The organism is Legionella sp. PC997 (assembly GCF_014109825.1).
Classification (GTDB): domain Bacteria; phylum Pseudomonadota; class Gammaproteobacteria; order Legionellales; family Legionellaceae; genus Legionella.
Window position 1 is genome coordinate 3123187 of record NZ_CP059576.1, and the last position, 56888, is coordinate 3180074.

Below are 56888 nucleotides of genomic sequence, written 5' to 3' on the forward strand. Positions count from 1 at the left end.
GTTTCAACGAGTCCAGGATGCTTATTTGCGTTTTGCACACATCATTAAACAACAAATAAAAGCAAAGCCTGAATGCTATGAAAAAACTCTAGATTTAAGCTTATTAAATGATAACTTAAAAGCAGAATGCCAACAGTTATTTAAAGTATTTCAACCTTACTTAACTTCAATCATTCTGCCTGAATTTAATGACACAGAAAAAAAGAAAGTATTTCAACCTTATTTAAGTTCAATTATCACTTCTGAAGTTAAACGATCGGCAAAAAATCTTGACCGCTATTTAACGGCTTTATTTGCAAAACAGCCAGTCAAAGATATTCCATCTACGGAACTTTTTCTAGGACTCGATAAAAATATTCAAACCTTCTTCGATCATATTAATTTCGAATGGTTCAACAAAAATGAGTTTCAAAAAATCCTGACAGCATACTCTCGTTTTGCTCAGATAATAAAAAAACAGATCGAGGAAAAACCACAACTTTACGGTAATAACTTATTATTAACAAGCCTGGATGAGAGCGATAAAGAGCAGTGTCGGGAGTTATATGCAATCTTCCAACCGTTTTTCAAATTTGCCATTCCACCACATCTTCGAGAATCCGCTCAAAGTTTTGAGAATTTCTTAACTGCTTTACTAGCAAATAAACCCGTAGAAATTTTAGAAGCTCCCCCTCCGTCTTTATTTCTACAATTAGACAAGCACGTCCAAGATGTTTTTGCTAAATGGCAAGATAAAAATCAATTATATTATGATTTTGCAAAAGGAAGATTTCTTGAAGAAAAAGAATCAACCGCTCTGAGGAGCAAACGTGCTGAAGATGAAAAACTGCATTTTAAAACTGTTGATGGCGATAATTTACTGCAAAATCCTGAGCAACTCAGTGCGGACCAGGCGCTTGAAGTCTATCAATGGTATCGAAATAAGCACACCAAATTCCTGGTAGTTCAAAATGCTTATATTCAATTTATCACTCTGCTTAGAAAAGAAATCCGTACGAAGCCACAGATTAAAGGAAATATGTTACTCCTAAATCGTCTTGATCCCAAAGTAATCGATCAATGCCGTAATTTATATAACATTTTCCAACCCTTCTTTATTTGTGCCGCACCTCCTGAAATGAAAAAGGACGTTCTTAAGTTTGATAAGTATTTGATTGCAATCTTATCGAATAAAAAGGTCGCTATGAAGAAAGCACCATCTGTTAGAATGTTCTTGGATTTCGATATGCAATTTCAAGAATTCTTTGCAGGAATCACTAATAAATGGAACCAAAAAACCCAATGGTTTTATAATTTAGCACAGAAAAAATTTACTCTCGAAAACAATATAGCAGAACTTAAACCTGCCCCCAAAACAGGTAGAGAACACTACGTCATTCAGCATACTAACTACTCCAAGTGCATTCATGAATTTAGACTATCCCTGCTTGGGGTAACTCAAATATTTAATACAGCAATGCGAGATGCATTAACCCCTCATACTTCCGAAAAATCAAAACCGAAGGTCATGGATATTTCCCCCACCGGGATATTGAATCAAGCGATGGAAACTGTTTTTCCCCCTTCTTCATTGCCCTTTCCGGAGATGGAGGATAAAAACAAGAGATTAGCTCAAAGCCGACAAGTTTGTGCTTTAAAAGACATATTTAACAGTTTATTCCATTTAGAAGGAATTGTTCTTGAATTAGAAAAATTAAATAATCAAAGTGCTAAAAGCCGGTATGTTTATTATTTATTAAAAGCTTACCGCCATCTCAACGAAATCATTAAGTCATCCAAGCGATTAGCTGCTGATCCGCATTTAGGATTTATAGCTCGTGATTTACTTGCTAAAGCACAAGATCTTTATGCAACGTTCCAAGAGCACTCTGATGCCTACCAGGTTAATCCCGAGCAGGTACCCTATGGGTCAACAACTGTACAATACAATCCCCTCTGGTATGTTTTAAATGCCTTTTATATTAGCCCAAAGCATATTCGTGCTTTAAAAAATACCAATTTCTTAACCACCGAAGAACTTAATGAACTTCATCTACGAGCCAGAAAAGCAACTTCATTTATAGAAGGTCTCATCAATAATTCCAACTCATATTTTAAACTGTTCCTGCAAACTCCTCGTATGATTTACCTGTACCAGGAACTTACTACCAAACTCAATGAATTTACCAGTACTTCTCACGATGGAATTATGGATAATCTAGAGAAGATACAATCTACAGTAATTACCCCAATGCTTCTTGAAGCAGATCTTTGGGAAGACCAATTAGGACTCGCTCCAGGAACACTATCAGGTCCATTAAGACAAATTACTAATGAATTCTTTAAGGGCCTGTTACATCCAATGGATTTAAAATCCAAAACACGTATAGCTTTAGTGTGTGATGAAGAACCGCTGAACCAAAGGACTAACATAACAAGAAAAAAGATCACCAACGTAACAAAATTTCTTAAAAAAATAGATAAAGAATACCAAGATATAGAAAACCTATATCATTGGTACCGTGTAGTTACTGCCACATTCGAAGCCTTTGATCTGAATGCGCCATACATTTCTAAAGAAGATTTGGATAAAGCAAAAATTGAGTTGCATGCTGCTTATAAAAAAGCACTCCCAAAACTGACCAAACTAAAGTTGGATAAGAAGGTTGAAATTGAGCCAAGCCAATATCCAGAAGATCATAAAATTGATGAACTATGTAATTTCGGACTAAAAGCTTATGACCCTCATTTTACCGAAGTCGAGGCGTTAATTGTTGCAAGCCATCATTATTATCTAGGTCTAAAAGCAACACATCAAATGCGATTGGATACCTTAAATGAGAAATTAATTTATCTTCAGAGTTTAGTTCCAATCCAGAAAGATGAGAAACTGACTTTTATTGAACAATATACTACAGAAACGTTTAATAAAAACCTAGAAGCGATGTGCAACGATCAGATTGGCTTACAATATACTGATACGGAATACAGGGAAGAACTGAAAGCTTATTTACTTAAACTAAAAACCGAAATCATTACTCAGTCAAAAACTGCTGAAGATATTGAGCTAAGCATCAAAAAATTGTTGCGAACTGAAATCAATAAATTTGAGAAAAAGTACTGTGTGGACTATTATCAGCTTGATGAAGTACTCGTGGCTTTGGCTCAATTTAAAATTTATTTCAAAGAGTCCCGGATTGCGATTAAAAAGGGTAACTCTTTATTTGAAAGTAAAGAGACTTTAAATCAAAAATCAAAACGTATTAATGATTTAAATAAAATCGCTACGAATACCAACTTAGAAATTCCTGAGCGTTTACGACAAATAAGTTCTCAAGTAGTTAAAGATCCTAATTTTGAACGAGTTATCCTGTCCCATCAACATGCTAATACCTTTAGTTTTACCTACTTAAAAATGTGTCTGATCTCACTTTTGGAAGCATTACATTTATATACTCCAACCCGACAGAAACTTCTTAACCAGATCAATGATGCTGTAAAAAGGCCTCCTGAAATCGCAGAATTGACTAAGCGTTTTGGGTTATTTTCTTCATCACAAACCACTAAAGAAATTGAAGCAAAACGATATGAAGCACCCGCTATGCCAGTTAACCCTCCCTAATCTCACTTGCAAATTACTTTTTTACTGGAATCATCATCCTAAAGATTCTTCCTCATCTAAATGTTCAACTGAAACTTTTTTTGAATGATCCTCTGCCAACCAAAGATACATTGAAGGAACCACAAAAAGAGTAAACAAAGTACCAATGGATATACCCATTGCGATAACTAAACCAATGTTATATCGGCTTGCAGCACCAGCACCTGTAGCAAAAATTAAAGGAATGACTCCCAAAACCATGGCCGAGGTGGTCATTAGGATAGGACGCAAACGTATTGTCGCAGCCGCTTTAATCGCATCTAATTTTCTTTGTCCATTGGCTTGTAAATCATTGGCAAATTGTACAATTAAAATTCCATGCTTACTGATAAGGCCAATTAAGGTAACCAAACCCACTTCGCTATAAATATTAAGGCTCGCTTCCCCTATTCCTAAACTCACAAAAATCATCGCCCCACATATCGACATGGGCACACTAATCAAAACAATAAATGGATCACGGAAACTTTCAAATAAAGCGGCTAATGATAAAAAGATAATAATAAGCGCGAAGAAAAAAGTGATGATCAGATTAGATCCTTCTTGAATAAATTGTCGTGATTGAGATGCATAATCTATGTAATATCCCTGCGGTAAAACCTCTTTGGCAATATTTACAAAAGTTTCCAATGCCTTACCCATTGATACACCGGGAAAAGCCACGGCTGAAATTGTTGCTGAATTGAGTTGTTGGAAATGATTTAACGATTCAGGGACAATTTGACGTTGCAAACTGGCCACAGTAGAGAGCGGGATTGAGTCTCCTGAGGCAGTTTTAATATAATAATTTAATATTTGATCCGCATTTAAACGATTGTCCCTCATCACTTGTGGAATCACTTGATAGGAACGGCCTGTATAATTAAAATAGTTTATATATCCCTCACTGAGCGCCGCCCCGAACACATTCCCAATGTCTTGCATGGTTAAACCAAACTGGGAAATTTTATCGCGATCTAATTTAATCTTTGTTTGAAGTTGATCGATTTTAAGATCCGGATTAATGTAAGCAAAAATACCTGAAGCATAAGCTTTCTCCAAAATTTGTTGTAGAACCTCGTTTAACTTATCGAAGCTTTCAGTCGTATTTATAACAAATTGAATTGGAAGTCCGCTTCCTCCCCCTGGTAATGAAGGAAGTTGAAATGCAGCCACTTTAGCACCGGTAATTTTATCGAGCTCTTGTTGTACTAATGGCTGTATCTGATTTGATGTTCGTTGACGTTGTTCCCAAGGTTTCAAAACCATCCCAATAATGGAGGTATTTAGACCTTGAAATCCATCGACTTGAAAAACATGATCCGTTTCAGGATATTTTTTAAAAATTTCATTTACCGCATTGGCATAAAGCTGTGTTTGGGCTAACGATGAATTGGCCGAAGCCGTAACCTGAGCAATGATAATTCCCAAATCTTCTTGTGGCGCCAACTCAGAATCCGAAGTAATAAAAAGAAAATAATTACTGAAAAGAATGATCACTGCAAAGACAATAACTACTGGAAGATGATTTAATGTGGCTGATAAAAATCGCTCATAAGATTTCTCAAGTTTTCTGAAGAGATTATCAATGTAAGTCATCAAGCGCCCTTTAGTATTCCCGTCTCCTATTTTAAGAAATTTAGAACACATCATTGGAGATAAAGTTAATGCAATTACAGCAGAAATAGTAACTGCGCCTGCCAGTGAAAACGCAAACTCTGTGAATAAAGCGCCTGTCAACCCACCCATAAATCCTACCGGCAAATAAACTGCAATTAAAACTACTGTAATTGCAATAATTGGATTTGCTAATTCTCGTGCTCCCAATAAAGCCGCCTTATACCTTGTTTTTCCTTCCTCGATATGACGTTGCACGTTTTCTACCACAATAATCGCATCATCAACTACCAAGCCTATTGCAAGTACTAAAGCTAATAAAGTGAGCAGGTTAATTGAATACCCCAGAATGAGCATAATCCAAAAGGCACCAATTAGGGATAAGGGAATAGTAACCATTGGAATTACAACGGACCGAATCGAACCAAGAAAGATAAAAATAACCACAGTGACGATAAAAAATGCTTCTAATAAAGACAAGATGACTTCATGGATAGAGGAATTAACGAATAAACTTGCATCGTATACGATTTTTCCTTGTAATCCTTGTGGTAATTGCTCCTGAATTATCGGAAATACTTTTTTAATATCATCAATTACGGTTAAAAGGTTTGCTGAGGGTGCCACCACGATACCAATGTATACTGCTGTCCTCCCATCAAAGCTGACCGACGAATTATAATTTTGTGCCCCTAGGTCCACTTTGGCCACATCTTCCAAACGAATGATTGCTCCATTTTGAGCTTTAATCACCATCTTCTTGAATTGATTGACATCATTTAAATCAGTACTCGCAGTTAGGTTTTGAACGAACATTTGGCCATCAGTTCGACCTACTGCGGAAATAAAATCATTATTAGCAAGAGCCGTACCGACTTCAGCAGCAGAAATGCCATAGCCGGCCAACTTTACCGGATCCAGCCAGGCACGCAAAGCAAAAGTTTGATCCCCCAGAATTGCTGCATTTTGTACGCCATTAACTGCCTGGAGTTTAGGTTGCACCACACGAATTAAATAATCGGTAATTTTATTGATTGGTAATTCATCACTGTAAAACCCTATATACATAGAATCAATGGTTTGCCCCACCGACACAGTAATCACTGGTTGCTGTGAATTTTTAGGAAGCTGATTCAATACTGCATTCACTTTGGTAGTGATATCGGACAACGCTTTTAGAGGGTCATAATTCAATAAAAGATTTACTGTAATCGTGCTGGTGCTCGGAGAACTAACAGAGGTCATATAATCAATACCATTAGCTTGGGCAATAGAGTTCTCTAATGGAGTAGTGATAAAACCAGCAATCACATCAGGGTCAGCTCCAGTATAGGCTGTAGTTACCGTGACAATGGCATTTTGGGTAAATGGATACTGCATAATAGGCAATGAATTAATAGAGCGTAAGCCCATTGCTAAAAGCATCAAACTGATCACTGTAGCCAGTACAGGTCTTTTAATAAAAATATCCGTAAACCGCATTCTTACAATCCTTAGATTATTTTTCTTCTCTTAGTTCATCGTTCGTCTGGTTGAACGTAAGCTAGATAACTCATTATTTTTTATTCCCGTTATTTTTCACGCACCTTTGGGGATGCTTCATTACTTGGCTGTATTTTATTGTTTATGATGATTTGGCTGCCGTTCTTAAGCTTTAATTGGCCACTGGTCACAACAACATCTCCTGGATGTAACCCTTTTAAAATGGCAATCTGATCCCCTCGGGTGTCTCCCACAGTCACGAAAATTTGTTTTACAACAAGAATTGGTTGATTATTTTTGTCTTTTTTACCACTGTCTTTGACCAGAAACACAATATCCCCATAAGGATTAAAGGTAATCGCCGATTGCGGTAAGGTGAGATAGTTTTGTTTTTCACCGGTGAGAACCTCGACTCGAGTAAACATACCCGGTTTCAATTTCAAATCAGGATTAGGGAGTGTCGCCTCTACCCGAACATTCCGCGTAGCACTATCTACAATAGGCTCGATGGTAGTAATTTTTCCTTGGAAAATTTTATCCGGAAATGTATCAGTCACCACTTTGACTGTTTGTCCAACTTCTAATTTCCCTAAGACTTGTTGGGGTAAATAAAAATCCACATAAATTGGATCTAAGGACTGCAGTGTAGTTACTGCATCCCCTACATTAAGATATTGTCCTGGGTTTATGTTATTAATACCTAATTGACCAGAAAAAGGAGCACGTATTGTCTTTTTTTCCACTGTAGCGGTTTGTTGTGCAACTTGTGCCTGTAAATTCTTCAGATTCCACTCGTCAGCATCTACGGTTTGTTTACTTACTGCATGCACATTATATTGAGCCTTATCGCGTTTATAGGTAATTTTTGCCAATTCAACTTGTGCCTGTAATGAGTGCAATAATCCCAGTTCAGTACCCGCATTCAATTGTACCAAAACTGTGCCTTCTTTGACCGTTGACCCTGGAGTGAAATAAATCGTTTGTACCATACCTGCAAGTTCTGTAGTGACATTCACACCAAGACGAGCTCGTATACTTCCCACTGCCTTCAAGGCGGGCTGCCACAATGAGGGCTCAACTTTCATCGTAGACACTGTAACTGGAGGGGATTTCATTTGCAGAAAAAATTGATTTCTCATGTAATTACCAAACGCCTTCCAGCCAAAAATCAGCCCAAAAAGAACCCCCACGGAAATCAACATAATGATCATTTGTTTTTTCAAAAAAAATTCTTTCATCATAGACACTCTTTGACACACCAAGGTTTATGCCACCAGCCCCCACCTAAAGCCTGGAATAAGGCGGCTGTATCACTATAACGCACAGCCTGGGCTTGAATACGACTAATCCGCGTCTGTTGGTACTGCTGTTGTGCGTTTAATAGATTAATGTAACTAACGCCACCTAAACGATATTGTTTTAAAGTAAGATTTAAAGCGGCGCGCGCTGCATTTTCAGCCTTTATCTGTGCTTGTAAAGTACGCGCATCAGTTTCTATCCCTCTTAAAACATCCGCTACATTTTGAAAAGCTTGTAATATCGTTTGTTTGTACTGGGCTGCAGTTTGTTGATACGCAGCAATTGCGGAACGTCGTTGCGCCCATAAAGCGCCACCATGAAACAGGGGTTGCATTACCTGGCCCGTTAGAGCCCAGACCTCATTTTTTTTAGTAAAAAGACGTGAAAATGAGGTATTAAGCCATCCCTCATTAGCGCTAATGGTAAATTGCGGGAATAGATTGGCTGTTGCCACTCCAATTTGAGCACAAGCTTGATGGAGTAATGCTTCAGAGGCACGCACATCAGGACGCTGACGAACAAGATTTGAAGGCAAGCTTACAGGCAACTCTGTAGGTAATTTTAAACGGTCCAACCGAACCATGGGTAAAGTAACCTCTGGGAAAGTGCCTACGAGGGTAGATAAAGCATGTTTGGCCTGGGATAAGCTTTTTTGGAGTGGGGGCAAAGTTGCTTTTGTTTGTTCCAGTAATGTTTCTTGGGTCAATACATTTTCTCTGGAAACAGCACCTAAACGATACTGGTTATTTAAAACATTAAGAAGCCCCTGTTCTGCTTTGATCAAATCAACTGTTGCTTCAATTTGTGCTTGGTAGGATGCAACTGCTACTGCAGTGGTAACGATATTAGAAGTCAGGGTCAAATAAGTAGCAATTACTTGAAATTGCTGGTAATCAACCTGAGCTTTTAATGCTTCAATTTGACGACGGGCCCCCCCAAAAACATCTAGGGTGTAGGATAAATTAAATGAAGTATAAACCAGATTAAACGTAAGACTGTCACCTGGAATACCAATTTGCACCCCCGAATATCGCTGCCTTTGTACCATCTGAGATGCATCTATTGACGGCCACATTGAATTGCCAATTTGAACTTTAAGATTTTCCTGGGCTTCCCGCAAAGCTGCTGAAGCGGAAGCTAAATTGGGACTATTCGTTAGTCCCATATGAATTAAATGATTAATCTCAGGTGAATGATAAAGTTCCCACCATAGAATAGGAATATCTTTATTGGTAAGAAATGTTTGTGCTTGGCCCCCTGCACCAGAAGTACTTACAGTTTTTTTGGGTAAGGGCTTTTCGGTATATTTTTGGACCTTTGGTGGTTTTGGTGTATGAAAATTAGGACCAACCATACAAGAAGTTTGCAATACTGTACTTAATGAAATCAGTATAAAAACTTTTATATGTCGTCTCAAATCAAACACTAACCACAATCCTTTGCCAAGCATCCAATGAATATTTATTAATTTATCATGGATCCGTGTGGGTTGACAGTTTTAGTGAATAGAATTGCTAATTCATTTGAATAAAAAATAATCATAACGTATAATGTGAGTCACTTTATTGGTCTCTCTTCAAAATCCCATAAGTGGAGTAATGAAGGAATTAAAATATGCCTGCTGTAAAAATCACAGGGATGGGATGTTATTTACCCAGAAACAAAGTTCTTTCTACAGAATTAGATGTACAACTTAATTTACCCCCAGGTAGTGTACAAAAAAAATCGGGGCTAATTTCGCGGTACTTTGCTTCACCCGATGAGACAACTTCTTATATGGGAGCACAAGCAGCATTAATTGCCATCGAGCAAGCAAATATTCCATTAACCGATATTGATGCCATCATCAGTGCCTGCGGCGTAGGTGAACAAGCAATTCCTTGTACTGCAGCATTAATCCAAAAACAATTGGGATTAGAGCAATCTGGAACAGCCTGTTTTGATGTAAATAGTACGTGTTTAAGTTTTATTAGTGCTCTTGATATCGCATCGTATTTAATCGAGGGGGATCGATACAAACGTATTCTAATTATTTCTAGTGATATTGCTTCGGCAGGGTTGAATTGGCAAGATATGGAAACCTGTACCATTTTCGGCGATGGCGCCGCTGCCTGTGTTCTTGAAAAAAGCAATGGAACTAATCGAATCCTCTCATCACATCTTGAAACGCATAGTCTTGGTTCTACGTTTTGTCAATTAGAGGCCGGGGGAACGCGTTTACCTGCTAAAAATCCCCTCCAGCATATCGAACAAAGTCTATTTTATATGGAAGGTAAAAAAGTATTTAAATTAGCTTCCAAATTATTAGAAAATCTCATGGAAAATCTTTTTAAAAAAACCAATCTTAATATGAATGATATTGATTGGTTTGTCCCGCACCAGGCAAGTCTGCTCGCGATGCATCACGTGCAGAAAAGATTAAACATTCCCCCTGAAAAATTCGTTTCTATTTATCCCTATCATGGAAATCAAATTGCAGCATCCATACCAACTGCACTATATTCTTTAATACATAGCAAAAAATTACAGCGTGGGCAATTAGTGTTACTAATGGGGACTGGAGCAGGCCTAGCAGCTGGCGGGATCATCTTGGAGTACTAATATGGTTTGTGTTGTGACAGGAGCAACGGGCTGTCTCGGGTTGAATTTGACTCAACGATTGATTCAAGATGGGCATGAGGTAATTGCCTTAGGACGCAATGAGCGGCTTGGCAAAATCATTGCGCAATCTGGTGCCCAATTTATAACGGTCGATTTGCTTAATCGAGAAAAGTTAAAAAAAATAACCCAAAATGCTTGCACTATTTTTCATTGTGCGGCTCTTTCTAGTCCCTGGGGTCGTTACAAAGATTTTTATAATGCCAATGTGTTAGGCACGCAACATATAATTGAAGCAACGTCCCCAAATACGCGGTTAGTTCATGTTTCATCGCCCAGTATTTATTTTAATTTCACAGAACAACATAATATTAAAGAAGATGCACCCTTACCTACAAAACCAGCCAACTATTATATACAAACCAAATTACTGGCTGAAGCGCTCATAGATAAGGCCTTTCAAGAAAAAAGGCTTAATGTGATTACGATACGTCCACGTGCAATTTTTGGTCCTTATGATCGTTCCATTTTACCGCGTATCCTTCAAAACGAAAAAAAAGGGGTCCTGCCTATTATTGGAAAGGGAACCAATGTGATTGACATTACTTATGTTGAAAATGTGGTAGAAAGTTTGATTTTAGCTGCACAAGCAAAGCAGCAATTTTGCGGTAACAAATATAATATAACTAATGATGAACCGCGAACGTTAATAACCATTTTATCTGAACTCTTTAGAGCTTTACAAAAGCCATTCATACCCAAATTTATCCCTTACCCTATTGCAAAAATATATGCTACATGTATGGAACAACTCTATAGTTTACCCTTTATTCAAAATGAACCACGTTTAACTCGATACAGTGCAGCTGTTTTATGTATGGGACAAACATTAAATATTGAAGCCGCCCAAAAGGACTTAGGTTATCACGCCAAGATTACCATTAATCAAGGAATTGAGCATTTTACAGAGTGGTATCAAAGATTATGATAGAGTATCAATTATTTGAAGTTGGTTTTTGCAAACATTGTGCGCGAATGACCTTAAAGAATGCTCCTTGGAAACTAAAGGAATACCCTGCTTTATGTGCTCTAATCAAACATCCAACACAAGGGTATATTTTATTCGATACGGGGTACAGTGACCGATTTTACAAATTAACCCAAAAATTTCCTTTTTCCCTTTACAGACATTTAACGCCAGTACGATTAAAAAAATCACTGAAGGAACAATTAGCGGAAAATAATATCAATGCTTCAGAGATTAAAGGGATTGTGATCTCACATTTCCATGCAGACCATATTGGTGGGTTAATAGATTTTCCAAATGCACAATTTTTTTGTCATCCTGATGCAATAAACGATATCCATCATAAAAAAGGGATAAAAGCATTAATACAGGGATTCTTACCTGGATTACTACCTAAAGACTTTTATGAACGTCTGGTTTTATTAAAAGACGAGGTCGAGCTGCATCCTGGCTTATTACCCTTCACAACTGGATTTGATCTCTTTAATGATGAACAGCTCATTGCCATCCCCTTACCCGGACATGCTAAGGGACAAATAGGTTTATACCTTAAAGCAACGCAAGAAACTTTTTTTATTGCAGACAGTTGTTGGCATCAAGAAACCTTTAAAGAATTGATTTTTCCAAGTAATCTTACTTACTTAATCCACGATAATAAGGAAGCATACCAACAAACCATCCATAAATTACACCAACTTTTTAAAAATAATAATGGAATGGATATAATTCCTTCTCATTGTCCGCACCTACGCGAGCGCCTTGCAGGGAATCTAACATGATACTTAGGCTTTTATATTATTATTTTAAGACCCACTCTCTGCGAAAGCGATTTAAATTACGAGCCCAACTGTTGGCTTATCAGCAAAAGCAATTTAAAAAGCTCATTAAAACAACCTTATATAAATCTCCTTTTTATCAACCCTATTTGGATAAACCTTTTAATGAATGGCCCATCATTAATAAAAAAATAATGATGGAGCATTTTGATGAAATAAATACAAGGAATATAAAGAAAGACCAAGCATTGGCATTGGCTTTAAACGCAGAAACTACTCGGGATTTTTCTCTCTTAATCGATGGTGTTGCCGTTGGACTTTCTTCTGGGACTTCAGGAAATCGCGGTTTATTTCTTGTCGATAAAAAAGAGAGGGATGCCTGGGCGGGTATTCTATTGGCTAAGGCCTTGCCCCAAGGCTTAAAAAGAAAGGAGCGCATTGCTTTTTTTCTTAGGGCAAATAGTAAACTCTATACTACCCTCAGCAAGAGCAAAAAGATTCAATTTCATTTTTTTGATTTACTCGAAAATTTCGAAACTCATATCGATCGTCTAAATGAAATACAACCTACCATAGTATCAGCACCCAGCTCCGTATTACTGGCTTTAGTAAAGGAAAAACAACATTTATCCATTACCCCTGAAAAAATATTTGCTGTAGCTGAAGTTTTGGAACAACGTGATGAAGCACTTATCAGTAGTGCTTTTAATTGCCAGGTCTCGCAAGTCTATCAGTGCACCGAAGGATTATTGGCCATTAGTGACAAAAATAGTAATCATTTATTGATGAATGAAGAATATTTAATTATTGAAAAAGAATGGTTGGATGAAAAACGCTTTGTACCGGTAATTACGGATTTAATGCGAACCACTCAACCCATTATTCGCTATCGTTTAGATGACGTACTTATTGAAGAGCAATCAAATGGTGTATTTACCCGGTTAGCAAGTATTGAAGGCCGAGAAGGTGATATTTGTTATGCTACCCAGAAGGATAAAGTATTCCCCCTCTTTGCCGATATCATCCGCCAGAAAATGGCATCTTTTGCTTTTGATTTCGAAGATTACACCATCCAACAACAAGCTTTAGATCAATTTACAATTCAAATCACCCCTGATTTATCCGATAAGGAGGCATTAATCCGTCATCTAAATGAACTATTTCATTCGCAAAATTATGATATTCCTAAATGGCAATGGCAGCCGTTTATAAAAAAAGAGCTTGGTTCGAAAAACCGTAGAATCCAAGCACTACCTGAAATCCTATCCTTTCTATAACGCCTCATAGAAAAAGTTCTCCAAGGATTAAACTTCAGAATTGCTCCGTAAAATGATGCTTTTTAAAACAGGTAGAACTCCCCCGAGGGGGAGTCGAAAGAAATTATCGTGCTGCTCTTTGGATATCTTTACCCACATGGGATACGTCTTTGCCAAAACCATGAACAGTACCACAAGAACTTAATGCTCCAAGTGTTGCAAGACAAACGCCAATTATCATTATTTTTTTCAGAATGTTCATCTTTTTCCCCCTATTTTTATTTTTAATATGATTTCTTCTGTTTATTATTTTAGACCATATTTTTAGAACTTAGAAATTAATCAATGATTTTTAACTGATAATATACTTAATGTTTTTTTTAAAAATATTGATGCAGTATTTGATTCTTTGCCAGTGAAAAGATATAAATTGTGCTTTATTTTACCCCATTAATTGCGCTCATTTTGAATGATCTCACTCCAGATCGACTAGCGAGCGCATCGGGCCTTGTCAACTTTTGTCGAATTTTGGCAGTAGTTTCGGCACCTCCATCAGTGTCACTTTATGGAATCATAGAGAGGCATTGCATCAAAGCCATTTGGTAGAGCAGATTTGCATATAATCCTTTAGTAAACCAATCACTCGATCAGCTTCATTCATTGGGAATATCGGGACTCAAGGCATTCGGGGTTCTGTATGCTTCGATCATCAATCAAGCCTTTATGCTTGCATTTTCAGACTGGCAGCCTGGATTTTCATATTCCTGCTGGCCATGATTTGGTTTGCTCAGCCAACCTATTTACGCTCGCCAGCAAGAATTGCAGCAGAGTGATTGTTTTTGAGCCAATACTTCCCTATAATCGCCATCGGCTCTAAATAATAAATAATAAAAAAGGTGTTCTGAAATGAAAAAATGGATTCTACTGGCAACAACCAGCTTAATGATGATGAATGCTCATGCAGATAAATCTTGGTGTGGATATAAAGATTATTTCCGTTTAAGCGATACGTCCCATCCTGGTATCTATGTGGTTAGCGGGTTTAATGATGCTGATGTGATGCTTCATATAATTGGACCACGTAGTTTTGAGATTTTAGACAGCTTTGCCTGTCGTTCTGGTTATGCTCATGTTACTGTTGCTTATGACTCAGATAATTGGTGTGTTCTTGATATTAAAGACGGTCCATTAATGAATCATCCAGTTGTTAATGCTTCTTGTAATGGAATTCGCTATATTGATACTGTATACGATGGCATGGGCAGTTACTCATATACTATTAATCTTGATTAATTATTAATCTTGAAGAGGTAGGAAAGAGCCTAACGTTATATAAGTCTGTGGGCTCTTTTCCTTTATCCAAGTTTCAATATACCACTTGCTTCATACCGTTCTATCTTATTTTTTCTTGCCCATATCTATAGACCAACCCCCGCCTAAGGCTTTAATCAACTGAATACTTGCAATTTGACGGCGAGTGTGGATATTAACTAATGCAAGTTTTGATTGTAGTGCAGTATTTTCAGCCACCACAACTTGCAGGAACGTAACCAACCCTCCTTTGTATCGGTATACTTCTTGATCCCAAGCACGTTTTGCTGCACGGGATGCGACTTTTTGACTTCGATATTCCTGATCGAGCTGGTGAATCGCAATCAGATTATCTTCCACTTCTTGGAATGCAGTTAACACAGTTTGCCGATAAGTAGCAACTGTCTCAAAATACTGGGCTTTGGCTTGATTTAATAACCCCCGTAATCGACCCCCATCAAAAATAGTTACTTGTGCTACAGGCTGCGTTAAAGTCAATAAACTCAACGGCCCTAGGGACCAAAAAAGACTAGGTTTTGAAATAAGATTTGCAAGACTTTTGCTTTGGAAACCCATACTACCAGTTAGGTCAATCACTGGGAAAAAAGCAGCTCGGGCAACACCAATTTTTGCATTTGCCGCTTGGACTCGTGCTTCAGCAGCAACAATATCAGGTCTTCTCTCTAGAAGGGTTGAAGGGATATTAGGAGCAATTTCCAAAAAAATCTTAGGGGATGGAGCTGGTGGCAAAGAAAAATTACTCGGTATTTCCCCAATCAATACTGCGATGGCATGTTCAAGTTGAGCTCGCTGTAATCGCATGTCTGCTGCCATGGTTTTTGCATTTTCAAGTTGGGTTTCTGCTTCATCCACATCAGGTATGGGTGCAGCACCACCTCGATAACGGTTTTTCGTTAAATAAAGAGCTTTTTGATATGCAATAACGGTAGTATCCAAGATACGCTGTGCCTCATCACTCCCTCTTAACGCAAAATAGTTATTCGCAAGTTCTGCTTGTAAACTCAAACGAACAGAAGCGGCATCAGCCGCACTTGCCGTGGCATTACGTTCACTTGCAATGACCGAATTACGAACACTACCCCATGCGTCAAGCTCATAAGAAAGGAACCCCCCCACTAAAAATTGGTTAAATACAGGAGTAGATACTGGATTCGCTACCGTTCGTGAATTTTGCTGGCGATCCGCATTGAATAATCCCTGGAGAGTGGGGAAAAAATATGACCGCGCTACTTGGACCAATGAAATTGCTTCTTGAAAGTGAGCATAGGCCAATTTTAAATTCTGGTTGGCTACATTCAGTTGGCTTTCTAAATTATTTAAAACAGGATCATTAAAGGCTTGCCACCAAGCCTCGGGAGATACAATTTCAGGTGTCGATTTAATTTCAACCCATTTTCCTGGCTCCTTAAAATGTTCAGGCATAGGCATCATGGGGCGATGGTATGTTGGAGCGAAAGAACAACCCACTAATGCAAAAATAAGTGCACCAGCACCAAACAATTTTTTCATGAAACAACTCGCACAGATTCACCATTCCTAATGGCATCAGGAGGATTAAGCACAACTCGATCACCTGGCAATACTCCTGTAGCAATTTCAACTGTTGCGCCGAAATCTCGTCGAAGCGTAACTGATTTTAAGACAATTTTATTATCTTTATTCAAAGTCGCAACTTGTAATCCTTGAGCCTGAAACAGCAAAGTATTGACAGGAAGGATCACCGTTTTCGGAGGAATATCTAAAGTAAACCAAACTTCAGTATACCCACCTGGCAATAATTCCTTATTTTTATTGGGTGAAATAAATTGAGCAAGCAAAGTACGCGTATTAGGATCAATGGCTTGCGCTGTTTCAAACAATTTGGCGGAAAAGACTTGCTTCGGGTGCTCTGCAAAATGGAGATCTACCGTCATATTAGGTTTAATTCGTGAAGAGTAATACTGAGGAATTTTGACATAAATTCTCAATGGACTTGTTTGGGCAATACGAAATAGAGGTTTCGCTGTTGAACTGCTCCCAGCGTTTATTAAATCACCAATATCGGTAGCACGATCCGTGATAACCCCATCAAAAGGAGCGATTACACGTTCAAAACCGACTAATTCTTGTAATCGTTGCAAATTAGCTTTAGCAGCAAACATCGCAGCCTCTAAGGCCGCAGCTGTACTTACTTTTTCATCAGTCTCTTGTTGAGATACAGATTCTGTTTTTACTAAATGAAGCCAACGTTTTGCTGTAATCTGGGCCAATTGATTGTTTGCTATTGCAGTCTTCAAATCGGCCCTCGCTTGACGTTCCTGCGCATCAAGCTCTGGTGTTTCAATGACTGCAAGCAAATCACCTTTTTTAACGTGACTGCCAATATCTACATACCATTTTTTTATATAACCATTAGTTCGTGCATAAATAGGTGACTCGTGCCAAGCTTGAACATTACCGGGTAAAATAATTTTATCAACCCCCTTTTCTTGTTGGGCTGTCATCACTCGTACTACAGGAACCGCATCCGCAAGAGTCTCATTACGTAAATGAATTGCTGCATAAATACGTAAAACTATTATCACTGAAAGGATGAATAAAAAAACAGTTATTGCGATAATAAGCCGTCTATGTTTATGGTCCTGTACATATGATCGAATGGATTTAAGCATGATCCTTCCTTTGCTTTTTCTTCTTGCTTTCGTGAATCACATAAAAAACCGCGGGAACAAAAAAGAGAGTAGCCATCGTTGCAAAAGACAACCCCCCAATTACGGCCCGTCCTAGTGGAGCATTCTGCTCCCCTCCATCTCCCAAGCCCAAAGCCATGGGAAACATACCAATAATCATCGCCAATGCAGTCATCATTACAGGCCGTAAACGCGTCTGTCCTGCCTCAAGCGCTGCCTTCATGGGATCATTTTCTGTGGCAAGATGATCGCGGGCAAAACTAATAATAAGGATACTATTTGCTGTTGCCACCCCCATACACATAATGGCTCCTGTTAGTGCAGGCACACTCAAAGCGGTATGAGTGATGAATAACATCCAAGCAATTCCTGCAATCGCAGCAGGCAAGGCAGTAATAATAATAAAAGGATCAACCCATGATTGAAAGTTAATAACAATCAACAAATAAACCAACAAAATCGAAAAAGCTAAACCCCAATACAAACCATTAAATGCATGCTCCTTAGTATCAATCTGGCCACGAATCGCTACCGAAGATCCTCTCGGCAGTTCGTCTTGCGTATCATGAATAATTTTCTGAATGTCTTTAGTTATTGATCCTAAATCTCTATCTTGGATTGAAGCAAAAATATCAATCACTGGCTGAACATTATAATGCGACTCAACAACAGAGGTCCAAGTACGTTTCAATTTGGCAAAAGAACCTAAAATTTGCAGCTGACTGGGCAGAGTTAAACTGCCAATCGGGATATTAAGTAAATCATTTAATGAAGTCATGACATATTGGGGGGCTTGCGTAACAATCGGATAAGAAACTCCGTTTTTAGGATCCAACCAAAATGTGGGTGTCGTTTGAAAACTACCTGATAAGGTCACTAATAAATCGGAAGCGATATTGAGTTGAGTAAATCCAAGTTCACTGGCCAAACTCCGATCAACCTTCACAAAAAACTCAGGATAATTATTAGATTGTCTTATTCGCACATCAGTGAGACCGGGAACTCGCTTTAACTGATTCATCAAATTATTGGCATGCCGAGCATTGGCCTCTTTTTTTAAGCCAATGACCTGGATATTAATTGGTGATGGCAAACCAAAATTGATAATTTGGTTTACAATATCCGCCGGTAAAAATGCGAACGTCACTGCTGGAAAATGGTCTCTTAAAACCGATCTTAATTGATGAACGTACTCTGAACTAGGTCGATGTCCATCCTTCAGGGAGATTAAAATATCCGCATCTTCTGGGCCATTCGTTGCTGAATTACTGTACGATAAATTAATACCACTCACAGGTAAACCAATATTATCAACAATACTGCCAAGATCCTTGGGCGGTATTACCTTTCGAATTACGGTATCAATGTTATCGACAATTCGTGCTGTCTCCTCTACCCTAGTTCCCGTTGGAGCACTAATATGTAATTTAATTTGTCCCGCGTCGACATCAGGAAAGAAATTCGAACCCAACCATGGCCACAGCAATACAATTGAGATGACAACAAAACCTAAAAAATAAAAAATAAAAACTTTAGCATTGTTCAATACCCAAGATAATGATTTGAAATATTGGGCGCGCAATCGTGCAAATTGTTCTTCAAAAGATTGGTGTAAGCGCGCAAAACGTCCTTTATCTTGCTCTTCACCTATCAATTCGTGTTTATGCAACCAGTATTTTGCCAAAGTAGCAACCAGTGTACGGGATAAAATATAAGACATGAGCATGGCAAAAATTACTGCTTCAGCTAAAGGAACAAATAGATATTGGGCAACGCCTCCCAAATAAAACATAGGAACAAACACGATACAAATACATAAGGTTGATACCAACGCAGGTATCGCAATCTGTTTCGCGCCATCAAGAATTGCTTGTTCCACTTCTTTACCCTGCTCCAAATTCCAGTTAATGTTTTCAATAGCAACCGTAGCATCGTCAACTAAAATGCCCACCGCCAGTGCCAAACCACCTAAGGTCATAATATTGATTGTCTCTCCCAAAGCAGAAAGGATAGTAATCGATGCAATGATAGATAAAGGAATGGACAAAGTAATTATAAGCGTACTCCGTAAACTCCCAAGAAAAAGTAAAATCATAAGTCCAGTTAGAGCAGCTGCAATCACACCCTCCGTAATAACCCCACGAATCGCCGCGGTAACAAAGATTGATTGATCCGCAAATTTGGACAAGTTAAGCCCTTCCGGAAGCATGTTCTTAACTTTTGGTAATAAATCTTTAACCCGATTCACAATATCTAAAGTAGAAGCATTACCGGTTTTTTGGATTGACATCATAACCGCCCTTTTCCCATCCACTCGTACGATATTAGTTTGTGGGGCAAATCCATCACGCACATGAGCTACATCACGGATGTATAAAACTCGTCCAGGAGTGGATTTAACTGGCACATCATTTAATTCAACTGCTGAACGGGGGCTACCATTCAACTTAACAATATATTCATACTCTCCTATTTTTTGGGTACCTGCGGGGATAATGAGGTTTTGAGAAAGAATTGCATTATTAATTTCTTGTGCAGAAATACCATAGGTTTGCATTGCTTGCAGATCTAAATCGACCTGGATTTGACGTATTTTGCCTCCATAGGGATACGGCAGTGCAGCTCCTTGTACGGTTGCGAGTTGAGTACGAAGAAAGTTATTGGCCAAATCATTTAATTTTTGTTCTGGGATGGTTGCACTTGATAATACCAGTTGTAAAACAGGAACTGTTGAAGCTTTATAGCTTAATACTAATGGAGGTAAAGTTCCGGGTGGTAAACTTCGGAGCATCGTTTGTGCAATTGCTGTGACTTGGCTTAAAGCCAAGTCAACATTTACATTGGGTTGAAAGAATAATTTGATCACACTAACACCAATTAACGACGAAGATTCAATGTGTTCAATATCATTCACTGTGGTAGTAACTGCTCGCTCAAAGACACTCGCAATACGATTCCCCATTTCATCAGGAGGCAAGCCTGCGTAATTCCATACAACGCTCACAACGGGAATATTAATGTCAGGAAAAATATCTGTAGGCGTACGCATTATCGCTAGAGGCCCAATAATAAGAAGCATTAGAGCCATTACAATAAACGTGTAAGGTCGCGAAAGTGCAATCCATACAATCCACATAAACATCCATATTAACGATTCGAAGTAAACCATTATATCAATGAAATCCATTAAATTTTAAGAATAAACTCAAGTTTTATTCCGGGATTAGGTATCCGGTGATTTAATTCATATCATTGACAAATTAGATATCTAAAGTTTGGTTAGGGGATTGTTTAAATTGAACTTATTAAATGAGTTATTACTTGTTTAATTAAAATCAAATTCCTGACCACAACGGATAAACCCTAAAAAACCATGAGATTGGGCATCAGGTAGAGGGCCATCATTGTAATGATATAACCAACTTTTGGCTTTAATTTCAGGATCTAATGTAACAAGCTGCTTAAAATGAGCATGTACTCCGCTTGGGGTCTCCAAGGTTTCACAATCATGAAAAATTAGAGTTGCCTCACGATAATAGGGCTCGAAACGTTCTGGGGTAAACCGTGCATCTGTAGTAATAAAGTATTTTTTTTCTTTATAACTAATACTCAAACCATAACTTGGCATTAATTCTTTATTGGAATAAATATGAAGGGTTTGCACTGGGTTGAGTGCTAATCCTTCCCAATTAAAAGGGTGACCAGTACGAACCGCTTGGACTGAAAAATAATCGCTTAAAGTCGCTTCTTTATCATCAAGGGTTTTCAACCCACCACTTAGACTAGTATTCCATAATAGATCTACTAATTGTTCATGAATAATTAAATGAGGCATCCCCTTGGGTGAGGAAGCAAATTTTCGTTGAAAGGCGAACCATTCAATTCCACCTATGTGATCGGCATGTAAATGGCTTATATACAGTGCATCAATATCTTGAGATTGGTATCCTGCTTTAGTTAAAGAAAAACGAATATCTGTACCACAATCTATCAGGAGTTTTTTCCCACTATCTGTTAGAAGTAGCATATTTGATTGAAAATTTCCGAAATCCGTTCCTATACCGCTACCGGCTCCTAAAAATAACAATTTCATTAATAATCCTTGAACAATTTAAGGATCAAGTCTGACTCGTCCTAAGAATTCCCTAATAAAACAGACCTCTCTTCTATAAAGAATAGCATTTAAAATAAGTTATTAGAAATGCCTCCTTTATTATATAAATAAGCTATTCTTGAATGTAAGTGAATAGAAAAAAAGAGTTAAAGGTGCTCAGAAAGCTTCATCTTAAAAATACACGTCTTTTACACTATTTTTTCTTCTTCTTAGCGCTCACTTTAATGAGCCTTATCATGTGTTTATTTCTGTTAAAACACATTGCAGTTCAAGAGGTTATTGATGGCAATGAGCGTTATCAATTGTATGTATTAGCGAATAAGCTTCGACAAAGCTCTGATGATTTAACTGAGATGGCCCGCCTTTATGTAGTAACAGGCGAGAAGAAATATCGTAATTACTATAATGAAATTTTAGCGATACGTAATGGAACTTCCCCACTCCCTTTAAATTATGACGAATTGTATTGGGATTTAGTTATTAATAACAAACAGCCCCAATCGTATGGTCCAGCAAAATCGTTATCCTCAATGATGTTGGAGCATCATTTTACTCTCAAAGAATTTTCCTTATTGGCCAAAGCAGAAAACCAAAGTAATAAACTCTCCGAAACTGAAATCAAAGCTATGAATTTATTTGAGGGTAAATATCCTGATAAATCAGGAAATTACACCATTATTGGCAAACCAAATCCTCAATTAGCGCAGCAAATGGTTTTTGGGGACGATTATATGAGCGCCAAATTACAAGTGGTAAAACCCTTACAAGAATTTTTTAAACTCGTAGATACTCGCACATTTTTAACGAATGAAAAAATTGATCTCAAAATGTCTAAAATTATTGCCCTGGCTCTTGCGCTCTCTTTTTTGTCAACAATACTTATGCTCTTTTTTATTATTCATGCATTAAAGACTCTATCAAGAGTAAATGAGGAAAATGATTTATTACTCTTGAATATTTTGCCAGAAGCAATAGCTACACGCTTGAAAAAAGGAGAGGAAGATATTGCAGATGAATTTTCCCAAGCCAGCGTGATGTTTGCAGATATTATTAATTTCTCACAATTAACGGAGGAATTAGGAGCAAAACAAACGGTAAATATTCTTAATCGCTTGTTTGCAGAGCTTGATAAACTCACAGAGCAATATTATGTAGAAAAAGTTAAAACCATTGGTGATAATTATATGGCTGTATCAGGAGTCCCTGAACAAACCACTCGACATGCAATTAATATTGCAAATTATGCTTTGGCCATTCTGGAACGAATGATGAGGTTTAATCAAGAACACCACATGAAACTTCAATTTCGGATTGGAATGACCTATGGTACTGTAATTGCAGGAATCATCGGCCATAAAAAATTTGTTTATGATATATGGGGTAATGTAGTCAACTTAGCCAGTCGTCTAGAAGAAACATCCCTTCCTAATAAAATCCATATCTCAGAAAAAATGGCTTTTATGCTTCAAGATGAATTCCTTATTGAACCCCGAGGAACTCTGGAAATGAAAGGGATTGGCAAAATAAAGACTTATTTCCTTTTGGGAAAAAAAGAAAATTAAAGCTACCTATTGCGTTCCTTGATCTTTATGGCAACGGGGACATATTCCATAAATATTCAAAGCGTGATCGGTCATGTGAAAATTGGCGCGTTCGGCGATAGTTTTCTGTCTTTGTTCAATGACCTCGTCAACAAACTCCTCAACACAACCACATTTGATGCAAACCAGGTGATCATGATGCGCTCCCTGACTTAATTCAAATACAGAGTGCCCTCCCTCAAAATTATGCCGATTCACCAATCCTGCAGTCTCAAATTGCGTTAGTACTCGATAAACCGTAGCCAGCCCTACATCTTCGCCTGTCTCTAATAATGCTTTATAAACACCTTCCGCGCTTAAATGATGGTTAGGAGATTGTTCCAATATTTGTAATACTTTTAAACGAGGCAAAGTAATCTTCAATCCAGCATTTTTTAGCTGTTTACTCTCTTCCATCAATGCTCCTTTGCAGTAACGAACTTGTCTACTTATAACCTGAAAAAAATTCCGCAGATGGGTCCTTTTCGCTTCTACAGTAAGGGTTACAACTGCTTTTCTAGGTTAAAGGTGTCTTTCAGTAAATGACGTGCTATTATGGCGAAATTTTTCACGATAGGCAAAAAAAATGAGAATAATAATTTTTCTATTAGGAATTGTGTGTACCTTAACCCTTACTCAATGCTCATCATTTGATCTGTCCCGGCGAGTAGTACAACAAGGAAATTTATTACCCAAATCGAAAATCGACCGACTCAAAATGGGAATGAGTAAAAATGATGTTGCTATATTAATGGGAACCAGTTTGTTAAGTCCTACGTTTAATGAAAACCGATGGGATTATGCATACACTTGGCGTAGAGGCCGAGGATATACGACTATGTCCACAGTCAGCTTATACTTCCAAAATGGAGTTCTCGCACGTATCGAACGGGGTAAACTAAAACCGGGGGTAGCATCACTTAATCAACCGGACATTAATCAAGAATAAGCAAGATTTCTAATTTCTAATTTCTAATTTTGTAACCTGGGTGAAACGTAGTGAAACCCAGGATTCCTAGCAATAATTTCCAAAATAAGGCGGGCGCTAGACTACATAGGCTGAGGCTCTGAAGATTAGCGAGCACGGATGGCCTTTTGACGGCGTTTCTCTTTTGGATCGAGAACCAAAGGTCGGTATATCTCGATCCTATCTCCCTCTTGCAATACCTGTTCTAAAGAAACCTGTTTTGCATAAATTCCAACAGACATGCCTTGTGTCTCCGGATAGTCTTCATATATTCCTGACGCATTAAGCGCATCAAGAACAGTTGCTCCTTGTTTGAGCTCTAAAACCCGATGCTGTACGGTCTTGTCAAAAGCCACATAAACCAACTCAACTTTGACCATAAATTTCCTTGGCTCGCTCACAAAATGAATCGACCATCTTATCGGTGACTTGCTCAAATACCGGGCCAAGAAGCATCGAAAACATACGCCCTGCAAATTCAAATTCCAGGTCAAAAGAGATTTTGCATCCTTCTTCAACTTCATCAAAGCGCCAAAAACCCTCTAAATGACTGAATGGACCATCAACAAGACGAATTTCTATCATTTTGTTAACTTGTAGCATATTACGTGTGGTAAATGATTTACTCATACCAGCAGCACCAATCACTAAAGTAGCCTGCACTTCATCTTCATCGCGATGATGTACCAAGCTTTCTGCGCAGTAAGGTAAAAATTCCGCATATCGCTCTACTTCATTCACCAACGAAAACATTTGCTCACAGGTATAATTAACCGTACGTGACTTTTTCACTATGGGCATTATGCTTCTCCCCGAATTTTATTTCTAAACCAAAGACTTAAGTCTTTAATCTCCTCAAAACAAATTGAATGTTCCATAGGATATTTATAATAAGATAGGTGTTCATATCCTTTACCCAATAACCAATCTTTACTCGATTCAGTCCATTGAGGCAAAACCAACGGATCAAATTGTCCTGCTCCCATAAAAAAAGGGGTACTCTTATCCAACTTAGGTCTGGTATGCGCCGCTAAAGGTAAGTAAGCAGATAAAGCTACAACCCCCGCCAAGCGAGCTGTGGTATGAAGAGCGGTATGCAATGCCATTGCTCCTCCTTGTGAAAACCCTGCTAAAAAGATCTGATGGTACTCTAAACCCTCATTTAATTGTTCATCCATGACCTTACGAATCAGCAACTCGGATTGTTCAATTCCTTCTTTATCTTCTCTATCAATTAGTTTCATGCCCATAATATCATACCAAGCAGGCATGACCATGCCAGCATTTAAAGTCACTGGACGCTGGGGGGCATTAATAAATACATGACGTACCGCGAGATCTGCGATAGTTAATTGATCGACTAAACCCATCATGTCGGAAGCATCAGCGCCTAAACCATGCATCCAAATAACACATGCTTGTGTTTGAGCCTGTGACTCCTTTATAAAATCACTCAAAACAAATCTCCTCACAGACAAAAAAAGAGAAATTATCGCTAATGCAACAACACAGTGCAAGTTATACGTGTCCGATATTTGATAAAAGCCATATTATTGCAAAATAACATCAGTTTGGGTCATTTATTAACAAATTTGAGGGGTATGGATATTCCATTATTACCCAACATGAATTATAGTTCGCTACTATGAATTAATAAGCGGCAAGCGTATGTTTAAGAAAGTAGAATCCAAGTCATTCACCCTTACGATGTTAGGAACAGATACATCTTACACTCCTACTTTAAAAAATAAGAAAAAAACTACCCCCTTAAAAGTAGGAACTAGAATACAGGATTACTACCCCAAAGGTGAAACATTAAGTATTGTCTCTACATTAATTAAAACAGAAGAACAGCCAGCGATTGATAGCAAACAACTCGCTCCTTATCAGTCTTTAGAGGTTTCGGTCGTTAATGGTCCAAAAACAGACGGTGGGAATGTTGGCGAAAAAATCGGAATTGGGCTAGGTATTGCATTAAATGCGGTTATCCGTGGGCAAACCGAACTTAATGAAATTGCGCACAGTAGAGGTGGCGTTGAATCCATTCTGATTGCTCATGAAATTAATGCAATCAAAGATGCTATTAACTCTTGCGCGAACTTTGATCAATTAATAAGTCTACTCGAGTCACAACAAACAGAAAGGCAACAAAATAAAAAAGGAAAACCTTTAAACAATACTCCTGACATTATTAAACCCCTTTTATCCCAGCTACCTAAAACTAAAGAAGCTCAAGAACAATGGTTTAATGCACTAAAAACCAATATTTCTAACGTGTCGATGAATCTCTTTATCATTGACCCAGTTCCCGGAGATTGCTGGCCTGTAACCTGGTATGACGAACGATTTTTTACACTTCCAGCTGTTGTAAAACATGCGGAGTTTGTCTATTACGAAAATGAGCGTTCTGATTGGGGCTTTACACCTATCTATCCAGAAGGTTCGACCTCTGATCAAATAATAGTTCGCAACACCATTCCTGGGCATCATGGTACAGGATCTGCTGGAACGAATGCATCACAACAAAACATTGTTGTTTCACCTGAAAAAACCAAAGCGACTCATGTTCAAAAATTAATGCTTTTTAAATTACTGAAATTTCTAAAGGAACATGGGGTTGAATTTAAAAATGCACAAGAAATTTTTCATGAGCCTACAGGATTAGGTAGAAAATATGTGTCCTTGCTTGCCGATCTCGGAGATGGCATTGATGTGGAAAAACTTGATTTTCCAACGATATTCCGCAAGCTTTACGACAAAATTTACGACAATAGAGCAGCATATGAAGCATTTGATACGACTCACTACACTCTGATGGGAGTAGCACCGCAACGAAAAATGCTTCGTACGGGCCATAAATATGGTCTTTTAACCGAGGTATTCCCTAAAAATACCGGATATGTTAATGAAGAACATAGCTTTTTAATGAAGGAATATTTCTTCAAGATATTTAATGTACATTCTGATGAAACCAAAGATTTATCCGTATTGATAAATTCAGCCCAAAAAGTACTCTCTAAAAACATTAAAAAAATATCCAATATTTCATCTTCCTTGGTGGAACATTCGATTTCACCAGCCGCAATACTCGACAATGAAAATGCACGCAAGGATGTTTTAAACTCATTTGGAGCATTAATACAAAGGGTCAGCCTACAATATTTGACGGAAGACTGGAGTGAAGAAAGGAAACAAAAAGAGAAGCAAGATCTTTTTATTGCAATCATTGCTATTTTTAAGGAGTTTGACGAATTATTACAAATAGATAATCCAGGCATTCAGGAATTTGTCAAATCTCTCTATAGCTTAAGTTTAAAGGGAATTACCCAAACCGCAGGACAACAACATGCAAACTTGCAAGATGATTTTAATCGTTTGCAAACCTCAACCGATACGAACTTGAAAAGCTTTTTTAATGGGTTATTAACTCAAATCAATAAGGATGAACGGTATTCAAATGGAGAAATTAACCCAGAAATTATACAAATTTTCGAAAGTCCTCAGTTTGCGCAATTAGCCAATTATCCAGTAAGCATAAAAATCCAATACATTTGTGAACAACTTGGGGAAAAACTATCTAAAGATGAGAGTTTGGAAAGTTTAGTTGAACAACTTACGAAACGATTTGAGGAACATTATGGCAGCTCTTTGGCTGAATTTGAAAAACTGTATCATCAAATTAAAGTCTTCATCGATGATATAGAAGCCTTGGGTCGCGTACGAGAGCTCGCAACTGAGGAAGCGGTGTTCCATAAACATGAACTGTTACTCCGAAAAAAAGCCGAAATGTTAATTGATGTTGCGGCGCAAAAATTTTATCGAGACCGTCCTAATGCGTTGCCTGAACCTGCAGCTAAAGGTACTTTTAAAGAATTAGTAGAACGCCATGCAATTAGCCAATATGGTGTGGTAGATAGAGTGAAGCAAGAAAAGTCAGTTTTAGCACAGGAAAAAAAAGAATTAACGTCACAAATTGAAAGGATGCAGCAAAATTTAGTCGAAAGGAAACAACAGCTAGAAAAAACTAAAACTGTATTGAAAGCGGAACGCAACAAAAAAATCGAATATAGTAAAGCCCTGAACGATGAAAACGAGGTTGAGCATTTGCTGCTTATTAAGAAAAAACTCATCCCTCTAACTGAGGAATATCTGGCTTGGCTTAGATCTCAGTTATCTGATAGACCTAAAGAGTTGGAACAAGATGATGAAATTAAAAAATCCGATGATAAAATAAACGTCAAAATTATAGAAGTAACTAAACTGCTTAAGATTTTAAATAATACACAGGATTTCCCTCGTCCTAAAGAACGCGCGCGACACTTTTACAACTATCTTGATAAAGTGGAACAGACACTGATAAATCACCGTGATGACCGACTAATTCGATATATAAGAAATGCCGTAATTGCCGCAGGGGTTCTTTTGGCAGGTCTGGGATTAATTGCACTTGCAGCTTATACCCGTGTAGGTTATTCCTCAGTTAAATCCCTTCTGTTTTGGCAATCCTCTGGAGAAAATGTGGTTTCCAAATTGAATGAATATAGAAAAGAACTGAATATACCCATTGATAATGAAGAACCAGGAAAAGCACAAGCACTCAACGTATAGTCAGAAAACCCGATTCTTTTAAAGGTATTGGGTTACATTAATATCATTGTTTATCACTTGAATTTTTACTTAAATAAATAGATAGTGATACTCAAATCGTTAACCTGCTTATTTCAAATGAAACGAACTTACTTTTTACTTATGATTTGCCTTGTTATATTCTTATCCGCTTGTGGGCAAAAAGGTCCTCTTTATTTGCCAGAACCCACTAATAGGACTGCAGATAAATCAACTCAATAGAATAATATGAAGATTAAATTTACCAAAATGCATGGCTTAGGTAATGATTTCATTGTAATTGATGGGATTCATCAGACAATCAATCTAAGCCCACAGCAAATCGCTATTATGGCGCACCGGAATACCGGGATTGGTTTTGACCAATGCCTGTTAATCGAATCCAGTCAGCAAAAAGGTATTGACTTCAATTATCGAATTTTTAATGCCGATGGGCAGGAAGTGGGTCAATGCGGGAATGGAGCACGTTGTCTTGCCTTATTTGCAAAATACTACGGATTAACCGACAAGAATCACTTAACCGTTGCAACCAAAACGACCCAGATGGATTTGCATATTAATCCAGACTCCAGTGTGCGCGTTAATATGGGGATTCCTCAATTAGCTCCTTCGGCTATTCCACTTAAAGTAGCTCAGCAATCTATTGAATATTCTTTAGAACTTCCAACCCAAAAAATGGTCAAATTCCACGCCTTAAGTGTAGGGAATCCCCATGCAGTGTTATTAGTTACCGATACCGAAACAGCACCAGTGGATACCTTAGGAAAACAAATCAGTTTGCATCAGTGCTTTCCTGCTCAAGCCAATGTGGGATTCATGCAAATTATGAGTTCCCATCATATTAAATTACGTGTTTATGAACGCGGCTGTGGAGAAACTAAAGCCTGTGGAAGTGGTGCGGTTGCCGCGGCGGCGATTGGCCGGCTATACCATCAACTGGATAAACAAATAAAAGTTACCTTGCCCGGGGGTGATTTATTTATCGACTGGCCTGAATTCAATCAAGCAATTACCCTAACTGGCCCCGCTGTCTTTGTTTATGAGGGTATCTTGTTTTAATAAATAGATAATTGAATCATCTTCGTATTAGTTTACTTATACAAAATTAACACAAGTATTGAATTTTATTTACAAAGAGTTATCCTGAAAGAACGACCTCACACTCGCACCGTTCCATCTGACTTCTATGCAACTCACTACAGTGAGCCTAGACGAGAAGAAGCAGAGCGCGCAGAACACCGGAGTGTACACGAGCACATGAGGATTCGAGCACCACATCGGCGAAGTGATTTGCTGTCATAATAGAGTTCGGAAGAAATCTATTGTGAGACTGGTGCTTGACTAAAAGGAGAGTGCCATGACAGGAAGCAAAATACAAAGTTTTGATTTATTCAAAGCGGCTATGGGAAACTCTGAGTACTTAAAAGAGATCAGTCAGGATATAAGGAGTCATACTCAATTTCTAACCACTCTTGAAGAGAGCCAATTAACGGCCTTAGACATCCTTGAGTCCATAAAAATAGTGCAAAGTCGGGAAGTAAAGTCTCTTTTAATTATTCACCTGTTAAGCCAAAAAGAATTCCTATCGTGTTTAAGGGGCGATTCCTTATTAAATCGATTAACGCATCAAGATCATCATGTTCCTTCACGTCTTAATATCTTCATTCATCAACTTGATTTGACAATCCTATCCACTCAATTAATTGAGAAATTGGAACCCGAGGCTGCGATAAGTCTTCTTTGTTCAGTCCCTCATTTTCATCAATTAAGCAAAACACAAATTGAAGCTTTAATTGAACGATATCCTCTCTATGAGAGACACCGTGTTTTAACCTACTGGCTCAACCATTTCTCATCCATGCCTAATGCGCAGTATGTGTTGGCTCATTTAATGCACATTGCAGGCCCCAATGTAATCGATGAATTGTGCAAAATGGAGTCCAATCAGAAAGAAACCATCATAATAAATATTATTGAACATTTGGGCCTATTTAATAAAATACCTCTTAAATTTTTAGAGCATGCAAATAAAGAATCTCATTTGATTTTGGCGATGCGTCTTTATCTCAATGGTCACTATAATAAGGCATATGCTAGTTATATCAATCAACTAGCAAAAATATTATTAGATAAAAACCATTCATTTTCGCTCGAAGCAATTGAATTACTTTTTTATCTAAATGATAAACTCGCATTTAAGGAATTAGCAAAAAGTACAGCTTTTTTAACGAATCGTTATTTAAGAAATAATGCGTTAAAAGGAAATGTTGCATTATTTTATCAAAATAAGCGAATAAATACTCAAAGGTTGTTGCAAACTGTTTATTTAAATCCAATTTCGGAAACTTCCCAAGAGCGAAAACAGTCATCAGATTCTGATGAAAACCCTTTTATCCAAGGATTAATTAAGCATGATAAATCGATCAACTGTTTTGAGTATTTCTTAATACATTATAAAGGGGACCCCGAACCCTTTTCGAAACTAATCAATGACTACATGGATTTCTACGCCGGTTCAGAACACTTAAAATCAAGAAACCAAGCCATACACCATATTGGTTTCATGCTAAGTCGTCCTGAATTAGATCCCGTAATAAAGGAAATATTATTTACTGCTTTTTTAAATCATCCTTTATTTTTCGATGAACAAGTCAGCTATCAATTGTTTTTGTTTGATGCAAAGAGAATTCTCCGATATTTTGGTTTACGTGGTGGGGAGGAAAATTATCAACACGTAATTAATTTGTGTACCTTAGCGTTAAAAAATCTTAATTCCGAAAAAAATCCGCAAATCATTCAGATAGCTCAACAAGCGCTTTCTGAAGCACGGCAAGAGTTAATTTGGATTAAACATCAAGGGTTTTTCGCTACTTTAATCAAATGGCTTAAACGATGCTGGACTTATGGATGGACTGGTTTTTTTAAACCAAACTCTCCTGATTATGTGGTCCCAGAATCATTGAGCTTCATACAAAATAATAAAAATGTACCTAAGAATTCAGAAAAAAAAACGGTTTCAGCTCCAGAATCAGGAAAAGATCTTCCGACTTTGTTAAACAAAATTAGATTGCCACTAACACAAGAAAAATTTGCAGGAATTATTAAAGCATTCGAAAGTTATTCGTTAGAAATAATGCCTAAAGATGAGCTAAGTACAAGACAAAAACTTCATAAGCTATACCATTACGTAATGACCCATAAGGAGCATAACGAAGGGCTTTATCGCTGGTTAAAGGAAAATCAAACTCCCTTTAGTGTAAATCGATTCCATTTGCTGGAGTTAACCTTAAAAGAAAAACAACGTGAGGAGGTGGATTCCTTACTGGCAGAGGTAAATGAAGATTCCGATCATTTGCAATATGTTTCTGACGAACTGGATTGTCCTATGCCAGAACTAATAATTAAACCCACACCAAAACCCAAAACTCAAGAAACTTCTGACTTTGTTGCAAGCGCGTCTAAAGTGTTTTCCGAATATGCTTGTGAAGCAACTGTATATGCACACAGCGCATTCCATTGGGCAGAAAGTTTTTTCTCTAAAATGAAGCAGCCGGAACAAGAAGAGGAGGATACCTTCGAGGTGGAACATATTGAATCGTTTAAAAAAACAATTAGTAGTAGTTAATCTTTAGGTCTTAAGCTTCCAACGTTTATGCATCCAGTTCCATTGCTCAGGATGATTCAATATAATACGTTCTAACGCTTGATTATACGCCAATGTATTCTGGTAAAGGGATTCTTGGGCACTTCCATAATCTTTCCATGGAATAGGATCATAAAATTCTAAAACATGCTTTCCATTGGGTAACCGATAGCCTGCAGCAGGAATCACCGGTACGCCCGTATAACGAGAAAGAGTGGCTAAACTTCGATAAGTCCCTGCTTTCGTACCGAAAAACTCCACGGCAATACCATCACGATTCGCTAAAGAAGCATGTTGATCCAGAACAAAAATGACCGCATGGTTTTGCTCTAAAGCGGCACACACCTTATCAAGCGAATTTTTTTTAGGAATAACGTTTAAACCCACTTGATAATATTGCTTAAACAAACTTCGCTCAATAAATTTGATTGATAAAGTGCGACGAATAAAATGAAACTGTCCTCGAAATTCTTTAAAATTTAAAACACCCCCAATAGGTGCAACTTCCCAATTACCAAAATGTCCTGTTAGAACTAAAACGCCTTTTTGTTGTGCTACCACTGCCAACATATTTTCATGGCCACGAACCTCCACCAAATTGCGTAAATCATCCTCCGACATAAAACGCAATTGAATGGCTTCTTTAAACGACTTAAGCAAATGTGAATAATAGGATATGGCAAGCCGCTTTTTTTGGGCCTCACTTAATTGATCACCGAAAACACGATCAATATTGGCCATAACTATTTTACGCTTATAGGGTAAAAATTTATGGACAAATCGACCCAACCAACTCACGGGCAATTCATTGACTTTTTGTTCTAATTTAATCACAAGCTTTGATCACCAAACACGCATTCATACTGGCAAATCCGCGATTTACCGTCAGTGCATAAGGTCCTCTTTTTACAGGTTGATGATCTGCACTTACGGATAAACCATTACAACTGGATGCAATATTTTGCAGATTAGCTATACCTGGCACACATTTAGATGAAAGTGCATAGGTCGTCATTACTGCGTCAATTAATCCAGAAGCGCATATGGTATGTCCCATGGACCATTTGAATGCTGTTACTGGAATTTCCTCATGGCCAAACACATTTTGTATTGCCTGAGATTCACTATAATCTGATTTACTATTACCGTTTCCATGAGCAACGATAAACCCTAAATCATTAGAACTTAATTTTACCAGATCTAACGTACGTTGCATCAGTTCAGCAAGCTGTTGCCCACTGGTATCTAGAGAAAATAGGCCTTCCGCTTCGCTGGTTGATAAACCACCGATAATCTCACCGTAACAGGTGGCTGAGCGCGCATTCATACTGGCTTCACTTTCCAAAACCAAAGCCGCAGCGCCTTCGGCTAAAATTGTACCATCATGCGCTTCATCAAAAGGTTTTAGATGTTGAGTACTCAATACCCCTAATTGATCATAGTAAAAGACCGCTTGAGGCTCAATACCCATATCATAAGCAACGACGACAGCTCGCTCTGCCTGACCCGTACGAATTGCGTGATAGGCTTCCAATAGAGCTTGTGTTCCCCCAACAGCATGATTTGTTACATTATGATTAGGGCCTTTAAATTCATAAGTTATTCCGGTATATGCAAGGACATTATTAGGTAATATTCGTAATAGCCACATCGGATGGACTGTTTCGAATAATTCCTGCGCAAATTGCTGCATCCCGTTGGTTTTTGCTAACAAGGGTAAAAAATCATATTGTTGAAAATATTTATTCCCCGGAGAGCCCACAAATACTGCTGTTTGCTCATTAAATGAATTGGGGTCTGCAAGAGTATCGCGATAATCTATCATATGACTATGTTCAATTGCTTGTACTGCAGCATTAATTCCCATCACATCCTGACGTGAAATGACCTTCATCAACTTACGATCGGGCAGCATTTTTGCAGGGTTGAACTCTTTTAGTTCGCCTCCCAAACGGTGAGACCATTGTGACAAATCCCATTGGGTTATTTCTGCAATCCCACTTTTACCAGAAAGAATCGAATTCCAAGTTGCATCTGCAGTAGCACCTGATGCGGTTAAAGCACTCCGTCCTGTAATAAATACTCTATTGTCTTGACTCATAAATCTGCTCCCCCAAACTCAGGATGCTTAAACAATAAGCAACTATTGGAGCCACCAAATCCAAATGAATTGGATAAAACCACGCCCAAAGATCGTTCGCGTGGCCCATCAACCACATAATCCAAATCGCATTCAGGATCGGGGTTAGTTAAATTAGCGGTTTTAGGGACTTGTGCCTGTTCTATCGATTTAACGGATAAGACCGCCTCAAGTGCGCCTGCTGCAGCAATTAAATGTCCTGTTTGCCCTTTAGTCGAACTTACCGGTAAGGTTGCGACAGACTCCCCAAAAACTGCTTTAATGGCATTTGTTTCGCTTAAGTCATTCATTTTAGTTGAGGTTCCATGTGCATTGATGTAATCCACATCGGAAGCCTTTACTCCAGCATCTTGAAGAGCACGTTCAATTGCTTGAATCGCGCCATCACCATTTGGATGAGAATCGGTAATTCGATAAGAACTTAAAGAATTCCCTTCACCGGCCAATTCAGCATAAATACGGGCACCGCGTGCTTTTGCTTTACTCCATTCTTCAAGAATTAAAAAAGCCGCACCTTCTCCCAAGACAAAACCATTACGCGTGGCATCAAAAGGTCGACTTGCTGTTGCTGGAGTACTGTTGTACGTAGATAAGGCACCTAATAGACAAAAACTGGATAATCCTAAGGGATTGATCATTGAATCAAATCCGCCAGCTAACATAAAATCTGCTTCACCCCGACGAATTACCTGCATTGCTAATCCTAAAGCTTGGCCGCCAGAGGCACAAGCGGTATGTACTGAGGAGGCATAACCTCTGATTCCGAATTGTTGAATCAATAAAGACAAGCCTGAATTTGGCGTTGTTTTGCCAAAATCGGATAATTTATAAAATTCTTGAGTGTTATCAAGCAAACGTCCCCAATCTGCTTCACCATCTGAGGCACAAATTTGCTGAAATCGAGATAGATAATCAAATTCGGCAGTCATCATACCACTGCCGGTGACTACACCCCACTGGGCTGCAGTTTGTTCGGTAGGCACGAGACCCGCATCATCAAAAGCTTGTTGAGCGGCTGCAAGAGCAAAACGGGTAAAATGCACTGAAAAGCGACTTCGTTTGGTAATTAACTTGGGATCGAGCGCAAAGTTTTTCACCTCAGCCGCAATATATGTAGGAAAAGCACTGGCATCAAATTGCTTAATTTCAGCAATTCCTGAGTGTCCCGCCAATAAATTAGACCATGTGGACTGGACATCGAGTCCTAAAGGGGAAACCGCTCCCAAACCTGTAATAGCCACTCGTCTTTTTTTCACTTTATTTATCCTCTGGGAATAAGTACTACATCTACAACACAAACACGTTTACCGGCAACCTCGCTGCGGTAAGCCAGGATCAACTCGTCTTCGGTTTGCTTCTTAACGGTTACATTACATTCAAGAATATCGCCTGGATAGACAAATTCATTCATTTTTATTTTGCGAAATTCGCTTACTTGATACTGTGTTGAGTATCCTGCGCGCAAAACAAATTCATAAGCTAAATTGAGCTTGCATTCCAATAATACCGTCAAAGGTAGTACAGGTTTCTTGGGAAAATGATCTGCAAAATAAGGGGCAGCTCGGGATATTCTTTTTTCAGCGACTAAACGCACCCCCGGTTGACTGGAACATATTCTATCAAAGGCCATGGGCATTACAGACACGTTCGAATTCATTATCAGATAATCATCCGCCACAGGCCCACTTTCTTTACTAATAACCGACCATTCGCCAGGACGGTTAATTTCAGAAAATTGCTGTTTCACTTCATCCAAATTGATAAAATCATCCATAGGCAGTAAAGGGCCTAAAGCGCCGTCAAGACTGAAGACAAGTTCACTACCTACCCGGGCCTCACTATGATATTGCATCACTGAATCATCTATATGTTCTATAAATGACTCCAGCAATAAAGTCTCTCCGACATAGGCTCTGCGGTGCATAGAGGCACGTGCTACGATACCAGCCACAGGCCTATGAGTGAATTCTTGCAGCGCCATAACATTCCATGCTGCCAATTGCCCAAGTGTTTCTCCGATTAAGGAAGGGATAAAACAAGGCCGCCCCTGTTCATCAACTGTGAGGAACGTATCATTTGAGGTAATATGTTTTATTCCCCGGATCCACTGACCAGGAGATGACTCGACGATACGATCAACAAATAAGAATCTCATCAGTATTTAATAAACCCTATTAATCTATAAAAATATACCGAACTTAAGCTCCAGCTCCGGCAGTTTGTTGCTCTTTGATGGCAACAACAACTAACTTACAAAACGTTTCAATGGTAAATAACAAGGGTATTTCATTGACTTTCATATTTGGCTTGAATTGATCCGCTGGAACTTCGCTTAAATAGTCTTGCAACGCTTTCAAACCTTGCTCAGTAATAACGCCGCCTTTTTCAAACTCATCTTCCGCCAAATCACCCCGTGCATTTTTTTCCAATTGGCCCCGAGGGATTTTTATTTTGAATTCTTTTTCTAATTGGAAAACCAAATCAAGAAAATCAATAGATTCAGCGCCTAGATCTGCTATCAATCGACTATTAAGAGATACGTCTTCAGCATCAATTACTAACACATCAGCAACAATTTCCCTAACCTTAGGATAAACGTCTGCTACATTCATATTTTGTTCCTCAGAGATCAGCTAATTTAAAAAGCCGGGAATTATACCATATATTTTTTTAAAGACACAAAATTAAAGTGATAAGGTATTAACCAACCTGACTATACCCTGCATCAACAAATAAAGTATGAGCATTAATCATAGCCGCTTCCGGTAAGCATAAAAGATAAATTGCATTGGCAACATCTTGGGTTGTCAATGGTCTATCGGCCAAAGAGTGCGCTTGATACTCATCAAGTAACTCTTCTCTGTTAGGAAAATGCTTTAAGGCGTCGGTATCAACTACTCCAGCGGAAACAGTATTCACAGTGATCCCATCAACCGCTAACTCAAGACTCAAAGAGCGAACTAATGCTTCAAGAGCCGCTTTAGAAGCACCTATAAAGGCATAATTAGGAATCGCGCGTGATGCGCCAAGACTGGACAAAGCAATAATTCGACTCCCTTTTGGCATTAATGAACGAGCTTCTGTGGCTAAATGATTTAATGCCAAAGCATTTGTTTCCAAACACCAACGCCAATGCTTAGTTGACATTTTAAGTGCCGGTTTTAAAACACCACTGGCCGCATTACTAATTAAGAAATCAAGTCGATTAAAGTGTTCGCGGAATTGAGTCAACATTTCCTTTACGGACTGATGGTCAGCCACATTGGCTTGCAGAGCAATTGCCCTGCGTCCAACAGCCTGGATTTCTTTAACTAAAGCTTGGGCTTCATCAGAGCTGTTGTAATAAACTATAGCAATATCACATCCTGCCTGCGCTAACTTTAATGCAGTTGCCTTACCGATACCCCGTGCACCGCCAGTAATCAATCCAACTTTATCTGCAAAAACCAAACTCATGGAATATTCCTCATCAACTTCATCTATAAAAGCAACTGTTTGCTAAAACAATGGTATCTCTTTAAGAATCCATCCCCTGTTGCGTGTACCCTGGTCAAAAAACAGAATCCAGGAATTCTCCTACCCAATCCAGATTCCCTTTTTCTTGCCTAAGTAGTGATTTCAAATACCAAGCGCTCGTATCCTAACATCCTTGGACGAACAGTTACAAAAAAATACATTTTCATTTTTATTTATCGATAAAGCAATCATTAGATCATTAAATTTTTAAATATCTTGTTTCTAGAGTGCTAACTTTGTACTATCGGCACCACGATTAAGATAAACATATATTAATGAATGAAACATTCTTGGTTTAAAACTGTGTTTCCTATAGCTGCAATTTTTTCTTTTCGCATGCTCGGCTTGTTTTTGCTTATTCCTGTATTTAGCATCTATGCAGAAAATTTGCGAAATGCCACTCCAGCATTGGTAGGTTTTGCGCTTGGAATTTATGGGCTGGCTCAAGGCATCCTCCAAATGCCTTTTGGAATGCTTTCCGATAAAATAGGTAGAAAACCCATGATTACTTTGGGATTGCTTCTTTTTGCCAGTGGAAGCTTACTGGGTGCTCTAACCGATTCTATTTATGGAATGATCTTTGCCAGAGCATTACAAGGAACCGGTGCTATTGGAAGTGTTTTAATCGCCTTACTTGCCGATCTTACGCCTGATGAACAGCGAACCAAGGCCATGGCAGTCATCGGCATGACCATCGGTACATCGTTTAGTTTGGCTATGGTCGTGAGTCCTGCCATTACCCATTATTTTGGTCTATCGGGTATTTTTTATCTCACTACCTTATTAGCGATTGCCGGGATCGTTTTACTTAATTTGGTTATTCCTAAACCTGTAAGTGAACGTTTTCATATTGATAGCGAAACAAATCCCGCTTTATTGAAACAAGTTGTATCCAACATCCAACTACAGCGTCTTAATATAGGTATTTTCTGTCAGCATTTTATTCTCACAGCAACCTTTTTTGCTATTCCCTATATCTTAAGAAAACAAGTGGAGCACGGCCATTTATCCCAACAGTGGCATTTTTACCTGCCACTCATGCTCATATCATTTATACTGATGATCCCGTTTATTGTGCTTGCGGAAAAGAAAAAGCGCATGAAAAGCGTTTTTCTTTCTTCAGTCCTTACAATAACTGCTGCACAACTGTTATTGGCCTATACGTTTCAAAATTGGTTTAGTTTGTGTATTCTCATGCTAATTTACTTCATTGCTTTTAATATCCTCGAGGCAGCATTACCCTCTTTGGTATCGAAACAGGCAAATCCCAATAGTAAAGGGACAGCAATGGGTATTTATTCAACCAGTCAATTTTTAGGGCTTTTTATTGGCGGAGCATTATCTGGTGTACTGTATCAGTGGCATAGTAGCGAGGGAATATTTATTACTAATGCCATTCTGGGAACCTTATGGTTAATTGCTTCTGTTTCAATGAAATCAAACGATGCTATCTCCACACTTATTTTGCACTATCCTTGGTCCGAAAAGAAAGAGAATATAATTACTCAACTACTCAACATTAAGGGAGTAGTTGAGGTGGCACTTGCAGAAAAAGAGCAAGTTATATATTTGCGTGTTAACAGAGAAAACTACCCAGAGGGTAGTGCAGAAAAAATTCTATCCCCTTTCTCTCATTAAAAAGGGCGGTTTTTATCGTCGTGTTGAAACGTCAAATGTTCTTATGGACAAAACTTCAACACTTCAGATCATTTTTATTTTTTGACTCGTTTCTAAACTTTCAGATTGTTCTGGACTAACGGCAAATTTATTTAAATAAAGGTTGAAAAGTTCTTCACTAATATTCAATTCCAGTATAATACTCTTGCCCGTAAATTTTAACCCACTCACCTGATAGCTTTTTATATCGCGGGGCAAAAGAAATAATAACTCATCAATAAGTTTATTTTGATTCTTTGACAAGATTTTATCAGATTGTATTATTCTAACTAGTTTTTCCGCAAATTCTTGCAAAATAGGGTGTGAATATTCAGGATAATTTATTTTTTCTGGCTTGCGTGGATGCTCAAAGAATCGTGCGGAGGCTGAAGAGGAGGAAACACTTGTAAAAGGTTGTTCGTTTAGCCCGTGTCTAAATGTTTTTGCCTTGCCTGCAAGACAGGTCAAGCTAAGATCAAACAAATCATTGGTCATATGGAATGTTTTCAAAGCACCCTTAGCGCCCCCTAACACGCTCCGTGCTGCTCCTGGTACACTAAGACTCACCTCTGAATAATACTCAATTTCTAGTTGTTGCAGGGATACGTCTAAATGTTTACGAAATTGCTCAGCCATACTTCGAGACTTATTCTCTAGTCGGTATTCATCGCAAAAGAATAACTTAATAATATTCTTATCACTAAAATTGGGTATCACTAAATCCTCTGTAAAATGCGCTGCAACATCCTCAATACTCAGCTCTTGATAAGTATCATCATCAATTGATTGGTTACAGACTGTGTATTTACTCGTATTCATTCCATGACTCAGGATATAAATGTGGCATTGTCCCTTTTGCAAGGCTTGTTTAAGGCTTAATTGAGTATCAACTTTGCCGCTACCGTGATAAATAATAAATGGTTCTTCACCTTTTCTTTTTGATCGCTCACACCAAACATTGGCTTTTTTTTGTAAATCAAACAAAGCATCCTCAAGGGAAAAAGGAATATACAATATCTTCATTAATCAGTCACTCAGCACATATTTTTGTCACATTGTAACCAATAATTATTAACAAAGTATTAAATTCTCTGTATTGAGGGCGATTTTCTGGAATTATCTGCTGCTAAGATGTCTCATACAATCTTGTCCATTATTTCTGCTGCAAAAAAGAGAGGCTAAATTCGGATAGTAGGGAATTAATTTGGATGGGTCATGGGCTTATTGCTGCTGACTGATTCTTCATCACGGATATGGGAAAAAATACTCAGTTTTCTCTGAGCCTGTTTTTGGTCACAAAACCTTATAATTACTTCAGATTTTTCTCTCTCATTCAACAAATTATATTTAACTAAATAATCCAATAATTGGATAATATCCTTAACAGTTATTTTCCCTTTATCCTTTCTTTCGAAATGGTAGTGACCTTCATCACTATAAGTCGCATTAATTCCTTCGTGGTACTTCAGTTTATTAGTTTCTTCCGTACCATGATCCACTACATAAGTAAAAATACAATGTTCATCTTTATCAAGCGCCAGTGCCATCTCCATTAAATTGAGTAAATCATTAAATCCATTGTAATAAAGGGTTATATTATTTTTTTTAAAAACAAGATATTTTATACTCTCAAAAAGTTCGATAACTATATTCGTCATTATTACCTCTACATTTCCATTTCAATAATTTCGGATTATCTAATTTGAGTTATCTTTATTAATAACTCAAATTAGAGTACGGGTTTATTATTGACGTATCAGACGCAAGTTTTTATTTATAAATGAAGTCTTTTCTGTAGAACGATATGGATTAATATCCAAACCTCCCCGTCTGGTGTAGCGGCCATATACAGTCAGCTTTTCTGGTTTGCAATAATTCAGAATATCGATAAAAATTCGTTCAATGCATTGTTCATGAAATTCATTATGATTTCGATATGAAACAAGATATTTTAATAAACCTTCTCGATCAATTTTTCTTCCTTTGTAATCAATTTGTACACTTCCCCAATCTGGCTGATTCGTGACAAGACAATTTGATTTCAATAAATTGGAGTATAAGGTCTCTTCCACAAGTTCATTGCTTGTAGCAAGAAATGAAGGTTCTACAAGATATACAGAACACTCTACATCAAGATGATCCAGTGACTCTCCAATTAAAGACTGATGTACCGCAAACTGCTCGGCTTTCTCTAATAGATGAATTTTCACCCCAACTTCTGCACCAACACGTTCTTGCAAATCTTTTTTAATCGTATTTTCCAAATCAACAACATTTTGAATTCGTGTATTGTTGAATGAATTAAAATAAAGTTTTAATGATTTTGATTCGATTAAGTTAGGCGAGCTGCAGTCATAAAATAATTCAGCAATTGCGACCATAGGTTTGCCTTTCGCATTAAGCCAGGAAACTTCATAGTGATTCCAGCAATCAAAGCCATAAAAAGGTAATTGATTGGGATCAACTCCGATTTCCTGCCGTTTACCAGATCGCGGAATAGGGTATAACCGATCTGGATTATAGGTATCATCATATGCAGATTTTTTACCTAATTCGGATTGTTCAGCTTCAGTTTGATATTTCTGCAGAACTTGTTCATTCATTGTATTTAGCTCCAATATCTCGATAATTTTTGCAGTACTTTTCCAATTCACCGGTTGCTTCATTTCCATTTGACTCGCAATGTAAGCAAGTAAAGAAGCCGCTTCATTAATTCGCGTTGCTTTCTCAGTCAGTTCTCGTGCTTGTATCCCCATGGATGACATCACATCAAAATTTGGACCTTCTATAATCTTTTTGATGGTCGATAAGGAAAAACCCAAAAACTTTAATGTGGTAATCTGTTGTAATCGTATTAAATCCAATTCAGAATAAAGACGATAGCCACTCTCAGAACGTTTTGTTGGTTTTAATAAACCAATTTCATCATAATATTGTAATGACCTAATTGTTAATGAGGTCATTTGGCTAATCTCTTTAATTTGATAATATTTCATTCAACTTTCTCCTGAAAGCTGATTCTAAACTATCACGTAACGTGAGAGTCAATAGGTGGAATGAAAAAAACGTATACAGGGATTATATATTATGTCTAAAATTGAGGTTAGTTGGCTAAAATACATTACTGAAATTCAAGCAATTGCTCAAAATGGACTATGTTTTGCAAATAATGAATTTGACAAAGAACGCTACCTAAGACTCCGGAATATTGCTTCTGAGTTTATTGCCAGCTATTCAGATACTCCACTTGGAGAGATAAAGCAGATCTTTGCGTTAGAAAAAGGGTATGCAACACCTAAAGTCGATGTACGTGCTTTTATTTTAAAAAATAAGCAAATCTTATTGGTCAAAGAACGCTCGGATGACCTCTGGACTTTACCTGGTGGCTGGGCGGAAACAAATGAATCCGCATCAGAATCAGTAATCAGAGAAGCTAAAGAAGAAACAGGGTTTGATGTTTCTGTAATCAGGCTCCTTGCCTTATGGGATAAACAAAAACATGATCACCCACTACAATGGCCACATACTTATAAATGTTTTTTTCATTGCGACATTTTGTCAGGAACAGCAAAAGAAAATCTAGAAATTTCCGAAATTGATTTTTTTGACATAAACCGCCTCCCCCCGCTTTCAACGCATCGAGTAACCCAAAAACAAATTACGCGTCTGTACGAACTTGTTTCCACTTCGAATAAAACCCTTTTTGATTAACCTGCTTGACTCTAACCTTACGTCATACAATAACCTTGGCCACAAGGAGGAAAAACGATGAAACAATGGTATGCAAAAGAGTTTAGCTTACTGACAGAAGTGTCAGTAAGAACGCTACATCATTATGACAAAATTGGTTTACTTAAACCCAGTTTACGTCAAAGCAATCGTTATCGTTTGTACTCTGAAAAGGACTTGTTAAAGCTACAACAGATTATTGCGCTGAAATTTTTTGGTTTTGAATTAGCACAAATCAAACAATTACTTGCCCACAATACCGGGGTGTTAGAACACTTCAGCTTACAAGCAAAGTTTTTGCAAGAAAAAGCAGAAACACTCATGCAAGCGAGTTGTATTTTAAAGCAAGTGACTGAACACTGTAGCCGAGAGCAGTCTATTCCTTGGGAACAAATAATACAATTGATAGAGGTTTATCGTATGACACAACAACTTAAGAACTCTTGGATTAAAGAAGTATTCAATCCCAAAGAGTTAGAACAATATGCACAATTCGAAGCAAATTTGAAAACTCGATTTAACGAGAATGAGAAGAAACAGTTTGAAGATGCATGGTTTAGTTTAGTTAATGAAATTAACAATAATTTGCATCTTGATCCACAATCACCGGTTGCCATTTCCCTGGCAAAACAATGCATGGAATTAATCAATAATTTATATGGTAAGGAACATGCAAATTTACGAACCAGTAAATGGGAAAAAGGTTTTAAGAAAGGGAAAGGTCTTGAAGATCACGGATTAACATCCAAAATTGTAGACTGGCTGGATCGCGCCATAGATGCATATTGGTTTAAATGTATCCACGAAGTGCTCTCACAAGTGAATAAAACTGACTGTACTAAATCAGTAGCCGCTTGGAATGAACTCATGGAGAACATCTGCGGGGATTCAAGTGAATTAAGAACAGCTGTTTATAACAAGATAATGGACGATGAAGAAATAAGTAGGGGAGCAAAATATTGGCTTAGAAAAATTTCCAAAATATAAGTTATTAACAAGCATGCTAGTACAAGTATGCTTGTTACCTTTTCTAGGGATTTCTATAGCAACACATCCGTGCAAGGGATATATAAATTAGGTATACTCTACTCCTAACTTTCGCATACAGGAGATAAAGAAATGGCACGTGGTATAAATAAAGTCATCCTAATTGGTAATGTGGGTGTTGATCCTGACGTACGTTATTTACCAAATGGAAATGCTGTAACTACCCTCTCAATTGCCACCAGCGAGGCATGGAAAGATAAAGTGTCCGGTGAAAAGCAAGAACGAACTGAATGGCACCGTGTGGTATGTTTTAACCGCTTAGGAGAGATAGCCGGCGAATATGTGCGTAAAGGATCCAAACTCTACATTGAAGGTAGTTTAAGAACCCGAAAATGGCAGGATCAGCAAGGTCAAGATAGATACACTACCGAGATTGTAGCGAATGACATTCAAATGCTAGATAGTAAAGGTACCGCCTCATCAAGTTTCGATGAGATACCGCAAGCTCAATTCGCACCCAGCAATCAAAATTCCGGAAGACAACAATCTCCTCAGGTTCCCCAAGATGCTTTTGATCAGTTGGATGACGATGTTCCGTTCTAAGTATTTATATAGATATTAAACTTAAATGTATCCTGGGTGCAGCGAAACGAAACCCAGGAAACCTGTTATTCGCAGGCTCAGTTCTCTACATGCCTAAATTACGTGTTAATTCGTTATATGAGATACTCGTTTCTAGAGTAGTTCAAGATAACTCATCATCTACATAACTAATGCAATGAGATAATTATGGAAAAGGTGAATTTAGCTAAAAAATTTCAATTGTTCAATGAGTACTGGTCACCACGCATTGTGGGTGAATTAAATGGTCAATATGTCAAGCTTGCTAAATTTAAAGGCGAATTTATATGGCATAGTCATCCAACAGAAGATGAGCTATTTTTAGTAGTGAAGGGAACACTTCAACTCGAACTTAGAGATAAAGTGATTACTTTAGAAGAAGGTGAGTTTTATATTGTACCCAAAGGTGTAGAACATAAACCAATAGCCAATGAAGAAGTACATGTCATTTTACTAGAACCAAAATCTACTGAGCAAACCGGCGGTCTTGAGAGTGATTTACTGGTGGATATACAACCATGGATATAAATTTTAGGAGGGACTATAAAATTTAGAACAACGATGGGTGGTGGGACATAAAAGTTATAACTATTGGCAATTAGAAACTTCACTAGGTTAAAATTTGAATATTCATATAATAAAAAACCCGCATAGGGCGGGTTTTAAAATCATAATAACAATCTTTTATTCTTCAGTCTCTTCGCTAACAGCAGGTCTGTCTAATAGTTCAACTATAGCCATAGGCGCATTATCACCATCTCTGAATCCACATTTGATGATACGTACATAACCACCGGGACGCTCAACAAAACGTGGACCTAAATCTTTAAATAATTTACCAACTGCTGATTTAGATCTTAGAATATCAAACGCGTGACGACGGGTAGCTACTGAATCAACCTTTGACACAGTAATTAAAGGTTCAATGTAACGTCGCAGGTCCTTAGCTTTAGGCAAAGTTGTTTTTATTAACTCATGCTCAATCAAAGAACAACACATGTTTGCAAACATAGCCTTTCTGTGGCTACTTGTACGGCCAAAACTTCGGCCAGAATTACGGTGACGCATAACCAAAACTCCTAAACATTATTCGCCAAGATTTGCTGGCGGCCAATTCTCAAGTTTCATACCGAGCGATAATGAACGTGAAGCTAAAACATCCTTAATTTCAGTTAAAGATTTCTTACCCAAATTAGGTGTTTTTAAGAGCTCATTTTCAGTTCTTTGTACTAAATCGCCGATATAATGAATATTTTCTGCTTTCAAACAATTTGCAGATCGAACTGTTAACTCTAAATCGTCGACGGAACGTAATAGAATAGGATCAAAATCATTGCGTTCTTTATTATCAGATCGAGATTCTTCAAATTTCATATCAACAAAGGCATGAAGTTGTCTTTGAAGAATACTAGCAGAAATTCTTATTGATTCTTCAGCATCAATAGTTCCGTTAGTTTCTAATTCGATAGTTAACTTATCTAGATCAGTACGATTTTCTACACGAGCACTATCAACATAATAAGCCACTTTTTTAACTGGAGAGAAGCTATTATCAATTTTAAGCTTCCCAACAGATTTTCTTTCTACTTCATCATCGAAATGTCTAATGAATGAATCAGTACTGTGGAAACCAATTCCTCGCTCAACCTTCAATGTCATATTTAATTTGCCTTTTTCATTCAAATTAGCAATGACGAGCTCTGGATTAACAATCTCTACTCCATGAGTGAGTTGAATATCTCCAGCTGTAACCTGACAAGGACCTTGCTTATTCAATGTTACAATAGCTTCTTCACCGACTGTCATTTTTATCGCAACTAATTTCAGGTTTAACAAGATGTCGACGACATCTTCCTGCACACCTTCAATTGTGCTGTATTCATGGAGAACACCTTCAATCGAAGCTTCAGTAATTGCACTGCCAGGCATTGATGATAGTAAAATACGTCTCAAAGCATTGCCGAGAGTATGACCAAAGCCACGCTCCAAAGGCTCTAAAACTATTCTAGCTTTATAGGGCGATTCTGCCTGGACCTTAAGAACATTAGGTGTCAACATTTCATTGATTTCAGTATACATTCAGCTATTTCTCCGAGCTTACTTAGAGTAAAGTTCTACAACTAAGTTTACGTTGTAGTCTGAAGATAAGTCAGTTAACGTTGGTGCTGTAGAGAATGTTCCTTTAAAAGAAGAAGTATCTACAGTAATCCAATCACATGGAGCTCTTTGTTCAGACAAAGTTAAAGCTGCTTGGATGCGACCTTGACTTCTTGCTCTTTGTCGAACCGATACAACATCACCAGGTTTTACTAAAAACGATGGGACGTTAACTATTTTATCATTAACAAGTATTGATTTATGCGTAACCAATTGACGTGCTTCAGCACGAGTAGACGCAAAACCCATACGATACACAACATTATCCAAACGTCTTTCGAGTAAGGACATTAAGTTTTCACCTGTTGCGCCTTTCATTCGAGCAGCCATTTTGTAATAGCCACGGAATTGCTTTTCAAGAACACCATATAATCTTCTAATCTTTTGTTTCTCTCTGAGCTGAATTCCATAACCATTCAGACGTGGTTTTTTATCGCCGTGTTGTCCAGGTAATTTTTCTGATTTACATTTGGACTTGTGATCACGGACACCACTTTTAAGTAATAAATCACAACCTTCACGACGTGATAGCTTACATTTTGGACCAAGATATCTAGCCATTAATTACTCCTGAGTCTTATACACGACGTTTTTTAGGTGGCTTACACCCGTTATGAGGTATACCCGTAACATCGGTAATTTCAACAATTTTAAAATCCTGTGATATTAATTCACGAATAGTGGACTCTCTTCCAGGGCCAGGACCATGAACAAATACAGCCACGGATTTCATACCGTATTCTTTTGCAACAGCAGCAGCACGCTCAGTAGCAACTTGTGCAGCATAAGGTGTACTCTTTCTTGAGCCTCTGAATCCTGAACCACCAGATGTTGCCCAACACAGCGCATTACCTTGCCTGTCAGTAAAGGTCACTATAGTATTGTTAAAAGAAGCATGTACGTGAACGATACCATCAGATACGACACGTTTTGCCTTCTTGCGTACTTTTTGTTGTTTTGACTTAGTTATTGCCATCTTACTTTCCTACATGAAAAATCAACCGGTAGTGCCCTTTCTGCGGCCTTTTCGAGTACGAGCATTAGTTTTCGTACGCTGGCCCCGCAATGGCAACCCTCTTCTGTGTCTTAGACCACGATAACATCCTAGATCCATAAGACGTTTAATGTTCATTGTCACAACACGACGCAAATCACCTTCCACTGTTATTTTTGCAATTTCTGTTCGCAAAGACTCAAGCTGAGCATCAGTTAGTTCTGATACCTTTTTAGAAGGTTCAATACCAACAGTCGAACATAATTTCAAGGATGTAGGTTTACCAATACCATATATAGCTGTTAAAGCAATCACAACATGTTTGTGATCAGGTATGTTTACTCCTGCAATACGAGCCATTAACTTCTCCGAACGTTATTTGTTCTGTCGAAAGGGACAGAAGAATACTATTTTTATAAAATTAAATCAAGCAGATATTAACCTTGCTTTTGTTTGTGTCTGGCATCTTTACAAATAACTCGTATAGTGCCACTTCTTTTAATAATCTTGCAATTGCGACAAATTCGCTTTACAGATGCTCTTACTTTCATTCCTAACTCCGATAAAAATCATAAAAGACCAGGTAATTTAGTACCTTTAAAATTAGCCTTTTTCATTAAAGAATCATATTGCTGAGTCATTAAATGAGCTTGTACCTGAGCTACAAAATCCATAATAACAACTACGATAATCAGCAAAGACGTTCCTCCGAAATAAAAAGGGACATGCCATGTATACATCAAGATCTGAGGCAAAAGACATACTAATACTAAATAAATTGCTCCGACTAAAGTCAAACGGGTCATTACACCATCAATATATTTAGTTGTTTGCTCTCCTGGTCTAATTCCAGGAATATATGCACCAGATTTTTTTAAATTATCAGCAGTATCTTTGGGATTAAATACCAGCGCGGCATAAAAGAACGCAAAGAATATAATTGCTACTGCATACACAATTAAATATAAAGGTTGTCCAGGAGACAAAGCCATTCCCACATCAGCAAGCCAACCTAAACCTTTAGTATGAGAAAAAAACTGCGCTAAGGTTGCTGGTAGCAATATGATACTGGATGCAAAAATTGGAGGTATTACCCCAGACATATTGATCTTTAAAGGCAAATGACTGGTTTGTGCAGCATATACCTTTCTACCTTGAGTCCTTTGCGCATAATTAACTCTGATACGTCTCTGCGCACGCTCCATAAACACTACAAATCCTGTCACCACTACAACTACTACTGCTATAATGATCAAAGTTAATGCTTGCATTTGTCCTTCTTTAACTTGTTGAAGAACTGAAGCAATAGCCGTAGGCATACTCGATACAATACCCGAAAAGATAATTAGTGAAATACCATTACCAACACCTTTTTCGGTAATTTGTTCGCCTAACCACATTAAGAACATAGTACCTGTAACCAATGTAGCAACTGCGGTAAAGTAGAATGAAAAGTCTGCTTGAAGTGCAATTTGTTGTCCAGCTAACCAACGTGCCATCCCTAAAGATTGAAACACAGAAAGCACCAAAGTTAGATATCGAGTATATTGGTTTATTTTTCTTCGTCCTGATTCACCTTCCTTTTTAAGTTGTTCCAATTTGGGAGAAACAACGGTAAAAAGCTGGAGAATAATGGATGCGGAGATGTATGGCATTATACCAATAGCAAAAACCGTAACACGCGATAAAGCTCCACCAGAAAACATATTGAATAAGCCAAAAATTGTATTCTGTTGCTCGTTAAAAAAATTGGCTAATCGTGCAGGATCCAAGCCTGGAACAGGAATATGGGCTCCCAAACGATAGACTAGAATAGCAAGAACAACAAACAATAATCTTGATTTTAGTTCAGCCAATCCTCCACGTGATTGGCTTGCATTATGTTTTTGGTTTTTCATAGTCACTCTTCTATGCTGCCGCCTAAACCTTCAATGGCCAAACGAGCTCCTTTAGTGACCCTTAAACCTTTAAGTTTGATGGCTGTAGTTAATTCACCTGATAAAATAACTTTTACATCTTTGATAGAACTATTAATGAGGCCAGCTTCACGTAATACATTTAAATCAATTACATCAGCAGATAATTTTGCAAGTTCACTGAGACAAACTTGATCTACAGTTCTACCAACTCGTGATTTAAAGCCCATTTTTGGTAGTCTTCTTTGAATTGGCATTTGACCGCCTTCAAAGTTGATTTTATGGAAACCACCAGCTCTTGCTTTCTGACCTTTATGTCCTTTACCACTAGTTTTTCCTAACCCGGATCCTATACCACGTCCTAAGCGTCTTTTGGGACGTTTTGAACCAGGATCGGGTGATAGTGAATTTAAATTCATTATACACTCTCCTCAACCAGCAATAGGTAGTCAACTTTATTAATAAGGCCACGGATAGCTGGGGTATCATTATGTGATACACTCGAATTAGTTTTACCAAGACCTAATTGTTTTACGATAGAAATATGCTTTGGTTTTCTGCCTATAATGCTCTTAACCAAAGTTATTTTAATTTTCTTTTCCATAATTAGCCCGCCATAACTTCTTCAACAGTTTTACCACGCTTGGCCGCAACATAATCTGGGGTACCGATATTAGTTAAAGCTGCGATCGTTGCTCTTACAATATTGCTTGGATTGGTAGAACCAATACTCTTAGCTAATATATTTTGTACGCCTAGAACTTCCAATACAGCTCTCATTGCACCGCCAGCAATAATTCCAGTACCTTCACTTGCAGGCTTCATAAATACTTTAGAAGCACCGTAGTTCCAAGTAATTTCGTGGAAAATAGTTGATCCAGAAAGTGGAATATAAACCATGTTTTTCTTTGCTTGCTCCATTGCTTTCTGAATAGCAATTGGAACTTCTCTGGCCTTACCTCTACCGAAGCCAACTTTACCCTTGCCGTCACCAACAACAACAAGTACTGCAAAACCAAAAACACGGCCTCCCTTAACAACTTTAGCTGTACGATTAACCGATACTAGCTTTTCTTGGTAGCCATCTGATTTAGGTGATGATTCATCGAATGCCATAATCGTTCCTTAAAAATCCAATCCAGCTTCGCGAGCACCTTCTGCAAGGGCTTTCACTCTGCCATGATATTTATAACCAGCACGATCAAATGCAACTTGAGTAACGCCTCGCTCGCTCGCACGCTTACCAAGCATTTTACCAACTAGAGTAGCTTGTTCTACTTTACATTTACCGGTCAGACTGGCACGTAATTCTTTATCGTTAGTTGAGCATGAAGCGATTACTTTATCACCCAACTTATCTGCTTGAAGGATTTGTGAGTAAATATGCAAACCACTTCTAAAAACGACAAGTCTTGCTCTGCCTGATTTACGAATCAGTGCTTTTGCTTTTAATCCACGTCGATTACGTGAGTTGTTTTTATTCATAACTTAAACCTTATTTCTTTTTCGCTTCTTTACGAGCAATATACTCGCCAGCAAGTTTAACACCCTTACCCTTATAAGGCTCTGGTGGTCTAAATGCTCTTATCTCAGAAGCTACTTGGCCCAAAATTTGTTTATCCACACCTTTTAGCAATATTACTGTATTGCTTGGAGTTTCAACTAAAACACCTTTAGGCAAATGGTATTCAATAGGATGAGAGAAACCTAATGATAACGTAATTGATTTATCTTTAGACTGAGCTCTATAACCTACACCGACCAGTTCCAAGGTAACAACAAAACCTTCAGTTACACCCTTAACCATATTATTGACTAATGCTCTCGCCGTTCCAGCCTGAGCCCAAGCTTTAGGATCAGTTGCAGCTGGAGCAAATTCAATATGATTAGATTCTTTATTTTTAGTTACTTTAACTAACCGATTAATTTTTTGGGTTAGTGTTCCTTTAGGCCCTTTAACAGTAACCTCACCATCACCTATTGATATCTCAACATTTGCTGGTTGAACTACTGGGGCTTTTGCTACTCTAGACATATTATTCCTCGCAAGTATTAAGCCACTTCACAAATGACTTCACCACCAACGCCTTTCATCTTTGCAGATATATGGGTCATTATACCTTGTGATGTAGACAATATAGCCACACCAAAACCAGGAATAGAAGTCAAATCTTTATAAGACTTATATACTCGCAATCCAGGTCTGCTAATTCTCTTAATGAGCTCGATAACAGGTCTGCCATGATAATATTTCAGCTTTATCGTCATCAATTTAAGATTATTATCTAGTGATTCAACCAAGAAGTTTTCGATATAACCTTCTTCCTTTAAAACTCGAGCAATTTCTTCTTTCAACTTAGAAGAAGTTAAAGTTATTTGCTGATGTTTTGCTTGTTGACCATTTCTAATTCGGGTCAGCATATCAGCAACTGGATCATGCATACTCACAATCGTTCTCCAATTAAAAAATTACCAGCTAGATTTTCTTCCGCCTGGTATATTACCAACCATTAGTTGTTGTCTTAAGCAAATTCTGCAAAGAGCAAATTTACGATAAACACCATGTGGGCGACCACATTGCTGACATCGTGTTTTAAAACGAACAGGATTTGAATTAACAGGCATTTTGGCTAACTTTAACTGACTATCCATAATTACCTGAAAATCATCAGATGATTTAATCAATATTTTTAATTCGTTTCTACGCTTACTGTATTTATCTACAAGCTTGCTACGCTTTAACTCTCTCATAAGCATTGATTTTTTAGCCACAATTTCACCCTTATTTTTTATCTCTATCTTTCAATGGAAGGTTAAAGGCTTCTAATAAAGCTTTAGCTTCTTCATTTGTCTTAGCACTCGTTGTAATACAAATATCTAAACCACGAATACCATCTGTTTTATCGTAATCAATTTCTGGGAATACGATTTGCTCATGTATACCCATACTATAATTACCAGTTCCATCAAAAGATTTAGGATTTAAACCACGAAAATCTCTTACGCGCGGTAAAGTTACGGAAATCAATCGGTCTAAAAACTCATACATACGTTGACGTCTTAGAGTTACTTTACAGCCTATTGGCCATCCTTCCCTAATCTTAAAACCAGCAATAGATTTTCTTGCTTTAGTAACAACCGGCTTTTGTCCAGCGATTAAAGTCATGTCTTCAACAGCGTGGTTCATTACCTTTTTATCACCAACAGCTTCGCCAACACCCATGTTTAAGGTGATTTTTAGCAACTTTGGAACTTCCATAACGCTGGAATAGTTGAACCGTTTCATCATCATAGGGATGATTTCTTTTCTATAAAATTCATTAAGTCTTGCCATTTGAATCACCTAATTAAACACGGTCAATTATTTCATTGTCAGATTTAAAATATCTAACTTTTTTGCTCTCACCGTTACTCTCGATGAATTTAAATCCTACTTTATCTGCTTTATTAGTATTGGGATTATAATGAGCAACGTTTGAAATGTGAACTGGTGCTTCAAGAGTAACAATTCCACCCTTATTTTCTGGCTTCTGGGGATTTGGCTTGACATGTTTCTTGATCAAGTTTCCACCTTCAACTACAACGCCATTTTCAGTCACACGTAGGACTTTACCTCTAAGACCTTTACTTTTTCCGGCAATTATAACTACATCATCGCCTTTTTGAATACGTTTCATATCTAAATCCTTCTCACAAAACTTCTGCAGCCAGAGATATTATTTTCATAAATCTCTCTCGTAGCTCGCGAGTAACAGGGCCAAATATACGAGTACCTATTGGCTCGTTTTGATTGTTTAATAGTACTGCAGCGTTACCATCGAAACGAATCAGAGATCCGTCGTCTCTACGAACGCCTTGCGCGGTCCTAACAACAACCGCTTTCATTACAGCACCTTTTTTCACTTTACTTCTTGGTATTGCATCTTTAATACTAACTTTGATTACATCACCTACACGTGCATATCTACGGTGCGACCCGCCAAGCACTTTAATACACATAACCTTACGTGCTCCGCTGTTGTCAGCCACTTCGAGCACTGTCTGCATTTGGATCATTTTCTACTCCAGCTCTGATTTCGACCAGAAAAAGGTTGCTGATTATATCAGGCCTTTTAGGGTTTTAAAAGTAAATCAACAGGGTTGATTAAGAAATTACTTCGACTAATACCCAGCTTTTTGTTTTAGAGAGTGGTCTTGACTCACGGATCTTCACTATATTACCAATTTTACATACTTGATTTTCATCATGAGCATGTAATTTAGCTCTACGTTTCAAAATTTTTCCATACTTTGGATGCTTAACAGAACGTTCAATCATCACAACTATGGTTTTATCCATTTTGTCGCTAACTACTTTTCCAACCATTGTTCTGGCATTTGATTCACTATTAGACATGTCACTTACCTGCCTTTTCAGTCAACATTGTTTTTACTCTTGCCACTGACTTACGCACCATGGTGATGAGATGTGTTTTATCTAGTGAGCCACTTGCTTTTTTCATTCGCAAATTGAGTTGTTCTTTACGCAATGAAAGCAGTTCATTTTGCAGTTCTTCTACTGATAAACCGCGTAATTCATCTATCTTTTTCATTACATCACCTTCCTTTCTTCAAATATAACTTTGAAAGGAAGTTTTGCTTTGGCCAGATCAAAAGCTTCCATCGCAAGCTCTCTGGATACACCTTCCATTTCAAATAAAACCTTACCAGGCTGTATTTGAGCAACCCAATATTCGACACTACCTTTACCTTTACCCTGTCTTACTTCAAGTGGCTTTTGAGTAATGGGCTTGTCTGGGAATACTCTAATCCAGATTTTACCACCACGCTTAATGTGACGTGTCATTGCTCTACGAGCAGCCTCTATTTGTCGTGCAGTTAAACGACCACGCTCAAGAGCTTTTAAACCAAATTCACCAAAGCTGATGTTGCTACCGCGCAAGGCTAAACCTCTGTTACGGCCTTTCATCTGTTTTCGGTATTTTGTACGTTTAGGTTGTAACATGATTCTTAATCCTCACTCACTGGGCAACGTCAGAAGATCTTTTCTTTTGAGGGAGAATTTCACCCTTGAAGATCCAGACTTTTACACCAATAATACCGTAGGTAGTTTTAGACTCCGCTGTGCCGTAATCAATGTCTGCTCTGAAAGTATGTAAAGGAACACGTCCTTCTCTATACCATTCGCTGCGCGCAATTTCTGCACCACCTAGTCTGCCACTAACGCAAATTTTAATTCCTTTCGCCCCTGCTTTAAGAGCAGAAGTTACCGCACGCTTCATAGCACGTCTAAACATAACACGCTGTTCTAATTGTTGTGCAATTCCTTCAGCAACCAAAGTTGAATCGAGCTCAGGTTTTTTAATTTCTTCAATATTAAGATGAACAGGAACACCTAATCTATTAGAAATTTCAGAACGTAATGTTTCAATACCACCACCTTTTTTACCGATGATCACACCAGGTCGTGCAGTCAGTATTGTAACTACAGCATTATTAGCAGGCCGCTCAATCAAAATTTTGCTTACAGCAGCTGCCATAAGTTTCTTTTTAAGCTCGGTACGTAATTTAATATCTTGAATTAAAAATTCAGCGTATTTTTTACCTGCGAACCATTTAGAGTTCCAGTCTTTAATAATACCAAGGCGTATACCTATAGGGTTAACTTTTTGTCCCATTGCTATTCCTCGTCAGACACTTTAATCGTGATATGGCAGGTACGTTTGCAAATTCGATTTGCCCGTCCTTTAGCTCTGGGACTAATACGTTTTAAAGTCATCGCTTCATCAACGCAGACCATACCTACTTTTAAATCATCAATATCTGCCCCATTATTATTTTCAGCGTTTGCAATGGCTGACTCTAATAATTTAAGCATTAATTGAGCACCTTTTTTTGGTGTAAACTTGAGGACATCAAGTGCACCTGATACTTTCATATTACGTATCATATCTGCTACCAATCTGCCCTTTTGAGCGGATAAGGGAGCACCTTTTAACTTTGCTGTAACTTCCATCATATCCTCTTATTTACCTTTAGCCTTTCTGTCACCAGAATGGCCTTTAAAAGTTCGAGTCATGGCAAACTCACCTAATTTATGACCAACCATATTATCAGTAATATATACAGGAATATGATCTTTGCCGTTATGAACAGCAATTGTTAAGTCAATCATTTCAGGAACGATTGTTGATCGTCTAGACCATGTTTTAATTGGTTTCTTAGATTTTGATTCAATTGCAGTCTCAACTTTGGCAATCAAATGATGGTCAACAAAAGGACCTTTTCTTATAGAACGAGCCACTTGATATCCTCTCAATAATTATTTCTTTTTACGTCTTCTGACAATAAAACTATCAGTACGCTTATTACTTCTGGTTTTGTAACCTTTAGTAGGCATTCCCCATGGTGACACAGGATGACGTCCACCAGAAGTACGGCCTTCACCACCACCATGTGGATGGTCGACTGGGTTCATAGCTACCCCACGAACTGTTGGGCGAATACCTCTCCAGCGTTTAGCTCCAGCTTTACCTAATGCGCGTAAACTATGCTCACTATTACTTA

61 protein-coding genes and 2 pseudogenes (2 of these 63 only partly in view) are annotated in these 56888 nt (G+C 38.0%); 17 read left to right on the plus strand and 46 right to left on the minus strand.

What is annotated here, in order from left to right:
* A protein-coding gene (locus HBNCFIEN_RS13610; protein WP_182391612.1) for an SdhA crosses the window boundary here: on the plus strand, positions 1-3601 show its 3' portion. The gene continues 2102 nt to the left of window position 1, outside the view; the window shows 3601 of its 5703 coding nt (coding positions 2103-5703); its start codon lies off the left edge, out of view; the stop codon is at positions 3599-3601.
* Positions 3602-3634: 33 nt separating this feature from the next.
* Here the strand turns inward: HBNCFIEN_RS13610 and HBNCFIEN_RS13615 are convergent, their stop codons facing one another.
* The 3 genes from HBNCFIEN_RS13615 to HBNCFIEN_RS13625 all read right to left on the minus strand — a co-directional run bounded on the left by HBNCFIEN_RS13615 (position 3635) and on the right by HBNCFIEN_RS13625 (position 9443).
* On the minus strand, positions 3635-6718 hold the full coding sequence (locus tag HBNCFIEN_RS13615) for an efflux RND transporter permease subunit (protein ID WP_182391613.1): 3084 nt from the start codon (positions 6716-6718) through the stop codon (positions 3635-3637).
* An 89-nt stretch (positions 6719-6807) separates the two neighbouring features.
* The gene (locus HBNCFIEN_RS13620; RefSeq protein WP_182393708.1) at positions 6808-7956 is read right to left on the minus strand and encodes an efflux RND transporter periplasmic adaptor subunit; all 1149 of its coding nucleotides are present in this window, start codon (positions 7954-7956) and stop codon (positions 6808-6810) included.
* Positions 7956-9443 (minus strand): efflux transporter outer membrane subunit, encoded by a 1488-nt coding sequence (locus HBNCFIEN_RS13625; RefSeq protein ID WP_182391614.1) that lies wholly within the window; start codon positions 9441-9443, stop codon positions 7956-7958. The genes HBNCFIEN_RS13620 and HBNCFIEN_RS13625 overlap by 1 nt, the downstream gene beginning before the upstream one ends.
* A 188-nt stretch (positions 9444-9631) precedes the next feature.
* Between HBNCFIEN_RS13625 and HBNCFIEN_RS13630 the strand changes: the two genes are divergently transcribed.
* The 4 genes from HBNCFIEN_RS13630 to HBNCFIEN_RS13645 are packed head-to-tail and all read left to right on the plus strand — an operon-like array spanning position 9632 to position 13695.
* Positions 9632-10618: a beta-ketoacyl-ACP synthase III gene (locus HBNCFIEN_RS13630; protein ID WP_182391615.1), complete on the plus strand. Its 987-nt coding sequence runs from the start codon at positions 9632-9634 to the stop codon at positions 10616-10618.
* A 1-nt stretch (position 10619) separates the two neighbouring features.
* Positions 10620-11603, plus strand: a complete 984-nt coding sequence (locus tag HBNCFIEN_RS13635; RefSeq protein ID WP_182391616.1) for an NAD(P)-dependent oxidoreductase — start codon at positions 10620-10622, stop codon at positions 11601-11603.
* Complete coding sequence (locus HBNCFIEN_RS13640) at positions 11600-12421, plus strand: MBL fold metallo-hydrolase (protein WP_182391617.1); 822 nt, start codon at positions 11600-11602, stop codon at positions 12419-12421. The genes HBNCFIEN_RS13635 and HBNCFIEN_RS13640 overlap by 4 nt, the downstream gene beginning before the upstream one ends.
* Positions 12418-13695 (plus strand): F390 synthetase-related protein, encoded by a 1278-nt coding sequence (locus tag HBNCFIEN_RS13645; protein WP_182391618.1) that lies wholly within the window; start codon positions 12418-12420, stop codon positions 13693-13695. The genes HBNCFIEN_RS13640 and HBNCFIEN_RS13645 overlap by 4 nt, the downstream gene beginning before the upstream one ends.
* A 103-nt stretch (positions 13696-13798) precedes the next feature.
* Here the strand turns inward: HBNCFIEN_RS13645 and HBNCFIEN_RS13650 are convergent, their stop codons facing one another.
* A complete protein-coding gene (locus HBNCFIEN_RS13650) occupies positions 13799-13936 on the minus strand; it encodes an entericidin A/B family lipoprotein (RefSeq protein WP_182391619.1) in 138 nt (45 codons plus the stop codon).
* Positions 13937-14580: 644 nt separating this feature from the next.
* Here HBNCFIEN_RS13650 and HBNCFIEN_RS13655 point away from each other — a divergent pair.
* Positions 14581-14967, plus strand: coding sequence for a hypothetical protein (locus tag HBNCFIEN_RS13655; protein WP_182391620.1), 387 nt, complete (start codon positions 14581-14583; stop codon positions 14965-14967).
* A gap of 105 nt (positions 14968-15072) precedes the next feature.
* Here the strand turns inward: HBNCFIEN_RS13655 and HBNCFIEN_RS13660 are convergent, their stop codons facing one another.
* The 4 genes from HBNCFIEN_RS13660 to HBNCFIEN_RS13675 all read right to left on the minus strand — a co-directional run bounded on the left by HBNCFIEN_RS13660 (position 15073) and on the right by HBNCFIEN_RS13675 (position 21768).
* The gene (locus HBNCFIEN_RS13660) at positions 15073-16515 is read right to left on the minus strand and encodes an efflux transporter outer membrane subunit (protein WP_182391621.1); all 1443 of its coding nucleotides are present in this window, start codon (positions 16513-16515) and stop codon (positions 15073-15075) included.
* Entirely contained in the window at positions 16512-17657 is a 1146-nt protein-coding gene (locus HBNCFIEN_RS13665) for an efflux RND transporter periplasmic adaptor subunit (RefSeq protein WP_182391622.1), read from the minus strand. Before HBNCFIEN_RS13665 ends, HBNCFIEN_RS13660 begins: the two co-directional genes overlap by 4 nt.
* Positions 17650-20811: an efflux RND transporter permease subunit gene (locus HBNCFIEN_RS13670; protein WP_182391623.1), complete on the minus strand. Its 3162-nt coding sequence runs from the start codon at positions 20809-20811 to the stop codon at positions 17650-17652. Before HBNCFIEN_RS13670 ends, HBNCFIEN_RS13665 begins: the two co-directional genes overlap by 8 nt.
* 189 nt (positions 20812-21000) lie before the next feature.
* Positions 21001-21768: an MBL fold metallo-hydrolase gene (locus HBNCFIEN_RS13675; RefSeq protein WP_182391624.1), complete on the minus strand. Its 768-nt coding sequence runs from the start codon at positions 21766-21768 to the stop codon at positions 21001-21003.
* A 257-nt stretch (positions 21769-22025) separates the two neighbouring features.
* On the opposite strand from HBNCFIEN_RS13675, the gene HBNCFIEN_RS13680 reads away from it, so the two are divergent.
* Positions 22026-23351 carry an adenylate/guanylate cyclase domain-containing protein gene (locus HBNCFIEN_RS13680; protein ID WP_255464226.1) on the plus strand — a complete coding sequence of 442 codons (1326 nt, stop codon included), beginning with the start codon at positions 22026-22028 and terminating at the stop codon, positions 23349-23351.
* A 6-nt stretch (positions 23352-23357) separates the two neighbouring features.
* Here HBNCFIEN_RS13680 and fur read toward each other — a convergent pair whose 3' ends face one another.
* Positions 23358-23786, minus strand: coding sequence for a ferric iron uptake transcriptional regulator (gene fur / locus HBNCFIEN_RS13685; protein WP_182391626.1), 429 nt, complete (start codon positions 23784-23786; stop codon positions 23358-23360).
* Between the two features lie 138 nt (positions 23787-23924).
* Here fur and HBNCFIEN_RS13690 point away from each other — a divergent pair.
* Positions 23925-24318, plus strand: a pseudogene (locus HBNCFIEN_RS13690) (outer membrane protein assembly factor BamE).
* Between the two features lie 125 nt (positions 24319-24443).
* Here HBNCFIEN_RS13690 and HBNCFIEN_RS13695 read toward each other — a convergent pair.
* From HBNCFIEN_RS13695 to HBNCFIEN_RS13705, 3 genes are read right to left on the minus strand one after another with little or no spacing between them, the layout of a single operon-like run.
* Positions 24444-24716 carry an RnfH family protein gene (locus HBNCFIEN_RS13695; protein WP_182391628.1) on the minus strand — a complete coding sequence of 91 codons (273 nt, stop codon included), beginning with the start codon at positions 24714-24716 and terminating at the stop codon, positions 24444-24446.
* On the minus strand, positions 24703-25137 hold the full coding sequence (locus HBNCFIEN_RS13700) for a type II toxin-antitoxin system RatA family toxin (RefSeq protein WP_182391629.1): 435 nt from the start codon (positions 25135-25137) through the stop codon (positions 24703-24705). Before HBNCFIEN_RS13700 ends, HBNCFIEN_RS13695 begins: the two co-directional genes overlap by 14 nt.
* Positions 25137-25739 (minus strand): alpha/beta hydrolase, encoded by a 603-nt coding sequence (locus tag HBNCFIEN_RS13705; RefSeq protein WP_255464420.1) that lies wholly within the window; start codon positions 25737-25739, stop codon positions 25137-25139. The genes HBNCFIEN_RS13700 and HBNCFIEN_RS13705 overlap by 1 nt, the downstream gene beginning before the upstream one ends.
* Positions 25740-26004: 265 nt before the next feature.
* Here HBNCFIEN_RS13705 and HBNCFIEN_RS13710 point away from each other — a divergent pair, with 265 nt between their 5' ends.
* The 4 genes from HBNCFIEN_RS13710 to HBNCFIEN_RS13725 all read left to right on the plus strand — a co-directional run bounded on the left by HBNCFIEN_RS13710 (position 26005) and on the right by HBNCFIEN_RS13725 (position 32587).
* Positions 26005-28944: a hypothetical protein gene (locus tag HBNCFIEN_RS13710; protein ID WP_182391630.1), complete on the plus strand. Its 2940-nt coding sequence runs from the start codon at positions 26005-26007 to the stop codon at positions 28942-28944.
* Between the two features lie 141 nt (positions 28945-29085).
* Entirely contained in the window at positions 29086-29184 is a 99-nt protein-coding gene (locus tag HBNCFIEN_RS13715) for a lipoprotein (protein WP_370530125.1), read from the plus strand.
* A 6-nt stretch (positions 29185-29190) separates the two neighbouring features.
* Positions 29191-30021 (plus strand): diaminopimelate epimerase, encoded by an 831-nt coding sequence (dapF, locus tag HBNCFIEN_RS13720; RefSeq protein ID WP_182391632.1) that lies wholly within the window; start codon positions 29191-29193, stop codon positions 30019-30021.
* A 298-nt stretch (positions 30022-30319) separates the two neighbouring features.
* Positions 30320-32587 (plus strand): hypothetical protein, encoded by a 2268-nt coding sequence (locus HBNCFIEN_RS13725; RefSeq protein ID WP_182391633.1) that lies wholly within the window; start codon positions 30320-30322, stop codon positions 32585-32587.
* Positions 32588-32590: 3 nt separating this feature from the next.
* On the opposite strand, the gene HBNCFIEN_RS13730 is transcribed toward HBNCFIEN_RS13725, so the two are convergent.
* The 6 genes from HBNCFIEN_RS13730 to fabL all read right to left on the minus strand — a co-directional run bounded on the left by HBNCFIEN_RS13730 (position 32591) and on the right by fabL (position 38201).
* The gene (locus HBNCFIEN_RS13730) at positions 32591-33439 is read right to left on the minus strand and encodes a lysophospholipid acyltransferase family protein (RefSeq protein ID WP_182391634.1); all 849 of its coding nucleotides are present in this window, start codon (positions 33437-33439) and stop codon (positions 32591-32593) included.
* A complete protein-coding gene (locus HBNCFIEN_RS13735; protein ID WP_182391635.1) occupies positions 33432-34706 on the minus strand; it encodes a beta-ketoacyl synthase in 1275 nt (424 codons plus the stop codon). The genes HBNCFIEN_RS13730 and HBNCFIEN_RS13735 overlap by 8 nt, the downstream gene beginning before the upstream one ends.
* A complete protein-coding gene (locus tag HBNCFIEN_RS13740) occupies positions 34703-36001 on the minus strand; it encodes a beta-ketoacyl synthase (protein WP_182391636.1) in 1299 nt (432 codons plus the stop codon). Before HBNCFIEN_RS13740 ends, HBNCFIEN_RS13735 begins: the two co-directional genes overlap by 4 nt.
* A 5-nt stretch (positions 36002-36006) precedes the next feature.
* On the minus strand, positions 36007-36900 hold the full coding sequence (locus HBNCFIEN_RS13745; protein WP_182391637.1) for a hydroxymyristoyl-ACP dehydratase: 894 nt from the start codon (positions 36898-36900) through the stop codon (positions 36007-36009).
* Positions 36901-36943: 43 nt separating this feature from the next.
* A complete protein-coding gene (locus tag HBNCFIEN_RS13750) occupies positions 36944-37357 on the minus strand; it encodes an acyl carrier protein (protein ID WP_182391638.1) in 414 nt (137 codons plus the stop codon).
* Positions 37358-37445: 88 nt separating this feature from the next.
* Complete coding sequence (gene fabL / locus HBNCFIEN_RS13755; protein WP_182391639.1) at positions 37446-38201, minus strand: enoyl-[acyl-carrier-protein] reductase FabL; 756 nt, start codon at positions 38199-38201, stop codon at positions 37446-37448.
* 339 nt (positions 38202-38540) lie between these two features.
* On the opposite strand from fabL, the gene HBNCFIEN_RS13760 reads away from it, so the two are divergent.
* Positions 38541-39899, plus strand: a complete 1359-nt coding sequence (locus tag HBNCFIEN_RS13760; RefSeq protein WP_182391640.1) for an MFS transporter — start codon at positions 38541-38543, stop codon at positions 39897-39899.
* Between the two features lie 63 nt (positions 39900-39962).
* Here HBNCFIEN_RS13760 and HBNCFIEN_RS13765 read toward each other — a convergent pair whose 3' ends face one another.
* The 4 genes and pseudogenes from HBNCFIEN_RS13765 to HBNCFIEN_RS17885 form a co-directional block, all read right to left on the minus strand.
* Entirely contained in the window at positions 39963-40940 is a 978-nt protein-coding gene (locus HBNCFIEN_RS13765) for a hypothetical protein (RefSeq protein ID WP_182391641.1), read from the minus strand.
* Between the two features lie 176 nt (positions 40941-41116).
* The gene (locus HBNCFIEN_RS13770; RefSeq protein WP_182391642.1) at positions 41117-41575 is read right to left on the minus strand and encodes a hypothetical protein; all 459 of its coding nucleotides are present in this window, start codon (positions 41573-41575) and stop codon (positions 41117-41119) included.
* Between the two features lie 87 nt (positions 41576-41662).
* Positions 41663-42520 (minus strand): NADPH-dependent 7-cyano-7-deazaguanine reductase QueF, encoded by an 858-nt coding sequence (queF, locus tag HBNCFIEN_RS13775; RefSeq protein ID WP_370530126.1) that lies wholly within the window; start codon positions 42518-42520, stop codon positions 41663-41665.
* A 240-nt stretch (positions 42521-42760) separates the two neighbouring features.
* Positions 42761-42913, minus strand: a pseudogene (locus HBNCFIEN_RS17885) (MerR family DNA-binding transcriptional regulator); the annotation flags it as partial.
* Between the two features lie 91 nt (positions 42914-43004).
* Between HBNCFIEN_RS17885 and HBNCFIEN_RS13780 the strand changes: the two are divergent.
* The 4 genes from HBNCFIEN_RS13780 to HBNCFIEN_RS13795 all read left to right on the plus strand — a co-directional run bounded on the left by HBNCFIEN_RS13780 (position 43005) and on the right by HBNCFIEN_RS13795 (position 45782).
* On the plus strand, positions 43005-43628 hold the full coding sequence (locus tag HBNCFIEN_RS13780) for an NUDIX hydrolase (protein WP_182391644.1): 624 nt from the start codon (positions 43005-43007) through the stop codon (positions 43626-43628).
* A 57-nt stretch (positions 43629-43685) separates the two neighbouring features.
* Complete coding sequence (locus tag HBNCFIEN_RS13785) at positions 43686-44633, plus strand: MerR family transcriptional regulator (protein ID WP_182391645.1); 948 nt, start codon at positions 43686-43688, stop codon at positions 44631-44633.
* 132 nt (positions 44634-44765) lie between these two features.
* Entirely contained in the window at positions 44766-45236 is a 471-nt protein-coding gene (gene ssb / locus HBNCFIEN_RS13790) for a single-stranded DNA-binding protein (protein WP_182391646.1), read from the plus strand.
* Positions 45237-45422: 186 nt separating this feature from the next.
* The gene (locus HBNCFIEN_RS13795; RefSeq protein ID WP_182391647.1) at positions 45423-45782 is read left to right on the plus strand and encodes a cupin domain-containing protein; all 360 of its coding nucleotides are present in this window, start codon (positions 45423-45425) and stop codon (positions 45780-45782) included.
* A 156-nt stretch (positions 45783-45938) separates the two neighbouring features.
* Here the strand turns inward: HBNCFIEN_RS13795 and rplQ are convergent, their stop codons facing one another.
* The 24 genes from rplQ to rplB all read right to left on the minus strand — a co-directional run.
* The gene (gene rplQ, locus HBNCFIEN_RS13800) at positions 45939-46322 is read right to left on the minus strand and encodes a 50S ribosomal protein L17 (protein WP_182391648.1); all 384 of its coding nucleotides are present in this window, start codon (positions 46320-46322) and stop codon (positions 45939-45941) included.
* Between the two features lie 18 nt (positions 46323-46340).
* Positions 46341-47333 (minus strand): DNA-directed RNA polymerase subunit alpha, encoded by a 993-nt coding sequence (rpoA, locus tag HBNCFIEN_RS13805; RefSeq protein WP_182391649.1) that lies wholly within the window; start codon positions 47331-47333, stop codon positions 46341-46343.
* A gap of 18 nt (positions 47334-47351) precedes the next feature.
* Positions 47352-47972, minus strand: a complete 621-nt coding sequence (gene rpsD, locus HBNCFIEN_RS13810) for a 30S ribosomal protein S4 (protein WP_182391650.1) — start codon at positions 47970-47972, stop codon at positions 47352-47354.
* A 16-nt stretch (positions 47973-47988) separates the two neighbouring features.
* On the minus strand, positions 47989-48387 hold the full coding sequence (gene rpsK, locus HBNCFIEN_RS13815; RefSeq protein WP_003633055.1) for a 30S ribosomal protein S11: 399 nt from the start codon (positions 48385-48387) through the stop codon (positions 47989-47991).
* Positions 48388-48408: 21 nt separating this feature from the next.
* Positions 48409-48765, minus strand: coding sequence for a 30S ribosomal protein S13 (gene rpsM, locus HBNCFIEN_RS13820; protein WP_182391651.1), 357 nt, complete (start codon positions 48763-48765; stop codon positions 48409-48411).
* Positions 48766-48842: 77 nt separating this feature from the next.
* Positions 48843-48956, minus strand: a complete 114-nt coding sequence (gene rpmJ, locus HBNCFIEN_RS13825) for a 50S ribosomal protein L36 (protein ID WP_010946099.1) — start codon at positions 48954-48956, stop codon at positions 48843-48845.
* A gap of 18 nt (positions 48957-48974) precedes the next feature.
* The gene (secY, locus tag HBNCFIEN_RS13830; protein WP_182391652.1) at positions 48975-50303 is read right to left on the minus strand and encodes a preprotein translocase subunit SecY; all 1329 of its coding nucleotides are present in this window, start codon (positions 50301-50303) and stop codon (positions 48975-48977) included.
* Positions 50304-50305: 2 nt separating this feature from the next.
* Positions 50306-50740: a 50S ribosomal protein L15 gene (gene rplO / locus HBNCFIEN_RS13835; RefSeq protein WP_182391653.1), complete on the minus strand. Its 435-nt coding sequence runs from the start codon at positions 50738-50740 to the stop codon at positions 50306-50308.
* Complete coding sequence (gene rpmD / locus HBNCFIEN_RS13840; protein ID WP_019233377.1) at positions 50740-50925, minus strand: 50S ribosomal protein L30; 186 nt, start codon at positions 50923-50925, stop codon at positions 50740-50742. Before rpmD ends, rplO begins: the two co-directional genes overlap by 1 nt.
* Positions 50926-50927: 2 nt before the next feature.
* A complete protein-coding gene (rpsE, locus tag HBNCFIEN_RS13845; RefSeq protein WP_010654817.1) occupies positions 50928-51437 on the minus strand; it encodes a 30S ribosomal protein S5 in 510 nt (169 codons plus the stop codon).
* A 9-nt stretch (positions 51438-51446) separates the two neighbouring features.
* Positions 51447-51806 (minus strand): 50S ribosomal protein L18, encoded by a 360-nt coding sequence (gene rplR, locus HBNCFIEN_RS13850; protein WP_182391654.1) that lies wholly within the window; start codon positions 51804-51806, stop codon positions 51447-51449.
* Between the two features lie 10 nt (positions 51807-51816).
* Positions 51817-52356, minus strand: a complete 540-nt coding sequence (gene rplF / locus HBNCFIEN_RS13855) for a 50S ribosomal protein L6 (RefSeq protein ID WP_182391655.1) — start codon at positions 52354-52356, stop codon at positions 51817-51819.
* Between the two features lie 17 nt (positions 52357-52373).
* Entirely contained in the window at positions 52374-52769 is a 396-nt protein-coding gene (gene rpsH / locus HBNCFIEN_RS13860) for a 30S ribosomal protein S8 (RefSeq protein WP_182391656.1), read from the minus strand.
* Positions 52770-52790: 21 nt separating this feature from the next.
* A complete protein-coding gene (rpsN, locus tag HBNCFIEN_RS13865) occupies positions 52791-53093 on the minus strand; it encodes a 30S ribosomal protein S14 (RefSeq protein ID WP_182391657.1) in 303 nt (100 codons plus the stop codon).
* A 10-nt stretch (positions 53094-53103) separates the two neighbouring features.
* Positions 53104-53655 (minus strand): 50S ribosomal protein L5, encoded by a 552-nt coding sequence (gene rplE, locus HBNCFIEN_RS13870; RefSeq protein WP_182391658.1) that lies wholly within the window; start codon positions 53653-53655, stop codon positions 53104-53106.
* Positions 53656-53668: 13 nt separating this feature from the next.
* Positions 53669-53998 carry a 50S ribosomal protein L24 gene (rplX, locus tag HBNCFIEN_RS13875; RefSeq protein ID WP_182391659.1) on the minus strand — a complete coding sequence of 110 codons (330 nt, stop codon included), beginning with the start codon at positions 53996-53998 and terminating at the stop codon, positions 53669-53671.
* A 13-nt stretch (positions 53999-54011) separates the two neighbouring features.
* Positions 54012-54377, minus strand: a complete 366-nt coding sequence (rplN, locus tag HBNCFIEN_RS13880; protein ID WP_006872243.1) for a 50S ribosomal protein L14 — start codon at positions 54375-54377, stop codon at positions 54012-54014.
* A gap of 88 nt (positions 54378-54465) precedes the next feature.
* On the minus strand, positions 54466-54717 hold the full coding sequence (gene rpsQ / locus HBNCFIEN_RS13885; protein ID WP_182391660.1) for a 30S ribosomal protein S17: 252 nt from the start codon (positions 54715-54717) through the stop codon (positions 54466-54468).
* Between the two features lies 1 nt (position 54718).
* Entirely contained in the window at positions 54719-54913 is a 195-nt protein-coding gene (gene rpmC / locus HBNCFIEN_RS13890; protein WP_019233368.1) for a 50S ribosomal protein L29, read from the minus strand.
* The gene (gene rplP / locus HBNCFIEN_RS13895) at positions 54913-55326 is read right to left on the minus strand and encodes a 50S ribosomal protein L16 (RefSeq protein WP_003633085.1); all 414 of its coding nucleotides are present in this window, start codon (positions 55324-55326) and stop codon (positions 54913-54915) included. The genes rpmC and rplP overlap by 1 nt, the downstream gene beginning before the upstream one ends.
* A gap of 16 nt (positions 55327-55342) precedes the next feature.
* Positions 55343-55999, minus strand: coding sequence for a 30S ribosomal protein S3 (gene rpsC, locus HBNCFIEN_RS13900; RefSeq protein ID WP_182391661.1), 657 nt, complete (start codon positions 55997-55999; stop codon positions 55343-55345).
* Between the two features lie 2 nt (positions 56000-56001).
* Positions 56002-56337 (minus strand): 50S ribosomal protein L22, encoded by a 336-nt coding sequence (rplV, locus tag HBNCFIEN_RS13905; RefSeq protein WP_003633087.1) that lies wholly within the window; start codon positions 56335-56337, stop codon positions 56002-56004.
* A 9-nt stretch (positions 56338-56346) separates the two neighbouring features.
* A complete protein-coding gene (rpsS, locus tag HBNCFIEN_RS13910; protein ID WP_182391662.1) occupies positions 56347-56625 on the minus strand; it encodes a 30S ribosomal protein S19 in 279 nt (92 codons plus the stop codon).
* Positions 56626-56643: 18 nt separating this feature from the next.
* On the minus strand, positions 56644-56888 hold the final stretch of the coding sequence (gene rplB, locus HBNCFIEN_RS13915; protein WP_182391663.1) for a 50S ribosomal protein L2. The gene runs 583 nt beyond the window's last position; only the last 245 of its 828 coding nucleotides appear in the window; the start codon falls outside the window, past its right edge — the gene reads right to left on this strand; it ends in the stop codon at positions 56644-56646.

What these genes read in the sequence shown, in the direction of transcription:
- fur (WP_182391626.1), bottom strand. Translation starts at nt 23,786, where the DNA reads ATGGAAGAGAGTAAACAGCTAAAAAATGCTGGATTGAAGATTACTTTG.
- HBNCFIEN_RS13750 (WP_182391638.1), bottom strand. Translation starts at nt 37,357, where the DNA reads ATGAATGTAGCAGACGTTTATCCTAAGGTTAGGGAAATTGTTGCTGAT.
- HBNCFIEN_RS13645 (WP_182391618.1), top strand. Translation starts at nt 12,418, where the DNA reads ATGATACTTAGGCTTTTATATTATTATTTTAAGACCCACTCTCTGCGA.
- rplO (WP_182391653.1), bottom strand. Translation starts at nt 50,740, where the DNA reads ATGAATTTAAATTCACTATCACCCGATCCTGGTTCAAAACGTCCCAAA.
- HBNCFIEN_RS13615 (WP_182391613.1), bottom strand. Translation starts at nt 6,718, where the DNA reads ATGCGGTTTACGGATATTTTTATTAAAAGACCTGTACTGGCTACAGTG.
- rpsE (WP_010654817.1), bottom strand. Translation starts at nt 51,437, where the DNA reads ATGGCATTCGATGAATCATCACCTAAATCAGATGGCTACCAAGAAAAG.
- rpoA (WP_182391649.1), bottom strand. Translation starts at nt 47,333, where the DNA reads ATGTATACTGAAATCAATGAAATGTTGACACCTAATGTTCTTAAGGTC.
- secY (WP_182391652.1), bottom strand. Translation starts at nt 50,303, where the DNA reads ATGAAAAACCAAAAACATAATGCAAGCCAATCACGTGGAGGATTGGCT.
- HBNCFIEN_RS13675 (WP_182391624.1), bottom strand. Translation starts at nt 21,768, where the DNA reads ATGAAATTGTTATTTTTAGGAGCCGGTAGCGGTATAGGAACGGATTTC.
- rplQ (WP_182391648.1), bottom strand. Translation starts at nt 46,322, where the DNA reads ATGCGTCACCGTAATTCTGGCCGAAGTTTTGGCCGTACAAGTAGCCAC.
- HBNCFIEN_RS13620 (WP_182393708.1), bottom strand. Translation starts at nt 7,956, where the DNA reads ATGAAAGAATTTTTTTTGAAAAAACAAATGATCATTATGTTGATTTCC.
- rplV (WP_003633087.1), bottom strand. Translation starts at nt 56,337, where the DNA reads ATGGAAGTTACAGCAAAGTTAAAAGGTGCTCCCTTATCCGCTCAAAAG.
- rpmC (WP_019233368.1), bottom strand. Translation starts at nt 54,913, where the DNA reads ATGAAAAAGATAGATGAATTACGCGGTTTATCAGTAGAAGAACTGCAA.
- rpsQ (WP_182391660.1), bottom strand. Translation starts at nt 54,717, where the DNA reads ATGTCTAATAGTGAATCAAATGCCAGAACAATGGTTGGAAAAGTAGTT.
- HBNCFIEN_RS13735 (WP_182391635.1), bottom strand. Translation starts at nt 34,706, where the DNA reads ATGAGTCAAGACAATAGAGTATTTATTACAGGACGGAGTGCTTTAACC.
- HBNCFIEN_RS13680 (WP_255464226.1), top strand. Translation starts at nt 22,026, where the DNA reads ATGTGTTTATTTCTGTTAAAACACATTGCAGTTCAAGAGGTTATTGAT.
- rpsD (WP_182391650.1), bottom strand. Translation starts at nt 47,972, where the DNA reads ATGGCTAGATATCTTGGTCCAAAATGTAAGCTATCACGTCGTGAAGGT.
- dapF (WP_182391632.1), top strand. Translation starts at nt 29,191, where the DNA reads ATGAAGATTAAATTTACCAAAATGCATGGCTTAGGTAATGATTTCATT.
- HBNCFIEN_RS13670 (WP_182391623.1), bottom strand. Translation starts at nt 20,811, where the DNA reads ATGTGGATTGTATGGATTGCACTTTCGCGACCTTACACGTTTATTGTA.
- HBNCFIEN_RS13630 (WP_182391615.1), top strand. Translation starts at nt 9,632, where the DNA reads ATGCCTGCTGTAAAAATCACAGGGATGGGATGTTATTTACCCAGAAAC.
- HBNCFIEN_RS13715 (WP_370530125.1), top strand. Translation starts at nt 29,086, where the DNA reads ATGATTTGCCTTGTTATATTCTTATCCGCTTGTGGGCAAAAAGGTCCT.
- HBNCFIEN_RS13700 (WP_182391629.1), bottom strand. Translation starts at nt 25,137, where the DNA reads ATGCCCATAGTGAAAAAGTCACGTACGGTTAATTATACCTGTGAGCAA.
- HBNCFIEN_RS13710 (WP_182391630.1), top strand. Translation starts at nt 26,005, where the DNA reads ATGTTTAAGAAAGTAGAATCCAAGTCATTCACCCTTACGATGTTAGGA.
- HBNCFIEN_RS13760 (WP_182391640.1), top strand. Translation starts at nt 38,541, where the DNA reads ATGAAACATTCTTGGTTTAAAACTGTGTTTCCTATAGCTGCAATTTTT.
- rpmD (WP_019233377.1), bottom strand. Translation starts at nt 50,925, where the DNA reads ATGGAAAAGAAAATTAAAATAACTTTGGTTAAGAGCATTATAGGCAGA.
- rplF (WP_182391655.1), bottom strand. Translation starts at nt 52,356, where the DNA reads ATGTCTAGAGTAGCAAAAGCCCCAGTAGTTCAACCAGCAAATGTTGAG.
- HBNCFIEN_RS13745 (WP_182391637.1), bottom strand. Translation starts at nt 36,900, where the DNA reads ATGAGATTCTTATTTGTTGATCGTATCGTCGAGTCATCTCCTGGTCAG.
- HBNCFIEN_RS13780 (WP_182391644.1), top strand. Translation starts at nt 43,005, where the DNA reads ATGTCTAAAATTGAGGTTAGTTGGCTAAAATACATTACTGAAATTCAA.
- rplX (WP_182391659.1), bottom strand. Translation starts at nt 53,998, where the DNA reads ATGAAACGTATTCAAAAAGGCGATGATGTAGTTATAATTGCCGGAAAA.
- queF (WP_370530126.1), bottom strand. Translation starts at nt 42,520, where the DNA reads ATGAATGAACAAGTTCTGCAGAAATATCAAACTGAAGCTGAACAATCC.
- HBNCFIEN_RS13640 (WP_182391617.1), top strand. Translation starts at nt 11,600, where the DNA reads ATGATAGAGTATCAATTATTTGAAGTTGGTTTTTGCAAACATTGTGCG.
- rpsK (WP_003633055.1), bottom strand. Translation starts at nt 48,387, where the DNA reads ATGGCAATAACTAAGTCAAAACAACAAAAAGTACGCAAGAAGGCAAAA.
- HBNCFIEN_RS13695 (WP_182391628.1), bottom strand. Translation starts at nt 24,716, where the DNA reads ATGGTCAAAGTTGAGTTGGTTTATGTGGCTTTTGACAAGACCGTACAG.
- HBNCFIEN_RS13785 (WP_182391645.1), top strand. Translation starts at nt 43,686, where the DNA reads ATGAAACAATGGTATGCAAAAGAGTTTAGCTTACTGACAGAAGTGTCA.
- HBNCFIEN_RS13665 (WP_182391622.1), bottom strand. Translation starts at nt 17,657, where the DNA reads ATGCTTAAATCCATTCGATCATATGTACAGGACCATAAACATAGACGG.
- rplR (WP_182391654.1), bottom strand. Translation starts at nt 51,806, where the DNA reads ATGAATAAAAACAACTCACGTAATCGACGTGGATTAAAAGCAAAAGCA.
- HBNCFIEN_RS13660 (WP_182391621.1), bottom strand. Translation starts at nt 16,515, where the DNA reads ATGAAAAAATTGTTTGGTGCTGGTGCACTTATTTTTGCATTAGTGGGT.
- HBNCFIEN_RS13795 (WP_182391647.1), top strand. Translation starts at nt 45,423, where the DNA reads ATGGAAAAGGTGAATTTAGCTAAAAAATTTCAATTGTTCAATGAGTAC.
- rpsM (WP_182391651.1), bottom strand. Translation starts at nt 48,765, where the DNA reads ATGGCTCGTATTGCAGGAGTAAACATACCTGATCACAAACATGTTGTG.
- rplE (WP_182391658.1), bottom strand. Translation starts at nt 53,655, where the DNA reads ATGGCAAGACTTAATGAATTTTATAGAAAAGAAATCATCCCTATGATG.
- rpmJ (WP_010946099.1), bottom strand. Translation starts at nt 48,956, where the DNA reads ATGAAAGTAAGAGCATCTGTAAAGCGAATTTGTCGCAATTGCAAGATT.
- fabL (WP_182391639.1), bottom strand. Translation starts at nt 38,201, where the DNA reads ATGAGTTTGGTTTTTGCAGATAAAGTTGGATTGATTACTGGCGGTGCA.
- HBNCFIEN_RS13765 (WP_182391641.1), bottom strand. Translation starts at nt 40,940, where the DNA reads ATGAAGATATTGTATATTCCTTTTTCCCTTGAGGATGCTTTGTTTGAT.
- HBNCFIEN_RS13770 (WP_182391642.1), bottom strand. Translation starts at nt 41,575, where the DNA reads ATGACGAATATAGTTATCGAACTTTTTGAGAGTATAAAATATCTTGTT.
- HBNCFIEN_RS13650 (WP_182391619.1), bottom strand. Translation starts at nt 13,936, where the DNA reads ATGAACATTCTGAAAAAAATAATGATAATTGGCGTTTGTCTTGCAACA.
- HBNCFIEN_RS13705 (WP_255464420.1), bottom strand. Translation starts at nt 25,739, where the DNA reads ATGCATGGTTTAGGCGCTGATGCTTCCGACATGATGGGTTTAGTCGAT.
- rplP (WP_003633085.1), bottom strand. Translation starts at nt 55,326, where the DNA reads ATGTTACAACCTAAACGTACAAAATACCGAAAACAGATGAAAGGCCGT.
- rpsC (WP_182391661.1), bottom strand. Translation starts at nt 55,999, where the DNA reads ATGGGACAAAAAGTTAACCCTATAGGTATACGCCTTGGTATTATTAAA.
- HBNCFIEN_RS13725 (WP_182391633.1), top strand. Translation starts at nt 30,320, where the DNA reads ATGACAGGAAGCAAAATACAAAGTTTTGATTTATTCAAAGCGGCTATG.
- ssb (WP_182391646.1), top strand. Translation starts at nt 44,766, where the DNA reads ATGGCACGTGGTATAAATAAAGTCATCCTAATTGGTAATGTGGGTGTT.
- rplN (WP_006872243.1), bottom strand. Translation starts at nt 54,377, where the DNA reads ATGATCCAAATGCAGACAGTGCTCGAAGTGGCTGACAACAGCGGAGCA.
- HBNCFIEN_RS13655 (WP_182391620.1), top strand. Translation starts at nt 14,581, where the DNA reads ATGAAAAAATGGATTCTACTGGCAACAACCAGCTTAATGATGATGAAT.
- HBNCFIEN_RS13635 (WP_182391616.1), top strand. Translation starts at nt 10,620, where the DNA reads ATGGTTTGTGTTGTGACAGGAGCAACGGGCTGTCTCGGGTTGAATTTG.